Origin of the sequence: Mycolicibacterium lacusdiani, from assembly GCF_021916785.1 — a bacterium.
Lineage (GTDB): Bacteria > Actinomycetota > Actinomycetes > Mycobacteriales > Mycobacteriaceae > Mycobacterium > Mycobacterium lacusdiani.
The window spans coordinates 1-56,982 of sequence record NZ_JAKCFC010000009.1; the positions used below are offsets into that span (position 1 = coordinate 1).

Consider the following 56,982-nt stretch of genomic DNA (forward strand, 5'->3'; position numbering starts at 1 on the left):
AGCCCACCGCTTTCGCGTCATCTACAACACCATCCGACCACACCAAGCCATCCAGGACCGCACCCCACAACAGGCCTACCTGAACCCCATTAACCTGGAAATCCTGCCAACTCCTTGACTCAAGACACTCGAATTGCTACCCGCGCAATGACTTCCGCCCCCGTTCTCACGCGAACCGGTGCACGTTCGGCGACGGTTCCCAGCCCGGATCTCCGGTGCGGGCGTAGCCGACCCAGGCGCCGTGCATCTCGTCGGCGAGCCGCGCGGGTGGGTCGACGTCGCCGAGCAGACCACGCGGCCCGCGCAGGGCCGGCACCCCGAGACGGTCGAAGACGAAGGGCAGTTCGACGGTGTGCGCGGCACCCAGCAGCCCACCGAGTGCAGTTGAGCACCAATCGAATTCATAGCGGTGTGTCGAAGCGCTCCCGCGCGAGGCGTGAGCATCGGCCAGCCGGCGCGTGCCGATGCCGAACAGGGCATCGCCCAGGATCGCCGACCGCACGGACCCCCAGCCCGCCTCGGGTCGACGAGCCCGGTACTCCTGCACCACCGCCGCCGGATCGGCGTGGGCCTTGGCGGCCACCGTCAGCGCGTCCTGCTCGGTCGAGTCCACGAAGTCCCCGCCCGGTACCAGGTAGAGGTTTCCCTCGTGCGCGTTCGTCCCCAGCAGCAGCGGAATGTCCGCCGCCGTTGCGTTCCCGACGGACTCGGCAGGCTGCACGTCGAGCACCACGCCCAACGCGCTGAGACCCAGCAGTGGGTCGAACCTCGTCTCCGTGCGCAGATCCAGCCCGGCCAGCTTCGGCACGACCCCGACCAGTTCCTCGACCGGAACGCCCGCGAATTCGGCGGCCGTCGGCAAGACACCGAGTAGTGTCGCGGCGCGGTGGGTGACCCGTGCCGCCTGCTCGCTGGAGAAGGCACCAAGACCATTGCCGCTCTGCATGATCGACCGCCGGACCACACGTGCCGTGTCGGGCATCGCGAGTATCGCGCCAACCAGCGTGGCGCCCGCCGACTGGCCGAACAGCGTGACGTTGTCGGGATCGCCGCCGAAGCTCGCGATATTGGCCCGGACCCAGTCGAGCGCCGCGAGTACGTCGAGCAGTCCCCGGTTGGGTGGCGCATCGGGCACGTCGAGGAAGCCGACGATGCCCAACCGGTAGGTGACGTTGACCAGCACCACCCCGTCCCTTGCGAACGCCGTCCCGTCGTAGAGTGGTGATTGCGTTGCGCCCGAGACGAACCCGCCGCCGTGGACGAACACCATCACCGGGCACCCCACGCCGTCCACCGGCGCGTAGACGTCGACCGTCAGGTAGTCGGGATCGGACATCGCGGCGGCTCCGAAGTACGGCGACATGTCGAGTGTCCCGAACCCGCCGCGGGGGGCTTGCGGCGCCATGGACCCGGACCGGGTCGCGTCCCGAATGCCCGGCCACGGCTCGTGCGGGCGCGGCGCCGCGAAACCGGCGGCACCCATCGGTGCTGCGGCGTAGGGGATTCCGTGAAACGACGTAGTTCGCGCCGTGCCGTGGCCCCGCACCCGGCCAGCCGCGGTGGTGACGACGACCTCAGACATCGGTGACCCTGGCGAACGCCGCCCACTGCGCGATGGTGAACCGGTCTCCGTCGCGGCGCAGTTCCGCGCCGCCGTGACCGCCGAGATGGGCGGGGAACACCAGCGTGTTTATATCGGCGGCCCTGCCGAGGATGCGACGGCGCGTCGCCCTCGACTGCCCGGGGTCGACGCAGAAGCAGCTGTTGACCTCCGGCTCGAGGAACTGCAGCGGGGTGTGCAGCATGTCGCCGACGAACAGCGCTTTGTCCGTGCCTGATTCGAGCGCGACGATCGACGAGCCGGGCGTGTGCCCAGGGGCCAGCTCCAGCCGTAGCCCGGCGTCGATGGTGAAGCCGTCGTCCCACAGTTCGACGAGGCCTGCGTCGCGCACGGGAGCCACGCTGTCCTCGAAGACGTTCTCGTTGCCCCGCCCCCGGCGCGGCACGTGGCCGTTGTCCGGGTTCCAGTACTCGAAGTCGGGTCGTGGCATCAGATACGTGGCATTCGGAAACGTCGGCACCCACGAGCCGTCGTCGAGGTAGGTGTTCCAGCCGACGTGGTCGTTGTGTAGATGGGTGTTTATCACCAGGTCGACGTCCTCGGGGCTGACCCCTGCCCGGCGCAGGTTGCCGAGGTAGTTGGTGTCGAGGTGGTCCCACACCTTGGCGTGCGGCCGTTCCTTGTGGTTGCCGACGCCGGTGTCCACGAGGATCGTCCTGCCCGCACTGCGCAGTAGCCACGTCTGGATCGCGCTGACGCACACGTCGGCCGCGGGGTCGTAGAAGTCCGGGGCGAGCCAGTCCTCGTTGCGCCGCCAGGCGTCGTCGGAGCTGTCCGGGAAGAAGGTCGACGGCGACAACTCGACCGACCCGAAGTACTCCATGACCCGGGTGACGGACACGTCACCCAACACGATCTCGTTCATACCCCCAGGCTGCTGGCGACCCGGCACGCCGACCAGCCCCTGTCGTGCCTACCCCTGCCAGGATCAGGCACGCGCTCGCGAGGAAGCGCATAGTCGAAGCATGAACTCCGCGTCCCTCGGTGACTTCTTGCGCGCGCGCCGCGCCCGGCTCGTCCCCGACGACGTGGGCCTGTCCACGTTTGGCGAACGGCGTCGGGTCAGCGGCCTGCGCCGCGAGGAACTGGCTCGACTGGCCGGGGTCAGCCCGTCGTACTACACCCGCCTGGAGCAGGGGCAGTCCGTCAACGCCTCGGACGCGGTCCTCGATGCGATCGCCACGGCATTGCGACTCGACGAACACGAGCGGCGCCACCTGCACGCGTTGGCGACCAGCCGGCCCAAGCCCCGCCGGCGGCCGCCTGTCGAGAAGGTCGACGACGCGACCAGGGACCTGCTGCGTTCCCTCGTCGACGTGCCCGCGCTCGTCATCGGCCGGCGCACCGACGTGCTCGCATGGAACGACCTGGGACACGCGCTGCTTGCCGGCCACGTCGAGCGAGACTCCGTCGATCGGCCTGCGGACCGCCCCAACCTGGCCAGAATGGCATTCCGCGACCCGCATACCCGCGAGCTGTACGTCGACTGGCACCGCAAGGCCCGCACACTCGTCGGCAACCTGCGACACGTGGCCGGACGCCACGCCGACGACGCGGCACTGGCCGAGTTGATCGGCGAGTTGTCGATGAACAGCCCTGACTTCGTGACGATGTGGAGCGACCACCAAGTGCAGCCATGCGAGGCAGGATCCTACGAACTCCGTCATCCGACCGTGGGGCCGGTGACCATCACCCAGCAGAACCTGGTGCTGGCACGATCGCCCGAGCAGTCGCTGTGCATGGTGACGACGGCCGCGGGCTCGAGTTCGGCCGACTCCATCGGCCTACTCGCCCGGTCGATCCGGGACGCACGGGCGCAGCGGGCGAGCGTCGACGCGTCGTAGCGCGCGCCCTCAACCTGCGCGCGCCGACAGCGCATGCTCACGGCAGCGGTTCAGCACCGGGCAGTCGAGGCAGATCCGTTTCGCGCGTTCCTCCCTCGCCCGTAGACCAGTCCGTTCGTCGACCAGGTGGTGCCGCTGCTGCAGGAGCGCGGCGTGTTCCGCACCGACTACGCCGGCACGACGTTGCGCGATCATCTCGGCCTCGGCCACCCAGCACGGCGGGTCTCGACCGGCGTTTGATCGTTTCGGCCGGTCGCCCGGTGGCAATCCGAACCCCGTGATCGGAAGACTTCGCACCGTCGTCGTGGACTGCCCTGACCCTCGCGCGCTCGCCGACTTCTACGCCGGACTCATCGGCGGAGACGTCGCCGGGGACGACGAGGACTGGGTGGTCCTCAACGAGCCCAACGGGCCGGGTGTTCCGCGATCCCGCGGGGCACACGTTCTGCCTGGTGTGGGGCGTCTAGCAAGACGCGGAGCGTCAGCCCCGCAGCTGCGGTAGGACGTCGCGCTCCCAGCTGGCGAAGAAGCCCTCGAGGTCCGGGCCGATCTGCTGCACGTAGACCTCGTCGACATCGGCCTCGACGTACTGACGCACCTGCTTGACGTGCGCGTCGACGTCCGGGCCGCACGTGACGGACTCCCCGACGGACTCCCGGGTGATCAGGGTCGAGGCGTCGGCGAAGTCCCTCGGCCGCGGCAGCGTCTGAGCGAGCTGACCGGGCAGACTCTCGTTGGCCCACAGGCGGTGGGCGGCGTCGAGGCCCACGTCGGGATCACGGTCCCAGCTCACCTTCGTGCCTGCCTGCACCGGCTTGTCGCCGCCGCCTGCGGTGCGGAAGGTCTTCACCAGGTCCGCGTCCGGCATGGTCGTGCAGAAGCCGTCACCGAGGCGACCCGCGAAATCGGCAGCCTGCGGCCCGAACCCGGACACGTAGATCGGCACGGGCTGCTCCGGCAGCGTGTAGATGCGCGCCTCCTGCACTTCGTAGTGCAGCCCGTGGTGACTGATTTCCTTGCCTTCGTGCAACATTCGGATCACGTCGATGGCTTCCTCGAGCATCTCGAGGCGCACGCCCACCGACGGCCACGGGTCGCCGAGGATGTGCTCGTTGAGGGCCTCGCCGGTGCCGACGCCGAGCACGAACCGCCCGTCGAGCTGCACGGCAGCGGTCGCCGCGGCTTGGGCGATGATCGCGGGGTGAATGCGGACGGTCGGACAGGTGACAGCAGTCGTCACGGGTAGCGACGTCGCCTCGGACAACGCGCCGATCACGCCCCAGACGAACGGGCTCTGACCCTGCTCGTCATTCCACGGATGGAAGTGGTCCGAGATCCAGAGCGCCTCGAAACCGGCCGCTTCGGCCCGCTTCGCTTGGTCGATCAGTTCCTTGGGGCCGAACTGTTCACAGGACAGGAAGTATCCGATCTTCGCCATGCGCGCGGTCTACCCCTTCTTCGGGGCGGTAATCCGGCGGGCCCCAGTGGCGACACGGTACCGTCGCACGGAGGTTGACGACCCAGCCTCAACGCACGTCACGGTGGCGATCCGACTCCCCGCCGATGCGATCGAATCGCATGGACGTGCGTCCCTGGGATTCACAGCGCAACAATCATGCCGCCGGTGCACGGTCGCCGGGCATATCGAGGACCGTGGTGAGCAGTTTCACCGAGACCATGTTCAACAACGCCCGCAACAGCATGAACGGGATGGTCACGGGAGAGCCCGATCAACCGGTGCGGCACACCTGGATTCAGGTGCACGAGCGCGCCCGCCGCATCGCCGGTGGGCTCGCCGCCGCGGGTGTCGGTCGCGGCAGTGCCCTCGCCGTCCTGGCCGGCGCACCCGTCGAGATCGCCCCGACGGCACAGGGCATCTGGATGCGCGGCGCCAGCCTGACGATGCTGCACCAGCCGACACCGCGCACCGACCTCGTCCGGTGGGCCGACGAGACCATGGCGGTCATTCACATGATCGACGCCGCCGCGGTAATCGTCTCGGATCCGTTCATGCCCGCGGCTCCGCTGCTCGCCGGGCAGGGCATCACCGTGCTGACGATCGCCGACCTGCTGGGCCACGACCCGGTCGATCCGCTCCCCACCGATGACGACGACATCGCGCTCATGCAGCTGACGTCGGGATCCACCGGATCCCCCAAGGCCGTTCAGATCACCCATGCCAACGTGGTCGCCAACGCCGAGGCGATGATCGTCGGCTGCGACTTCGACGTCGACACCGACGTCATCGTCAGCTGGCTGCCGTGTTTCCACGACATGGGCATGACGGGGTACCTGACGGTGCCGATGTACTACGGCGCCGAGCTGGTCAAGGTCACGCCGATGGACTTCCTGCGCGACACCTTGTTGTGGGCCAAGCTGATTCACCGGTACCGGGGCACGATGACCGCTGCGCCGAACTTCGCCTACAACCTGTTCGCCAAGCGTCTGCGCAGGCAGGCCGAACCGGGCGAGTACGACCTGTCGTCGCTGAGGTGGGCGCTCTCCGGCGCAGAACAGGTCGACCCGCTCGACCTCGAGGATCTCTGCGACGCAGGCGCCCCGTTCGGTCTGCGACCCGAGGCGATCATCCCGGCCTACGGCATGGCCGAGACCACGGTGGCGGTGTCGTTCTCCGAGTGCGGCGGCGGCATGGTCATCGACGAGGTCGACGCCGATCTGCTCGCGGTGCTGCATCGCGCGGTCCCGGCAACGAAGGGCCACACGCGGCGCCTGGTCTCCCTCGGCAAGCCCCTGAAGGGCATCGAGGTCCGCATCGTCGACGAGGAGGACGCCGTCGTGTCGGCCCGCGGCGTCGGCGTCATCGAGGTGCGGGGGGCCCCGGTCACCAAGGGCTACACGACGGTCGCGGGCTTCATCGGCGCTCAGAACGAGCAGGGCTGGTACGACACCGGCGACCTCGGCTACCTGACGGAGGACGGCGAGATCGTGGTGTGCGGTCGGCTCAAGGACGTCATCATCATGGCCGGCAAGAACATCTATCCGACCGACATCGAGCGCGCGGCGGTCCGCGTCGACGGTGTTCGTCCCGGCTGTGCCGTCGCCGTGCGCCTGAACGCCGGGCACAAGCGTGAGACGTTCGCCATCGCCGTCGAGTCTGCGCAATTCACCGATCACGACAAGGTCCGGCGCATCGAGCGCGAGGTCGCCCACGAGGTGTTCGCCGAGGTCGACGTGCGGCCACGCAACGTCGTCGTGCTCGAACCGGGCATGATCCCGAAGACCCCGTCGGGGAAGTTGCGCAGGGCGCACGCACTGTCGCTCGTCGACTGACTCGCCGACGCGATTGTCCAGGGCCGCCGAGGGGTATGTTCCGACCAGTACACAGCCGATTTCATCGCCTCTCGTCGCGAGGCGTGGGGAGGTTCGATGGTCGACTACGACACACAGCCGGGCCGCGACTCACCCGTCGATGCGGATCTGACCCAGGAACGCCTCGACGCCGACGACGTCGACCTCCGGGACGGCTTGGCCGGGGTCGCAGCGATGGTGGCGTCTGCGCTCGACGCCGGCGACATGCTCGATGCCGTCGCGAAGTTCGCGGCGCACGCGATCCCCAACGTGGACGGCGCAGGTGTCGCGCTCGTGGAGGCGAACCACGAGGCGGGCGGCGTCAGGAGCACGGTGGCGACGGCGGACTTCGTCACCGAGATCGACGCCGTGCAGTACGACGAACTCCGCGAAGGTCCGTGTCTCACCGCGATGCAGTCCGGACGCCCCAGCGTCAGCGGGTCGCTGGGATGTGATGAGCGGTGGCCGCACTTCGGTGGCCGCGTCGCCCGGATGGGAGTGCATTCCGCGCTGTCGCTGCCGCTGGTCGTCGGCGACCGGGTGATCGGGGCGATCAACTGCTACGCGCGACGGCGCGACGTCTTCGCCGAGCATGCCGTCGAGCTGGGCACCCAGTTCGCGGGCCCGGCGGCAGTGGCCGTGTTCAACGCGCAACTGCTCTCGGAGGCGCGGGAGCGCACGGCCCGTCTGCAGCGCGCGCTGGAGAGCCGCGCGATCATCGACCAGGCCATCGGCATCGTTCGCAGCCGCACGGGGTCCGATGGTGACGAGGCCTTCGCACGGCTAGTTCGCATCAGCCAGGCCGAGAACGTGAAGTTGCACGTCGTCGCACAGCGTCTCGTCGACGAGGCGGTGCGCCGGGCGCGACTGCGCAGTCACAGTGCGTAACCGGGTCAGCCAGCCCTCATCGCGGTCAGCGCACTGATCAGGACGGGTCGGCTGTAGCGGTCGGTCATCAACGTCCGCGCGACGTCGCTCAGGTGCTCTCCGTGCTCGCGCGCGTAGTTGCGCAACAGGGTGAAGGCGTCCTCCACGGAGACGTTCATCGTCTCGCGCAAGAAACCCTTGGCCTGTTCGACGACGACCCGTCGGTTCAGCGCTGCCTGCAGCCGCGGCAGCACCGTCGCCGGCGTCGGCGCGTGCTCTTGGAGCACCGCCACGCACGCGACGTGCGCAAGCGTCCGAGCGACGAGGAGATCGGCGTCGTTCAGGCGACCGGGGCGATCACCGAACAGTCCCAGCGCACCCAGCACCGTGCCGGCCGCCCGCATCGGAATCGCGTGGACCGACCTGAAGCCCGCCTCGTCCGCCGCCGCGGCGAATCGAGGCCATCGGTCGGCGACGACGGTGAGGTCGTCGATCGAGACCGGCTCACCGCTGCGGTAGCAGTCCACGCAGGGCCCCTGGTCGGCCTGCAGCTGGAACAACTCGAGTTCCCGCGCCGCCTCGGACGTGGCGGCCACCAGCCGGAGGCGGTTGGTCGGATCGGCGAGGAGGAACCCGGCTGCAGCGACGTCGAGCAGTTCGGCACACCGCTCGGTGAGGCCGGTCAGGAGTTCCACGACGTCGAAGTCGTAGAGGAGGCTGTCGACGAGTGTGACCACGGCATCGAGCACCCTGATCTCACGGGAGGGGTCAGTCATCTTGGTCTCCCGTTCGGTCGGGTTCGAGTCGCAGTCGGCGGTCGAGGATGTCGCGGGCCACCTCGGTCGCGCTGCGGCCGGTCGCGTAGGCGTGGGCTCGGAGGCGAACCAGCGCCTCGGTGGGCTCGAGATTCAGTTGCGCGACGAGCATGCCGGTGGCCTGGCTCACCTCTGCCCTGCTGAGCGCGGTGAGTTCCGCCCAGGCATCGGCGGTGGGGTCGGACGCGGCGGCGAGCAGAGCTCCGTCCATGAGGTCGAGCATCGGCACGCCGGCCATCTCTCCGGCGAGCATCGCGCCCGCGAGCTGCGCTGCAGTCAGATCGCCCGGATCGGAACGGAACAGATCGAGAGCGCCCACGTATTCACCGGCGACGACGACGGGCATGGCGAATACGCCGCGGATGCTCATCTCGAGCATGGCCGGGCCGTAGAGCGGCCACCGGGACTCCCTGCGGTCGGCCAGGTCGAAGACCAGGACGGGCCTGCGGGTGGTGACGGAGTCGAGGCAGGGACCTTCGCCGACGACGAATTGCAGTTCGTCGTATTGAAGAGCCGGGCCGCCGCTGTGGCCCAGTGTGCCTGTGTTCGCGCCATCGAAGACCAGCGAGATGGCTGCAGCGTCGACGTCGAACAGGTCCACGCACGCCTCGCACAGGCGGTTGGCTGCGGCCTCGCCGCGTCGTCCCGCGACCGCGGCGAGCAGTTGCTCGTGGAACGCCACATTCAGCCGGACCGCAGACGCACGGGGGTCGACGTCCCCGACTCACCCGACGCTGTCATCCCCCTAGCTTCCTCCACTCGGGACGCTTTGGCGAACGTTTGGCCGCCCCGGCCTGGCGGCGCCCAGTCTCGAGGTGGCTGTCACGGCGGCCGGTGCGTAGACTGGGCCAAGCTGGCAACCAGCCCGTTCGGGCAGCCTCCACAGTAGGCTGCGAGCGACCGCTCAACGCCGAACATCCGAAGCCTTTCAGCCCTTATCCGCGACGCCAACCGGCGTCACCACTGCCCCTGCCGCTGAACCGACTCGCCCCTTTCACTCTTAGTTTCGCGCGGCCGCTCCGATCGGCTTCGTCCGAGGACACATGACCCCCACACTCGCCCGCACCGGTCGCCGACCGGGCTCGCCGATTGCCAACTCCCACAAGCCATGTCGTGAGTGCACCCGTCGACAGGCGAGGATGCTCCATGGCCATCACTGACGTCGCCGCATACGCACACCTCAGCCCGGCAGACGTCGAGGAACTCGGGAGCCGACTAGACGACCTGCGCTGCGAGATCGAGGCCTCCCGCGGATCGCGCGACGCAAACTACATCCGCCGGACGATCCTGTTCCAGAGGTCGCTCGACGTCGCCGCCCGACTCCTCGTGCATGCGAGCGCGTCACGCACCGGGTGGATGGCCGGGACTGCGGCGCTGGCCCTGGCGAAGTGCATCGAGAACATGGAACTCGGCCACAACATCGGACACGGGCAATGGGATTGGATGAACGATCCCGAGATCCACTCCACCACGTGGGAGTGGGACATGGTGGGGCCGTCCGCCCAATGGAGGTACTCGCACAACTTCCGTCACCACGTGTACACCAACGTGCTCGACATCGACGACGACATCGGCTTCGGGGTCCTGCGCGTCACGCGTGACGAACCGTGGCAGCGACGCAACCTCTTGCAGCCCCTGCACAACCTGCTTCTCGCGGTGACCTTCGAGTGGGGCATCGCCCGCCACGGTCTGCACTCGGAACACGAGCGTGCGACGTCCACCGACGAGCAGGTGGAGCAGTCGACGTCGTTCAAGCAGAAGGTGCGACGCCAGGTACTGAAGGACTACGTGTACCTGCCCGCACTCAGCGGCCGACGATGGCGCCGCACGTTGACCGCCAACGTCACGGCCAACCTGCTGCGCAACCTTTGGGCGTACGCCGTGATCTTCTGCGGTCACTTCCCCGACGGGGCGCAGAAGTTCACCGCCGAAGCGGTGCGCGACGAGAGCCGCGGTGAGTGGTACCTGCGGCAGATGCTCGGAACGGCCAACTTCGACGCCGGCAGGGTGCTGGCATTCACCAGCGGCAACCTCTGCTACCAGATCGAGCACCACCTCTTCCCGGATCTGCCGAGCAATCGCTACGCCGCCATCGCCACGCGCGTGCGTGCTCTCTGCGACGAATACGATCTGCCGTACAACAGCGAGTCGCTGATGCGGCAGTTCTTCCAGGCCCAGCGCACCATCGTGAAGCTGGCGGTACCCGACCGCTTCTTGGTGGCCACGTCCGACGATGCGCCCGAGACGGCGTCGGAGCGGCGGTTCCTCGCCCAACCATCCGCGCCCGGCGCCGGGCTGCGCACCGCGCTGCGGCACGCCGCCGAACGCAAGATGGCGCAACGCCGTTCGAGGCGCAGGCGCGTGGTGTCGAGCCTGCTGGTGCCGTCGACGTTTGTTTGAGCACGGCACGGGTACGCGGCGAGTGTCGCTGGCTTCCAGACCGTGGAGTAGCAGCGACCGCTTCTGATTGAAGGCTGGCTCGTGCCGCTTCGTCATCTCTGCGCACGTCGACGTCCATCGGGCGTCCTGCGCACTCGACGCATCCTGCGGTACGTGGCCGTGACCCCGTCCGGTGCTTCCGCACCGCCGCGCACGCTACTCGAAGGAGACCCATGTACCTGCATACCGAGCAACTGATCAACGAAATCGCCGTCGACGAGCCAGACCCAGCTGCGGCCAACGCTCTGCAGGAGGGTCTTGGCGGTCAGTTCGGCGAGATGCGCACGATGATGCAGTACCTGTTCCAGAGCATGAACTTCCGCGGCGACGTCGCCTCGAAGCCCTACAAGGACCTGCTCCAGGGCGTCGGCACCGAGGAGATCAGCCACGTCGAGCTGATCGGGACGACCATCTCGCGACTGCTCGACGGCTCGCCGAAGTACAACGGCAAGAAGACCGATCCGGTCGACGCGCCCGGTGCCAAGGGTGCGACGCCCCTGAAGATCGCCCTGGACACCAGCAACATCCACCACTACCTGGTGGGCGCCCAGGGCGCACTACCGGTGGACGCCGCTGGCAACCCGTGGTCGGGTTCCTACGTCTACAACAGTGGCAACCTCGTGCTCGACCTGCTGTACAACCTGATGCTGGAATCGACCGGCAGGCTGCAGAAGTGCCGCATCTACGAGATGACGGACAACAAGACCGCCCGCTCCACCATCGCGTATCTCATCGTGCGGGATCAGGCTCACGAGAACGCATTCGCCAAGGCGTTGGAGAGCTTGGGCGTGAACTGGGGTTCGGTGCTGCCGATCCCGAAGACCAACGCCGAGGCATTTCCCGAGGTCAAGAAGCTCCTCGACACGGGTCTGCAGAGCGTGCAGTTCACCTTCAGCGCCGACGACAAGAGCCAGGCCGCCAAGCTCTACCGTGGCGCGTCACCGTCCAACGACGGGACCGAACTCAGCACGGCCGTGATGCCCGAGGGCGTTCCGATCACGATCGCACCCGAGCGCCGCGAGGAGTTCTCCCCCGGTCTGGATCCCGAGCTGCTCGCCCTCATCCAGGCGACGGCCGAGGTCGAGATCGCGTCGAACCAGTAGGTGGCTGGCGACTCAGGGCAGCACCACCCTGAGTCGCTCCCAGCCACGCACCGTCGACGTGGGAGCCAATTGCGCTGTGTCGTAGTCGATCTCCCAATCCGGCCACCGGTTGAGCATCTCGTCGAGCGCGACCCGCCCTTCGAGGCGGGCGAGGTTGGCGCCCAGGCAGTAGTGCACCCCCTTGCCGAAGGTGAGGTGCGTGATGTTCTCCCGGTGGACGTCGAACGCATCCGGATCGGCGTACCGCCGTTCGTCGCGATTGGCCGCGCCGAACAGCAGCAGGACTGCGCTGCCCGCCGGGATGGTGTGGCCGTGGAGTTCGGTGTCCTGCGCCACCCACCGGCCGACGTGCGGGCCGGTGGGCTCGTAGCGCAGCGTCTCGTCGATGGTGCGATTCAGCAGTGACCGGTCCTCGTGGACCATCCGGCGTTGATCCGGGTGGTCGGCGAGGACCTTCGCCAGCCAGCCGATGAGCCGGCCGGTCGTCTCGTTGCCCGCGCCCGCGACGACCTGCGTGTAGTGCAGAACCTCTTGGCGCGTCAGCTTCCTCGTCACCCCGGTGTCGTCGACGAACTCGACGTTGAGCAATGACGTCATCAGGTCGTCGGACGGGTTCTCGGAGCGCCATCGAACGTAGTCGGCGAACATGCGTCCGTCGGCGATCGCCTCGGGGTTCGTCACCTTCATCGGCGTCCCAGGCCTGGTCCGCAGATTGGCGTCGTTCGCGTCACGCACCGCGGTCTGCTCGGATTCCGGTATGCCGAGCAGCATTCCGATGACCCGCATCGGCATCATCGATGCCAGTTCGGCGATCACGTCGAAGCCGCCCGACCCGACGTGTGGGTCGAGGCAGTCGACGCAATAGGCCCGGATCTGGTCCTCGAGCGCCGCCATTCGGCGGGGCGTGAACACCCGCGACATCAGCCCGCGCAGCATCGTGTGGGTCGGCGGGTCCTCGAACATCATCACGCCATCGGGCATGTCGAAGTCGGACTTGATCAATTCGAGGATGTCACTGCGCTCGTTCGAGAAGGTCTGCCAATCGGCCAGTGCGCGTTCGACGTCGGCGTGCCTGGAGATGGCCCAGAAGTCGTAGCGCTCGTTGTAGTAGACCGGCGCCTCGTCCCGCAGACGGGCGTAGACGGGATAGGGGTCACGAACGATCCCGATGTCGTAAGGGTCGTAGTACACCTCGGAGCCGGACGTGCTCATGCGGCGACCTTCCGTGACGGACCTAAAAAAGTTGGGCGATCGCTCAACAGCGCGGTCGGCGTCTTTCTAACAGCGGTGCCGCGCGACAGTCAAGGGTGTGCGACCGTGAGTTCCATGCAGATCGTCGTCGTCGGCGCGGGCGTCATCGGACTGACGGCGGCGATCCGGCTACTCGAAGCCGGCCACGGCGTGCGCATGGTGGCCGCCGAGGAGCCAACGGCCACCACGTCGGCGATCGCGGCGGCCGTGTGGTTCCCCACCCACGTCGGACCGCCAGAACGGGTGTCGTCATGGGGCAGCGAGACATTCGCAGTCCTGGCCGAACACGCGGCACGTGGGGTTCCGGGACTCGTCATGCGTGAGTCGCTGCAGCTCTACCGCACCCCACCCGGCGAACCGGCGTGGACTACGGCGCTCGACACCGTGCGCGCCGCCACGGCCGGGGAACTACCGGAGGGATACCCGTACGGTCTGCGGTTCGCGGTTCCGCTGGCCGAGATGCCGCTGTACCTGCCGTGGTTGCAACGCCGAATGCTCGGTCTCGGTGGAATTTTCAGCCGACATCGGGTGGGGGCGCTCGACGAGGTGGCCGAAGGCTCGGACGTCGTCGTCAACTGCACCGGCCTCGGCGCGCGGCAATTGGTCGGCGACCGGTCGGTACACCCGGTGCGGGGCCGCATCGTCCGGGTGACCAACCCTGGGCTGAGCCTGTCGGTCCGCGACGAGGACCATCCAGCCGGCCGCGCCTACGTCCACCCACGGACCAACGACTGCATCCTGGGCGGCACCCTGGACGAGGGAGCCTGGGACACCAGCATCGACCTCGCGGCCGGCGACGCCATCGTCGAGCGCTGCCGCGACCTGGTCCCCGAGCTGCGGGACGCGCGGGTGCTCGAGCACGTGGTCGGACTGCGCCCCGGCAGGCCCACGGTCCGACTCGAGGAGGACGAGCCACTGGCCTCCGGCGCGCGCGTCATCCACGACTACGGCCACGGCGGCGCGGGCATCACCCTGGGCTGGGGATGCGCGCGCGAGGTGGTGGACCTCGTCGACTCTCGCGACGCGTAGCCCCTCGGGGGATGGCGTTTACCCAGACGTGACACCGCTTTTCACCAGCGACACGGATGGGTCGAGATACTTGAGACCCACAACTCGGCGAACTCAAGAGGATCGATGACCGAACCGAATCACGTTCCTGCCACCGCGCCCGTGCCGGAAATCGTGGACCACCTGCGGCAGGACGGGTACGTCATCGTCGACGACTTGGCATCAACCGAACTGATGGACGTCATCGACGAGGAGTTGGCTCCGTTCCTGGCGACGACGCCCACCGGATACAACGCCATGATCGGCAAGAAGACCCGTCGCACGGGCGCCTTGATCGCGCGGTCGGCCGCATGTCGCACCCTCGTCCAGGACCCGACGGTGCTGGGGGTCTGCAAGGACTTCCTCGGCCACGCCAGTGCGTTCCAGCTGATGCTGACCCAGGTCATCTCGATCGAGCCGGGCGAATCCGCGCAGGCGCTGCACCGGGACCAGAACGCGTGGGACTTCTATCCGTTCCCCGACGACTACCACGTGCAGTGCAACACGTTGTGGGCGATGTCGGAGTACACGGCCGAGATGGGCGCCACGCGCATCGTGCCGGGGAGCCAGGCAGCGGGCCACCTGAAGCCCACCGACTACACCGACGCCGATTGCATACAGGCAGAGATGTCACGGGGGTCGGTGCTCATCTACACCGGGAAGATCGTGCACAGCGGCGGCGCCAACCGCACGGCCGACAAGGTGCGACGGGCCATCAACGTGAACTACTCGGTTGGCTGGGTCCGGCAGGAGGAGAACCAGTTCCTGTCGGTCCCACCCGACGTCGCACGAACCCTCGACGACGACCTGCTCAGGCTGATCGGCTATCAGGAGGGCGCGTGGGCCATGGGCTACTTCCGCGACTTCGAGGATCCCATCCGCGCGATCCGGGGCGACCAGGGTGACTACGGCTTCGATCCGAGCCGGCTGACGGGCAGCTCGGGATCGGCATTCGAGGACATGCTGACGCACAGCGATTGAGAGGTGCGCCTCGGCCCCCTTCCGTGACTGGTGAGGCTGAGGAAACCGGTGCGGCAGATGAGACCCCTCCCTTCCCGACACGCCCTTCGCAACCGACCTCCCCGCCTTTCGGTGTCCCCGCGGTGGCCTATGTTGGACCGTCCGAGCCACCGCACGAGGGCGTCCGAAGGGAGGTAGGTGGACCACCACACCGCGATGTCGGCGACCGACCTCGTCGAACTCAACCGCGAGATCCAGGGTTCCCCGACCATCCGGCTCCTGGCCACTCTGAACCTGGGCGTCTACGCCACGCTCATGGAACGTCACCTCAACGGTGGCGTCGTCGCCGAGACCGACCTGGTGGTCCGCTTGGAGCGCGACCTCGAGGAACTCGGCCGCCCGGGCGGCGAGCAATCGGGACTCGGTCTGATCAAGACGTGGGCCAGCCAGGGGTGGCTACACCGCGTGGCCGACACCCGGACGGGCCACGAACGCAACCTCTGCTACCTCACGCAGGAGGCGCGGCGGGCGCTCGACCTGCTCCGCGGCATGCGCCGGCAGGACACCATCGCCACCGGCGGGTCGATCAACGGCATAGCGTCGCGGCTCAAGCAGATCGCCACGCGCGTCGGCAACGACCCGAACCGGATCCGCGCCGGCATCGAAGCCGAGATCGAGGCGCTGCGCGCCGAACTCGACGACCTCGAGCGCGGGCACGTGCGCCCCGAGACCGAGGTCACCGACATGTACGACGAGGCGCACGCCATCGCATTGCAGATGGAACGGCTCATCACCGACATCGGCCAGTACGGGACCATGATCGAGCAGGCCACCGCCGCGCTCGGGGACCCGATCGACAGCAACGTCGAATACCGCGACCGGCAGCGCCAGATGTACGCCGACTACCAGGCGGCCTGGGATTCCCAGGGCCGTGACTCACACCGCGCCTTCCTGCGCATGATCAACGATCCCGAGCAGCGCGCGGAGTTCGAGGCCGACGTCGCCGCCGTCGCCGAAGCGCTGCCCGCCCTCGATCCCGCGCTGCGCACGGTGATGGCCGGGTTCTTCGAACTCGTCGGCCATCAGATCGACGAGGTCGAACGCATCCAGCAGCGGTGCGCGCAGCGCGTCAAACGGTTCACGGCCTTCGGCACCCTCGAGCAGAGCCGCGGCGTCGCCCGGCAACTCGGCGATGCGATCGGCGCGGCGCGCACCTTGCTCAAGGCGTCGCTGACCGACTCCCGACTCGACATCGAATTGCCGCTGGCCCGCCACGCGATCAGTTCGGTGGGCGCGCTCAGCTTCCGCATCGGCGACCTGTCCCGTCCCCAGCCCGCGCACGCCGCCGAGGGCGAGGTCGACCTGCAGAGCTTCGCAGCGCTGACCACGCAGGTCGACGCCCCCGCCATGTCGGACATGATCAACTGCGCGATCATCGAGGGTCCGCTGGCACTCGCGGACGCGGTCGACCTCGTCTCCACCACCGGACAGGGTGCGTACCTGGGTCACGTCATCGTGCTGTGGTCCTGGGCACTCAAGCAGCCCGCCGCCGGAGCTGCCGACCAACCGACCGAAACGGTCACCGTGCGGTTCCGGTCGCTGGACGGACGCGACCGCAAGATGGAGGTCCCCCAACTCGTGTTCACCGAACCCATCTCGAGCCTGGTCGCGGTGGCGTCGTGACCGTCGACCAATCCCCCGACTACGCGGGTTTCTCGGCACTGCCCGACGTCGACTCGACCGCCCGGACCCCGCAGCGGCGACGGCCGAGGTTCGACGGCGACGTCAGCGAGCTACCCGACCGCGCCTGCTGGGCCCTGCAGCATCTGCTGACCCGGCGCTACATCAGCGCCGAGACCGATCGCGACCTCTACACCTGGGTGCTCGAGTACCGTGCCCAGCTCACCGTGCGGCTGTCCGAACTCGACCTCGTCCTGCGCGTCGTCGAGGGCGCCTTCGAAGACGACGGTGTCGCGTTCGTCGAGCAGGCCCGTTACGAATCGGCAAGGGGCGTCAAGCTGTTGCGCCGGGAGCCGCTCGGCACGTACGACTCGATCCTGGCCCTGCACCTGGCTCAGATGATGCGGGCATCCGGCGACCAGACCGTCCTCATCAGCCGTGACGAGGTGCACGGGCTGTTCTCCGGCGTGCTCAACGACGTCGACCGCGACGCCGTGACGTTCGGTGCCCGCATCGATGCCGCGATCGCGCGGCTCACCGGGCTGGAAATCCTGCGCAAGAGCCGCGACGACGAAGACAGCTACACCGTGAGCCCGGTGATCACCGCGGTGATGACGGCGTCGGTGATCGCCGAACTGCAGCAGCAGTTCGAATTGCTGCTCAGCGGCGGCACACCGGCTCCGCAGGACCAGGAAGCAGACGACGAATGACCGAGCAGTTCCACCTCTCCCGCTTGCAGGTCATCAACTGGGGCGTGTTCGACGGCTACCACTCCATCCCGTTCACCGAGGGTGGAGCGCTGATCGCCGGCGCGTCGGGCAGCGGCAAGTCCTCACTGCTGGACGCCATCTCGCTGGGCTTCCTGCCCTTCAACCGCCGCAACTTCAACGCCTCCGGCGACAACTCGGCCGCCGGGTCCAGCGCAGGCCGCCGCACCGTCGACAAGTACGTCCGCGGCGCATGGGGCCAGCGCAGCGACAACGGCGTCAGCCGGGTGATGTACCTGCGCGGCGACGGCACCGCCTGGTCCGCCATCGCCGTGACCTATGCGAGCACCACCGGCCGCACCGTCACCGGCCTGGTCCTGAAGTGGCTGACCGGTGAGAACCGGTCGGACTCGTCGAGCCGGTTCGTCCTGGCCGACGGTGACCGCGACATCGAGGACGTGTGCAACCGCTGGGCAGCCGGCCGGTTCGATGCGGGCGTGTTCAAGGTCCGTGGCGAGCGCAGCGACGGGGCAGATTCGGAATGGCGGTTCTCCACCAAGGTGGAGTCGCAGTATCTCGCGCAGCTCTACGCGACCATCGGCATCCGCGCGTCCGACGCCGCCCAGCAATTGCTCGGAAAGGCCAAGTCGCTCAAGAGCGTTGGCGGACTCGAACAGTTCGTCCGGGAGTTCATGCTCGACGAGCCCGACAGCCTCGCCAGGCTGCCGGAAGCGCTCAAGCAGATCGACCCGCTGGTGGAGGCCAGGGAACTGCTGGCCGTCGCGCAACGCAAGCGCAAGATCCTCGGTGACATCGAGATGGTCCAGCAGCGGTATGCCTCCGAATCGTCGGACCTCGGCATCATCGACCTGGTCGACCAGGCGATGGTCCGGGCATACACCGACCACGAGCGGTTGGCTCGCTGCCCGTCGCAGATCACCTCGCTGGACGCCACCATCGACCAGCTCGGCAACGAGTACGAGGACGTCACCCGTCAACTGAACCTGGCCAAGGCCGAGGGCGATTCGCTCAACGCCCAGATCAGCGGGTCCAGTGCCAGCATCGGGCCGCTGCAGTCACAGGTGGCAGGCGCCGAAGCCCAAGCCGAGGAGGTGTCGCGCCGGCGCGCCGCCTACGAGACGCTGGTGATCGCGCAGGGCCTCGACGTTCCCGACACCGCCGACGAATTCTGGAATCTGCGTGAGGAACTCGCGACGCAGGCCAACGAGCTGCTCGCGAAACTCGACCGGGGGCGCGAGGCGTCGACCGACGCGGAGTACGCGCAGAAGTCGGCTCGCCTCGTGCGCGACGAGGCCGCCAAGGAACTCAAGCGCGTCGAGCACGTGGGGTCGGCACTGCCGGAGTTCGCCACCACGATGCGCGAACACATCTGCGCCGCAATCGGAATCGATCCTGGCGAGCTGCCCTACGTCGCCGAGCTGATGGACCTGCGGCCCGAGCAGAGCCGGTGGCGCGTCGCCGTCGAGAAGGTGCTCCGCGGCGTGGGGCTGCGGCTACTCGTCCCCGACCGGCACCACGCCGCCGTCCTGCGGTTCGTCAACGAGACCAACATGGGCGGCCGGCTGCAGCTGCACCACGTGCGCTCGAGTCTCGCAGGCGCCGAACCCGCAGAGGCGCAACCCAATACGTTGGCCGGCAAGCTGTTCGTGGTCGACCCGACGCACGTCTGCGCGGCGGAGGCCGCCGACGTGGTCGCCGCAGCGGGCGATCACGTGTGCGTCGACACCCCCGACGTCTTCGCGCGCTTCCGGCGAGCAGTCACCGACGCCGGGCTGTACAAGGACTCCGATCGGCTGGCGATCAAGGACGACCGACGACCGCTGCGGCAGTCCGAGTATCTGTTCCAGGGTGACGTCGCCGCGAAGATCGATGCACTGACCGTCGACCTGGCCGCCGCGGAGGAGGCCTACCAGGCCGCTCGGCGCGCAGCCGATGACATCGCCGCCGAGCGCCAACGGTGGCGGGACCGGGCCGCCGCGTGCAAGGCCATCTGCGAACAGTTCCCGCAGTGGAACCAGGTGGACGTCGAGACCGCCGACGGGCACGCCGAACGGCTGCGCGAGCAGTACGAACTCCTGCTGGCCGATCACCCAGACATCGAGGCGCTCAACGCCCGCGCCGACCAGTGCTGGGAGGAGATCCAGACGCTGATGACCCGCCGCGGCGCGATCCAGACGCGCCGCGACGACCTGGACCGCCGACGGACCAGCCTGCTCGAGTTGCAGGAGCGGTTGGCGCCGGCCTTCGTGTCCGAGCCGCTCACCGACCTGCTAAATCGGTACGCCGACGACGTGCCGGTGACCCTCGACCTACTCGACCCCGAGCCGCATCGCGACGCGGTGTTCACCGCCATCCGTCGCGAGCGCGAACAGCTGCGCGACAGCCGTCGGCGTTCCTACGACGAGCTGGCCCGCATCCTCAACACGTTCGACACGGCGTTTCCGGACTCGGTGCCCAACGACAGCGACGTCTTCGACGAACGCGTGCACGACTACGTCGCACTGTGCAGGCACATCGACGAGCGCGAGCTGCCGGAAGCCTACGAGCGGATGATGCGCCTGGTCACCGAGCAGGCCCCCGACGCGATCCTGACGCTGCACCGGGTGGCCGAGCAGGAGACCCGTCGCATCAGCGACCAGATCGCCAGGGTCAACACGGGTCTGGGATCGGTCGAGTTCAACCGCGGCACCCGACTGACGTTGCGCGCCAACCCCCGCGCACTCACCGCCGTGTCGGAGCTGACCGAGATCGTCAAGGCCATCTCGCGGCGCATCGCCGAGGTCGGGCTCGGCGACAAGCAGGCCATCCTGGACCAGTACGCCGACATCCTGCGGTTGCGCAACCGGCTGGCGTCCACCGCACCCGAGGACAAGGCGTGGACGCGCGACGCCCTGGACGTCCGCAATCGATTCACCTTCGACTGCGCCGAATGGGACACCGGCACAGAGGAACTGATCCGCACGCACAGCAACGCCGGGGACAACTCGGGCGGCGAGCAGGAGAAGCTGATGGCGTTCTGTCTCGCCGGCGCGCTGAGCTTCAACCTGGCCAGCCCCGACAGCTCCGACAACCGGCCGGTGTTCGCGCAGCTGATGCTCGACGAGGCGTTCTCGAAGTCGGATCCGCAGTTCGCCCAGCAGGCGCTACAAGCGTTCCGCAAGTTCGGCTTTCAGCTCGTCATCGTCGCGACCGTGCAGAACGCCACGACCATCCAGCCCTATATCGACAGCGTGGTCATGGTGTCCAAGCGGGAGGCGACGGGCCGCAATGCGCGTCCGGTGGCGACCGTCTCCACCAAGACCATCTCGGACTTCACCGCACTCAAGCAGGAGATGACCACCTCGGCGCGGATACCGGCCGGGGTCTGAGCGGGGCAGGGTAGACCGCGGCAGTGCGTCACGAGGACCATCAACCCTATGTCGAGCCGGCATGACGGTCGAGACTCGAGTCCATGACCACTCCGGGCGCCTCAGGGTATTGCTACCGACGCCGTACCGCCGCGCAAGCTGCCCAGTTCCGCCAATCGCCACACCCCGTCCTCGATTCCGCGCGTGAGGGCGTCGACGTCGGGAGCGCTGTCGTAGTCGGCGGTGACGCCGAAGTAGAACCGGTCGGCGTAGCTGAGCATCGCGATGCCGGTGCGTAGGTGAAGGGCGATCGGCGGTACCGGAAGGATCTCCAGCACCTCGCGGCCAAGCATTCGTCGACGCCCGCGCGGACCCGGGACGTTGGTCGCCAGCGCCGCCACGGAATTCTGCGGGAGACGGGTCAACAGTCGAATCGTCCACGCCGTTAGCGCAAACGGAATGTTGCCCGCTGCGGCGAACACCGCGCTGCCGCCTTCCCGTTGGCCACTTCCCTTGGCCTCTTCGAGCCGCGCATGGACGATCTCCAGTTGCCTGATCGGATCGGGCTCGTCGACTGGCAGCAACGGCAGCATCGCGGACACCCGGTTGTCCGCCACGTCGAGGGCGTCAGCCGAGCGCATGGACACCGGAATCAGCGTGCGCAGGGCGTGGGGGCCCGGGACCTCACCGCGGTCGAGCAACATGGTTCGGTAGCCGCTGGTGATGGCTGCCAACGCGACGTCGTTGAGCGTCACCCCGAAGTCCCTGCACACCCGCCTCATGACGGTCAGGTCCACCCTGGCTGCGCTATAGCGGCGCATCGTCGCGATGGGACCGTTCAATGATGAATCTGCGGTGGCGTCGAGCACACGGACCGTCAGCTCGACGGCCCCCACGACCGCGTGTTCGGCCGCGCTGGTGGCGGCGAGCGTCGCACGCCAGATGTCGCCCATCCAGTCGATCGGGTTCAGCCTCGGCCGCAACAAACCGAGGAGCGAGTCACCCTTGGGTTCCCTGCCCGCGCGGATACTGGTCGCGAACGTGTCACCGGCACCGTCATCACTGAGTTTCGCCAGCATCTCGGCAGTGGCTATGCCGTCGGCAATGCAGTGGTGAATCTTGACGAGCAGCGCCCACCGGTCGTCGCTGAGCCCTTCGATGGTCCAGCACTCCCACAGTGGTCGGTCGCGGTCCAGCCGCCGTTCCATGATGCTCGCGACCATCCCGAACAACTCGGCGTCGTCGCCCGGGTTCGGCAGGGCGACGTGATGAAGATGATGCCCGACGTCGAAGTGTGGATCGTCCACCCAGCCCGGCGCACCCAGGTCGAAGGTGTGGGTGTGCAGTTTCTGGGTGCAACGCGGAATGGCGTGCGCCCGGTCGGCGAGCGCCGATTCCACCTCGCGGTAGTCGGGCATCGGCCCTGCGAGGATCGACACGCCACCGACGGCCAAACTCACGTGGGGATCCGAATCCTCGGCCTGCAGAAAACTCGCATCCAGCGTCGAGAGATGTTCCATGCGGTGACTATGCGCGCCGCATACCTCGACGAAGCAGGGCCGCAGGTCCTCGATCCCATAGCCGAAGGTCGCTCGACGGGCACGTACTGCCCGACGCGAGCCACCGGGGCCCTTGCGTGCGCTCTACATCGTCGAAGCGACGAGGCCGACCAGGTCGACGAGGCGGTGAGAATAACCCCACTCGTTGTCGTACCAACCCACGATCTTCACCATGTCACCGTTGACCTTCGTGAGCCCCGAGTCGAAGATGCACGACGAGGGATCCGTCACGACGTCGGAGGACACGATGGGGTCGTCGGTGTAGCTGAGGAAGCCCTTGAGTTCGCCGTGGGCGGCGGTCGCGAACGCGGCATTCACCGCTTCGACCGTCGCGGGTTCTCGCACCGTCACGGTCAAGTCGGTGGCCGAGCCAGTCGGCACGGGGACACGCAGCGCGTACCCGTCGAGACGGCCCTCGAGTTGGGGCAGCACCACGCTGATCGCCCGGGCCGCCCCGGTGGACGTGGGCACGACGTTGATCGCCGCCGCGCGGGCGCGGCGCAGGTCGCGGTGCGGACCATCCTGCAGATTCTGGTCCGGCGTGTAAGCGTGAATGGTGGTCATCAGCCCGCGCTCGATGCCGAACACCTCGTCGAGGACCTTTGCCATCGGCGCAAGGCAATTCGTCGTGCACGACGCGTTGGACACAATGGTCTGCGTGCCGTCGTAGTCGCGATGGTTGACTCCCATGACGACGGTCAGGTCGGCGCCCTTCGACGTGGCGGATACCACTACCTTCTTGGCGCCTCCGCGTAGGTGACCCCGGGCGTCGTCGGCGGCGGTATAGCGCCCGGTCGACTCGACGACGACGTCAACGCCCAGATCTCCCCACCGGACTGCCGTGGGTCCGTCGGCGATGGACCACGCCTTGATCCGCCGCTCACCCACCACGAGATCGTCGCCGTCGACGGTGACGTCGGACGGTAGACGCCCGAGGACGGAGTCGTACTTGAGCAGGTGGGCCAGGGTCCTGTTGTCGGTGAGGTCGTTGACGGCCACGATCTCGATGTCGGTGTCACCCGCGACCCGCTGCACCTCCGCCGCGCGGAAGAAGTTTCGACCGACACGACCGAAGCCGTTCACGCCTACCCGAATCGTCATGGTGTCTCCCCGAAGTCCTTGCCGGGCCACGTCGGTGCCCGCGCGCCCTCGAGTGTGGCGTTCGAGGTCGCCAAGCGGCAGAGCCAAAGGTCATCGCCCTCTCGTGGGTACTCGGGTGACCTTCGGCCCTGGTTGCGGGAGGGGCGCAGTGAGAGGTTGGCATGGCGCCGGATCGGTCTGCGCAGGAGGAGAGGACGGTTGATGGATACGTCTCGGTACGTCCGATTCTTCGAGGACATGGGCATCGACGACGTGGCGCTCGTCGGCGGCAAGAACGCCTCGCTCGGCGAGATGTTCCAGAATCTGTCCGGCAAGGGTGTGCGCGTCCCGCACGGGTTCGCCATCACCGCTGCCGCGTACCGTCACATGCTCGACGAGGCGGGCGCGTGGGACCGTCTGCACGCCGAACTCGACGCCGTCGACCCAGGCGATGTCGCCGCGCTGGCGCGCAAGGCGAAGCGTGCCAGGGAAATCGTGTACGGCGCGGGACTCCCCGACGATCTGGCCGCCGCCATCACCGACGGCTACCGCGCGCTGCAACGGGAGTACGGCGAAGAGGTCAGTCTTGCGGTGCGCAGTTCGGCAACCGCCGAGGACCTTCCGACAGCCAGTTTCGCGGGCCAACAGGATTCATATCTCAACATCAAGGGCGAGGCGAGCCTGCTCGACACCTGTCGTCGTTGTTTCGCAAGCCTTTTCACCGACCGTGCCATCCACTACCGGATCGACCAGGGCTTCGACCACTTCAAGGTCTCCCTCTCGATCGGTGTCATGAAGATGGTGCGGTCTGACATCGCGTCGTCAGGTGTGATGTTCTCCCTCGACACCGAATCGGGATTCCGCGACACCGTCTTCATCACCGGCGCCTACGGCCTCGGCGAGAACGTGGTCCAAGGCGCGGTCGATCCGGACGAGTTCTACGTCCACAAGCCGACGTATCTCGCCGGACGCCGCGCCGTACTGCGGCGCCGCCTCGGCGACAAGGCCGTGAAGATGATCCTCGTCGATGGCGAGACCAAGAACACCACCAGGAACATCCCCAGTCCGAAGGCCGACCGCGCTCGGTTCTGTCTCACCGATGCCGACGTACTCGAACTGGCCGGCTACGCGTGCTCCATCGAGGCGCACTACGGCAGGCCGATGGACATGGAGTGGGCCAAGGACGGTCTCGACGGTCAGCTCTACATCGTCCAGGCCCGGCCTGAGACGGTAGCCTCCCAGCACAGCGTGACGGCGCTGGAAACCTATGTGCTGGACGGCGAGGGCAAGATCATCACCGAAGGCCGCTCGGTGGGCGAGCGGATTGCCTCGGGCGCCGCCCGGCGGATCGAGAACCTCACGCAACTAAGCGAATTCAGGCCCGGTGAGGTGCTGGTCGCCGACACCACCACACCCGACTGGGAACCGGTCATGAAGACCGCCGCCGCCATCGTCACCAACCGCGGCGGGCGTACCTGCCACGCCTCGATCATCGCACGCGAACTCGGCATTCCCGCCGTCGTGGGCACCGGTGACGCGACCACGCGTGTGTCCGACGGCGCCGTTGTGACGGTGTCCTGCGCCGAGGGCGATTCCGGCCGGGTATACGAAGGCGCGCTTGATTTTCACGTCGCCCGCACCGAGGTCGGCGACCTCCCCAGGCCCAAGACGCAGATCATGCTCAACCTCGGCAACCCCGACCTCGCGTTCAAGACCTCGTTCCTACCGAACGACGGCGTGGGACTGGCCCGCATGGAGTTCATCATCAGCGAGTACATCCGGGTACACCCGCTGGCCCTGCTGCACACGGAGAAGGTCGAGGACCCGGACGCACGCCGGACCATCGATCAACTCACCAGGGGCTACGTCGATGGCAGTGCCTTCTTCACCGAGCGACTCTCCGAGGGCATCGGCACGATCGCCGCCGCCTTCTGGCCCAAGCCCGTGGTCGTCCGGATGTCGGACTTCAAGTCGAACGAGTACGCCAGCCTGATCGGGGGGCAGAGCTTCGAGCCCTTGGAGAGCAACCCGATGATCGGCTTCCGCGGGGCGTCGCGCTACGCGCATCCCGCCTATGCGGAGGGCTTCGCGTTGGAATGCGCTGCAATGCGTCGAGTTCGCGAGGACATGGGCCTGACCAACGTCATCCTCATGCTCCCGTTCGTCCGCCGCATCGCCGAAGCCGATCTCGTCCTGCTGACGATGGCCGGACTGGGCCTGAAGAGGGGCGAGAACGGGCTCAAGGTGTTCGCGATGTGTGAGATCCCGAACAACGTCATCTTGATCGACGAATTCGCCAAGCGCTTCGACGGCTTCTCCATCGGTTCGAACGACCTGACCCAGCTCACGCTGGGGGTCGACCGGGACAGCGAGATCGTCGCGTTCGACTACGACGAACGCGACGACGGCGTCAAGGAGATGATCCGGATGGCCGTGGAGGGCTGCCGCCGCAACGGGATTCACTCCGGACTGTGCGGACAGGCCCCGTCGGATCATCCTGACATGGCCGAGTTCCTGGTGCGGCTCGGCATCGACTCGATGAGCCTGAACCCCGACACCGTCGTGAAGACCACTCGTCAGATCCTGGAGTTGGAACGCCAGCTCGTCCCCGCGCCATGAAGCTGCCGATCACCATCGACCCGCGTCGCCACGACGCGGTGCTCTTCGATCTGGACGGTGCGCTGACCCGCGAGGTCCCGCTGTTCGGGGCGACGGTCGAGCTGGCCCGCAAGTTGGCGGACGTCGGCATCGCCGCGGCCGCCTATTCGTCGAGCCCGCAATGCCAGCAGGCGTTGAAGGCCGCCGGGGTCGACGACCTGTTCGAGGTATGCGTCGACGGAGTCGCAGGCGAACGCGGGACAACCGAGAAACCCGACCCCGCCGTACTCCTCGAGGCTACCCGTCAGCTCGGTGTCCGACCGCAGCGGTGTGTGGTCCTCGAGAACTCCGTTGCAGGCGTGGCGGCTGCCCGCGATGGCGGGTTTGCGTTGGTCATCGGCATCGACGCCACCGGACGCGCCGAGGAACTGGTCCGCCACGGGGCTGACGTCGTGCTCGCGGACTTCGACGACGTCGCCGTCCGTACCGGGGACAAGCGGATCTCGGAACTCCCGAATGCCCTGGCGTCCTATGGCCAGCTGATCGGGATCACTACCGCACGCGAGTCGATGTTGTTCCTCGACTACGACGGCACCCTGTCCCCCATCGTCTCCGATCCAGCTGCGGCCATGCTCGTCGACGGCGCCGCCGATGCGCTGAGGCACGTCTCCAAGGTGTGCCCGGTAGCCATCCTGAGCGGTCGCGACCTCGCAGACGTCCGCAGCCGGATCGACCTGCCGGGCATCTGGTACGCCGGCAGCCACGGGTTCGAACTGACCGGACCGGACGGCACCGAGCACTGCAACGACGCGGCTGCGGCATTCGTCCCCGTCCTCGAGCACGCCGCCGCCGAACTGAGCGAATGCCTGGCTCGGATTCCCGGAGTGCGCGTCGAGCACAAGCGCTTTGCCGTCGCGATCCACTACCGCGAGGTGGAGCCGGACCGCGTCGGGGAGATCACATCGGCGGTGCATCACGTCGCCGCGCAGGCGGCCCTGCGCGTGACCAGCGGCCGAATGCTCGTCGAGCTGCGGCCAGACCTGGACTGGGACAAGGGCACGACGCTGGCCTGGATCCGCGACCGCGTCGACGGGTCCGGCGCACTGCTTCCGATCTACATCGGCGACGACCTCACCGACGAGGACGCCTTCGATGCCGTCCGGTTCGATGGCATCGGGATCATCGTCGGTCACCGCGAGGACGGCGACCGCAGGACGGCCGCCCACTTCTCACTGGAGAGTCCGGACCAGGTTCGGGAGTTCATGCAGCGCGGGTCCCAGTGGTTGGCCTACAAGAAGCAGGTGTCGGGCGAGGCCTGGAAATTCGTCTTCGACGGATACGATCCGCAGAACGAGAAGCTGCGTGAGACGTTGTGCACGTTGGGAAATGGGTACTTCGCCACCCGGGGAGCCGCTCCCGAGTCGAAGGCCGGACAGGTGCACTACCCGGGCACCTACGCCGCCGGGCTCTACAACCGGCTCGTCGACGACGTGTCAGGCACCGAGATCGACAACGAGAGCCTGGTCAACCTGCCGAACTGGCTGGCACTGACCTTCCGGATCCAGGGTGGCGACTGGTTCGACCTGGACGACGTGATCGTGCTGTCCTACCGCCAGACGCTCGATCTTCGCGGCGCGGTGCTAGATCGGGCGGTTCGCTTCCGCGACACTGCAGGCCGGACGAGCACGGTGACACAGCGACGCTTCGTCGCGATGCACCTGCCCCACGTCGCCGCACTCGAGACTAGCGTCGTCGCCGAGGACTGGTCGGGGACGGTCGAGTTCCGCTCGACCGTCGACGGCAACGTGTCCAATTCTCTCGTGGAGCGGTACCGCGACCTCGCGTCCAACCACCTCGGGTCTGCGGTCACCAGCGAACTGTCGCACGATTCAGTGCTGCTCACCGTTCAGACCACTCAGTCCCACGTTCCCGTTGCCATGGCCATGCGAAATAGGCTGTGGCGCGACCGCGAACCCGTTCCTGCGGTGTTCCGGGTGTACGAGCAGGGTGCCGAGATCGGTCACGACATCGCGGTTGCGCTGTCGGTCGGTGAGTCGGTGTCGGTCGAGAAGGTCGTGACCATTTACACCGGCCGCGACGTGGCGACGTCCGAACCCGGCGTCGACGCCCGACGCTGGGTCGGCCGGCTCGGCCGGTTCGCTGAACTGCTCGATGGGCATCTGACCGCATGGACGCATCTGTGGGAGCGTCTGTCGATCGAATTCGACGACTTCACCGACGAACGGCGGGTCCTGCGCCTACACATGCTCCACCTGCTGCAGACGGTGTCGCCGAACACCCGTGACGTCGACGCCGGGGTGCCGGCCCGCGGACTGCACGGTGAGGCGTATCGCGGCCATATCTTCTGGGACGAGTTGTTCATCTTCCCGGTGCTGAATCTGCGGCTCCCGATGGTCACCCGATCGCTGCTGGGTTACCGCTACCGGCGATTGCCGGAGGCCAGGCACGCCGCGCGGGCGGCAGGCCATTCGGGCGCGATGTTTCCCTGGCAATCCGGCAGCGACGGCCGCGAGGAAAGCCAGCGGCTACACCTCAATCCGCGCAGCGGCCACTGGAATCCGGACGCCAGCGCGCGCGCACACCACATCGGTCTCGCCGTCGCCTACAACGCGTGGAAGTTCTATCAGGTCACCGGCGATCTCGCCTACCTGATCGACTACGGTGTCGAGCTGTTGGCCGAGATCGCGCGGTTCTTCGTCAGCCTGGCCACCTACGACCGGAAGCGCGAGCGCTTCGTCATCCGGGGTGTCATCGGGCCCGATGAATTCCATTCGGGCTACCCCGACGCTCCGTACGACGGGGTCGACAACAACGCCTACACCAACGTCATGGCCGTCTGGGTCATCATGCGCGCCATCGACGCACTGAACCTGGTGCCGCTGCCGAATCGCCTGGATCTCATGGAGACACTGGGACTGACCAGTGCCGAACTCGAACACTGGGACGACGTCAGCCGACGGATGTTCGTCCCCTTCCACGACGGAGTCATCAGCCAGTTCGAGGGTTACGGCGATCTTGCAGAGTTGGACTGGGACCAGCTGCGCGGTCAGCACGGAAACATCCAACGGCTGGACCGCATCCTGGAGGCCGAGCACGATGACGTGAACCGCTACAAGGCGTCCAAGCAGGCCGACGCGCTGATGCTGCTCTACCTGCTCTCAGTCGACGAACTGCGTGAGCTGCTCGCCCGACTCGGTTATCGCATGACTCCGCAGCAGGTCCCGGAGATGGTCGACTACTACCTGGCCCGCACCTCGCACGGGTCGACGCTCAGCAGTGTCGTACACACCTGGGTGCTGGCCCGAGCCAATCGCGACCGGGCCATGGAGTTCTTCACCGAAGCGCTGAAGTCCGACGTGTCCGACATCCAGGGAGGCACCACGTCGGAGGGCATCCACCTGGCCGCCATGGCCGGAACCGTGGACCTCATGCAACGGTGCTTCACCGGTCTGGAGACCCGTTCCAACCGCATCATCTTGTCCCCGCACTGGCCGGAGACCCTTGGCGTGCTGGCGATACCGATCCACTACCGTGGCCTGCACCTGCATCTGCGTGTCAGCGGCAAGGGCGTGATCATCAGCGCGGAACCCCGCGATGCGGCGGGGATCGAAGTGGAGTGCCACGGCCAGGTCGTCGAACTGTTGCCCGGAACCACCGTCCGATTCCCCGGCTGATGGCCGACTCCGCAGACGTGACACCGCTCGCCGACTTGAGCGACGCGCATGCGTCGGCTGGTCCGGTACGCGAACACCGGCCCGTCTACGTCGACTTGCTGCCGCCCTGCAATGCCGGTTGCCCCGCCGGAGAGAACATCCAGGCCTGGCTGGCCCACGCCACCGCAGGGCGCCACGAAGCCGCGTGGCGGCAGCTCGTCGCGGACAACCCCTTCGCCGCCATCCACGGTCGGGTGTGCTACCACCCGTGTGAAACCGTCTGCAACCGCGTCAATCTGGACAGCGCCGTGTCGATCCATTCGGTCGAGCGGTTCCTCGGCGACCTCGCCCGGGAACGCGGCTGGGCCTTCGAACCACCACCTGCCCGCACCGGTCATCGGGTTCTGGTCGTCGGCGCGGGACCCAGTGGCCTCTCCGCCGCCTACCATCTGGCGCGGCGCGGCCACGAAGTCGAGATCCGCGATGCCGGAGCCGGACCCGGCGGCATGATGCGGTACGGCATACCGACCTACCGGCTTCCCAGGGACGTGCTCGACGACGAAGTGAACCGGGTCGCAGCGATGGGCGTGCGCGTGACGTGTGATCATCGCGTCGACGACCTGGCGGCCGAACGGGACGAGGGCGGTTTCGACGCGGTATTCGTGGCCGTCGGCGCGCACCTGGCCAAACGCGTCGACATCCCGGCCCGGGACGCAGGCGTGATGATGGACGCGGTGTCCTTCCTGCGCAGCGTCGCCTCCGGCGAGAAACCGGTGATCGGCTGTCATGTCGCGGTCTACGGTGGCGGAGACACCGCGATGGACGCTGCCCGAGTGGCTCGCCGCCTCGGCGCCGAAGACGCGGTGATCGTCTACCGGCGCACTCGCGATCAGATGCCCGCACACGCCGAGGAAGCGCAGGACGCCGAACGCGAAGGCGTACGAATCAATTGGCTGCGGACGGTCACCGCGTTCGACGGACCCGAAATCCAGGTCGAGATCATGGAACTCGACGATTCGGGCCAGCCACGGCCGACGGGACGCTTCGAGACGCTGGCTGCCGACACGCTGATCATGGCCCTGGGCCAGAAGACGGAGTCGGCATTCATGCGGACGCTGCCCGGGGTCGAGTTCCATGCCGACGGCAGCGTGCGGGTATCGGAATCCCTGATGACCGGCTGCCCTGGAGTCTTCGCCGGTGGCGACATGGTGCCCAGCGAGCGCACCGTGACCGTCGCCGTGGGCCACGGCAAGAAGGCGGCCGGTCACATCGACGCCTGGCTGCGCGGGACGCAGGTCGAACGGCCACCGAAACACCCGACCGTGACGTTCGACGCCCTGCACCTCTGGTACTTCGGTGACACCGCCCAACGTCGACAGCCCGAACTGACGGCCGCGACCCGGGTGCAGAGCTTCGAGGAAGTGGTCGGCGGTCTGTCGCCCGAGGAGGCGGCCTACGAGGCCGGACGCTGCCTGTCCTGCGGAAACTGCTTCGAATGTGACGGCTGCCTCGGCGCCTGCCCCGAGGCAGCTGTGATCAAACTTGGTGTGGGACAGCGGTATCGGTTCGACTACGACACGTGCACGGGATGTGGCGTCTGCGCCGATCAGTGCCCGGTGCATGCCATCGACATGTTTCCGGAGCCAACATGACACGCGCCACGATAGACGGCAACGAGGCCGCGGTATCCGTCGCCTACCGACTCAACGAGGTCTGCTGCATATATCCGATCACGCCATCGTCGCCGATGGCGGAACTGGCCGACGAATGGTCGACCGCACGGCGAACCAATGCGTGGGGCACCGTTCCCACGGTGGTCGAGATGCAAAGTGAGGGTGGCGCCGCCGGTGCACTGCACGGCGCACTCCAGAGCGGCGCACTGACGACGACGTTCACCTCGTCGCAGGGCCTGCTGCTGATGATCCCGAACATGTACAAGATCGCCGGTGAACTCACCTCAGCCGTCATCAACGTTGCGGCGCGATCGATTGCCGCGCAGGGGTTGTCGATCTTCGGCGATCACTCGGACGTGATGGCGGTGCGCCAAACGGGGTTCGCCCTACTCGGGTCCGCCTCGGTGCAGGAAGCCCATGACCTGGCGCTGGTGGCGCAGGCGGCCACCCTGGCAACACGGGTACCGTTCGTGCACTTCTTCGACGGCTTCCGAACCTCCCACGAGATCAATACCATCGAGACGCTGTCCGATGACGATCTGCGCTCGCTGGTGCCCGAGGACCTGATCCGGGCGCATCGTGGGCGGGCACTGTCCCCCGAGCGCCCATTCATCCGCGGCACCGCGCAGAACCCCGACGTCTACTTCCAGGCACGCGAGACGGTCAACCCGTTCTACGCGCGGGTGCCCGATGTGGTCGAGGACCTGATGGCCCGCCTCGGCGAGCGCACCGGCCGGATGATGCACATCGTCGACTACGCGGGCCACCCAGAGGCGGAACGGGTGCTGGTGGTGATGTGCTCCGGCGCCGAGACCGTCCAGCAGACCGTCGCCGCGCTGGTGCAACGTGGCGAGCGGGTCGGCGTGGTGCAGGTGCGGTTGTACCGGCCGTTTCCCGCTGCGGCACTGCTGCAGGCGTTGCCGGCGTCGGTGCGCGTCGTCGGCGTGCTGGACCGCACGAAGGAGCCCGGTTCCTTCGGCGAGCCGCTCTACCTGGACGTGATCGCCGCACTCGCCGAGGCCTACGCCGACGGAGCACGCCCGGTCATGCCGCGGGTCAGTGGTGGACGGTATGGACTGTCCTCCAAGGAGTTCACTCCGGCGATGGTTGCGGCGGTCTTCGCCGAACTGGGCCACAAACAGCCGCGGCGGCGGTTCACCATCGGCATCGACGACGACGTCTCGGGGACCAGCGTCGCCTACGACCCGTCGTTCGACATCGAGTCGCCCGACACCATCCGTGCGGTCTTCTTCGGCCTCGGTTCCGACGGGACCGTCGGCGCGAACAAGAACACGATCAAGATCCTCGGCTCCGAAGAAGGGCTGTACGGCCAGGCGTACTTCGTCTACGACTCGAAGAAGTCGGGCTCGCAGACCGAGTCACATCTGCGGTTCGGTCCTGCTCCCATCCGGGCTCCCTACCTGGTGACCGGGGCCAATTTCGTTGGCTGTCATCAGTTCCGATTCCTCGACAAGATCGACGTGCTCGGCCGGGCCGGTATCGGTGCGACCCTGCTGCTGAACTGCCGACTACCCGCTGCCAAGGTATGGGACGCCCTGCCCCGGCTCGTCCAGGAACAGATCCTGGACAAGCGCATTGCGCTCTACACCGTCGACGCCGACCGGATCGCGCGCGAGGCAGGGTTGGCAGGCCGGATCAACATCGTGCTGCAGACGTGCTTCTTCGCGATCTCGGAGGTGCTGCCACGCGATCGGGCCATCGACCGGATCAAGCGATCAGTGCGCAAGACGTACGGTAACCGCGGCGCCGAGGTCCTGGCCAAGGAGCTGGCCGCGGTGGACGGCGCCGTCGCCGGGTTGCAGCGGATCGACGTACCGGCGAAGATCACCTCCACCCGCACACCGCCACCGCTGGTGCCCTCGTCGGCTCCCGAGTTCGTCCGGAAGGTGACCGCGGAGATGATGGCCGGACGGGGAAACCTGTTGCCGGTCAGTGCGCTTCCGGTGGACGGCACTTACCCCAGCGGCACGACGGCCTACGAGAAGCGCAACATCTCCGAGTCGGTCGCGGTGTGGGACCCCGACAGTTGCATCCAGTGCGGAAACTGCGCCTTCGTCTGTCCGCACAGCGTGATCCGGTCGAAGTTCTACGACGGGTCGCAGTTGGCCGGAGCGCCCGCAGCGTTCGACTCCGCACCGCTCGATGCCGTCGGCCTGCCGAACGCACGGTTCTCGCTGCAGGTCTACGTCGAGGACTGCACCGGATGTGGGCTGTGCGTCGAAGCCTGCCCGGTGGTGCTCCCCGGCGCAGACATCGCCAAGGCGATCAATCTCGGTCCCGCCGAGCCGCGCGTGCTCACGGAGCGGAAGAACATCGAGTTCTTCGAATCGCTGCCCACCAACGACCGGTCCAGGGTGGACTTCGGCACCGTGCGCGGCACCCAATTCTTGGAGCCGCTGTTCGAGTTCTCCGGTGCGTGCGCGGGCTGCGGCGAGACGCCGTACCTCAAACTGTTGTCACAACTCTTCGGAGACCGGCTGATGGTGGCCAACGCGACTGGGTGCTCGTCGATCTACGGCGGCAGCCTACCCACCACCCCGTGGACCACCGACGGCCAGGGGCGCGGTCCGGCGTGGTCGAACTCCCTGTTCGAAGACAACGCAGAGTTCGGGCTCGGCCTGCGCATGGCGAGTGACCTGCACGTCCAACTCGCCCGACGCCGACTGGCCGAATTGCGGGAACCGCTCGGCGCCGATCTCGTCGACGACATCCTGGCCGCGCCCCAGCTACGGGAGTCGGAACTGGCTGCGCAGCGGGAGCGGCTCGCCGAGCTGAAACGGCGCCTCACGGTAATGGATCCAGAGGTCACCGCGGACCTGCTCAGTGTGGTCGACCACCTGGTTCGGCGCAGCGTGTGGATCGTGGGCGGCGATGGCTGGGCGTACGACATAGGATCCGGCGGGCTCGATCACGTGCTGGCGACCGGGCGCAATGTCAACGTGCTGGTGCTCGACACCGAGGTGTATTCGAATACCGGCGGCCAGAGTTCCAAGTCGACGCCCCTGGGGGCGGTCGCGAAGTTCGCCGCCGGCGGCAAGACGGTGCCGAAGAAGGACCTTGCACTGCAGGCGATTGCGTACGGCAGCGTGTACGTCGCGAAGGTGGCGATGGGCGCCGACCCGCAGCAGACGCTGCAGGCCTTCCGCGAGGCGGAGGCGTACGACGGGCCGTCGCTGGTGATCGCCTACAGCCAGTGCATCGCGCACGGCATCGACATGAGCCTCGGCATGGATCAGCAGTACCGCGCGGTCGCCAGCGGTCACTGGCCGCTGTTGCGCTACGACCCGGTGCTGCGCAGCGCTGGGAAGAACCCGTTCCTGCTCGATTCACACCGCCCGCGTATCCCCCTCTCCGACTACGTCTACCGGGAGCTGCGCTACCGCTCGCTGGCCAACGCCGATCCGGTGGAGGCCGACCGTCTGCTCGGGATGGCCCAGCAGGCGGTCGAGCAGCGCTGGGACGTCTACGAGAACATGGCTTCGCGCGGGCCCGAACACTTTCACCCCGACGCACGCAGGGAACGATGATGGAACTGTCCACCCGCTACATGGGCCGCAACCTACGCAATCCGCTGGTCGCATCGGCCTCGCCGCTGTCGAGCGACCTCGACGGTGTCCGGCGCCTCGCTGACGCCGGAGTCGGTGCCGTGGTGCTGTATTCGCTGTTCGAAGAGCAACTTCGCCGCGAAGCCGACGAGAACGCGCGACTGGCGGCCGCAGGCACGGAGAGCTTCGCCGAGTCGCTGTCGTACTTCCCGGGCACCGCAGGAACCGACCATGGCCCGCGCCGATACCTGAACCTGCTCGAACGCGCGGTCGACGCCGTCCCGGTCCCCGTGATCGCGAGCATCAACGGCAGCACGCCGGGCAGCTGGGCCGGCTACGCCCGGTCGATGCAGGATTGCGGCGCGGCCGCGATCGAACTGAACATCTACTACCTGCCCGGTGATTCACACGCCTCCGGACGCGACGTGGAGCAGCGTCACTTCGACATCCTGGCCGGTGTCAAGGCTGCGGTCAGCGTGCCCGTGGCGGTGAAGCTCAGCCCATTCTTCAGTGCCACGGCCGAGATGGCCCGCCGTCTCGATCTGGCCGGTGCGGACGGATTGGTGCTGTTCAACCGATTCCTGCAGCCCGACATCGACATCGAGACACTGTCCGTCGCACCCGGAACGTCGTTGTCACGGTCGGGTGAGGCGCGTCTGCCGATGACCTGGATTGCCCTGCTGCACGGCCGGATCGACGCGTCGCTGGCCGCGACGACAGGTGTCGAGGGCTCCAAGGAACTGATCAAGTACTTGCTGGCCGGCGCGGACGTCGTGATGACGGCGTCAGCGCTTCTGCGGCACGGCCCCGACTACGCCGCCGTCATGCTCGACGGACTGTCCCGATGGATGCGGCACCAGGGATACGACTCGGTCGACGAATTCCGCGGACTGCTCGCCGTCCCGATCGGTGCCGACGAGGCCGAACACGGGCGCGGAGGCTACGTCGACATGCTGCGGCGGGCCAACAGCGCCGATACCGGGTGGTGGTGAGACGGTCCGGCTGGCGCTACGAGAATCGTGCCGTCGCGTCATCGAGGTTGCGCTGCGCCGCGACGGTCAACCCCAGTTCGAGTTCGAACTCGAACCCCCTGATCGCCAGGACGTGCGACTCCGGTAGACGGTCGAAGCACTGCTGACTGGTCGCCATGAGGGCGGGGACCGAGATGGCGTGCGACGTAAAGGTGAAGTCCATCTTCGGCTCCGGGCGATACAACGTGAACGACGTGACGGCAACGTCTTGGGTGGCGTCGACGAACAGTACCCGTCGTTTGGTGCTGATCAGCTCCGAGTCCTCCAGCAAGAGTTGATAATTACGCCGGATCTCCGCCCTGGGGCAGCGGCCCTGCGCCTCGAGCCAGTCGACGAAGGCCCAACCCAGGCCGTCATCCTGCCTGCCCACATTGCCGACGCCGTAGATCAGGCAGGACTCGTCGTCGAACACGTCGAGGTTCACGATCTGACGCGTTCCTCGATCACGTTTCCCGCCGGATCGCGGATGGTCACGATCAACGGCATCTGCCCGAGGGCGTGCGTCGCGCAGCTCAGGCAGGGGTCGAACGCTCGGATTCCGACTTCGATCGCATTCATCATCGCTTCGGTGATGTCACCGTGCCCCACCAGGTAGTCCTGCGCCACCGCGCGCACCGTGCGGTTCAGGACCTCGTTGTTCTGCGTCGTGGCCACGATGAGGTTCGCGAACGTGATGTCACCGTCGGCGCCGGCCCGGTAGTGGTGCAGCAACGTCCCCCGGGGAGCCTCCACGACGCCGACGCCCTCACCGACCCAGGCGCCGGGGGCTGGTGCGGCGATCAGGTCGTCGTTCTGCAGGTCGGGATCGCGCAGCAACTCCTCGATCAGCTCCGCGGCATGGAGTACCTCGATCGTCCGAGCCCAATTGGTATGCAAGGTCATGTTGTTGGGCACACCGCCGGTATAGGCGTGGAAGCGCTCCAGGGCCTCCTGGGCCAATGGAGTGGACAGTGAGTTCGTCACGTTCATGCGGGCGAGTGGGCCCACCCGGACCGAGCCGTGCTCTCTACCGAGCGCCTTGAGGAAGGGGAACTTCATGTAACTCCACTCTTCGACAGCCTCCGAGAAGTGATCCAGATAGTCGTGGTAGTCGAATTCCCGGACGATGCGCTTGTTCTCGTCGACTATGCGCAGCACGCCGTGGTAGTAGTCAACGTTGCCGTCGACGTCGACCAGAGACATGTTGAGCGCCGGAACGTTCGCGAAACCGTCCACCGCACTTCGGCTCTTCTCGTGGAACTCTTCGAATAGACGGAGACCGTCCCGTGCGTAGTCGAGAACCTCTTCGATGGACGGGAGTCCCTCCTCCCCGTTCAGGAGTCGGTCACATTCCGCGCGGCTCAGGTTCTTGTCGACGCCTCCTGGCACCGAGCTGATGCCGTGCATTCTCCTGCCGAAGACCGTCTTGATGACCTCCTGCCCCCACTTGCGCAGCATGATCACCCGTCGCATCAACGCCGGATCGGCCTCGATGAGCCCGACGAGGTTGCGCTGCTCTGGCGCGGCATCCATCCCGAACATCATCTCGGGGACGACCAGATAGAAGTACGCCGTCACATGGGATTGCAGCATCTGCGCGTAATGGCCGAGACGGCGAATCTTCTCGGCCGTCCGCGTCAATCCGGTCCCAGCTTCCCCGCCGACGCCGATCATGTCGTCGAGCACCTTGGCGCCACACAGATGGTGACTGACGAAGCAGATGCCGCAGATTCGTTGCATCAGCACCGGTGCCTCCCAGAAGGGATGGCCTTGGATGAACTTCTCGAATCCGCGAAATTCGACGACGTGCAACCTCGCGTCGACGACGTTGCCGTCATCGTCGAGGTTGACGGTCACCTTGCCGTGCCCCTCGATGCGGGTGACGGGGTCGATGACGATCTTTTGACTCAAAGGACGCCTCCGGAATCAGTCGTAGTGGTTCAGCGAACGGGGCAGCGCCACGGGCCGGCCGTGAATCAGATCGTCGAGCACCGCGAAGATGGCATCGGCGTCCGGCGGACAACCGGGAATGAAGTAGTCCATCTCGACCACTTCGTGGCACGGGTGGACCTTGGTGGTGAGTCGCGGGATGTCCGGGTGAAAGGGGATCACGGGCGCGGCACCCGCAACGGCGGTCGGTGAGTCGACGTACGCCTCGGCAAGACAGTCCTTCAACTCGAACACGTTGCGCATCGCCGGGACACCGCCCCAGACGGCGCATGCTCCGACGGAGATCAGGACGTCGCAGTTGTCCCGGAAGTGGCGCAGCGTCTCGATGTTGTCCTCGTTCGCCACGCCGCCTTCGATGAAGCCGATCGCGCACCGTTCGGTGATTCTCTTGATGTCGGTGAGCGAGGACCGCAGGATGGTGATCTCCGTCAGTAGCGGCAGTATCCGCTCGTCCATGTCGAGAAACGACAGTGTGCACCCCCAACAGCCGCACAGCCCGATCATCGCCACCTTGACCTTGCCGTCGCGACCGGAGGACGTCACGGGATCCACTGCCGTCGTGGGCAGTTCGTCCGACCTCACCTCGTCGGTCACGGTGCGCCCGATCCATTCGTCTGGTCGAGCGCACGGTCGCGGACCGAGTGCACTTCGTACTTGCGGCGCCCGATCGGCACGTCGTAACCGACCCGCTTCTCGAGGATGGCCCCGACCGGGCAGATCTCGACGGCGTAGCGGACCTGTTCGATCGGCATGGCGTCGGCGCGTTCGGTATCGACTTCGATGCGTGATTCGCTGCCGCGGTGGCTGATGCTGAAGATCTTGTCGCCCGTGGTCTCGTCGCGGACGAAGTCCACGCAGCGTTGGCAGAAGATGCAGCGGTCCCGCTCCAGCCAGATGCGTTCCGACGCATGGTCTCGCTCACGCTGCGGGAACCGGTACGGGAAGCGTGACACCAGCATGTCCACCTCGTACCCGACCGCCTGAAGTGTGCAGCGACCACTCTTCTCACAGCTCGGACAGTTGTGGTTGCCTTCGGCGAACAGCAGCTCTACCAGAGCCTTCCGCATGTCAGTCGTCTCCGGCTCGTCGACCTCGACCGTCATGCCGCCGCGGACGCGGACCGTACACGCCGCGACCACGGCGCCGTCCACCTTCACCGAACACACCCGGCACGTCCCGAGGCATGGCTTGCCACGCAGGTAGCACAGGGTCGGGATGTACACACCTGCGTCCGCGGCGACGTCGACCAGAACTCCGCCCTCCTCTGCCGCCACCGATACCCCGTCGATCTCGATCGAGATGCTCATGTCGTTGCACCCGTCTGCAATTCGGTGACAACCTTCCCGTGCCCGGCCAGTGCGACATCGGGGTCGAACGAGGCGAGCAGGGCGTGTTCCTGGGTGCGCAACCTCCGCCGATAGATCTCGGGGAACGCCTCCAGCGTGCTCAGAATCGGATTGGGTGCGGTGACCCCAAGCCCGCATCGACTGGTCGCCTGTAGCAGCGCACCCAACCGGGCCATGTCGTCGAGGTCCCACTGCACCCCGTTGCCTGCCAGGACGAGTTCGACCTTGGCGTGCAGATCGACCGTGCCGGCTCGGCATGGCACACAGATGCCGCACGACTCGTCGGCGAAGAACCGGGTGTAGTCCCTCACGCAGTCGAGCAGGTCACGGGTGGTGTCGAAGACGGTGACGGCGCCATTGCACGCGACGTCCTCGTAGGCGATCCGGCGCGCACCGTCGGACTGCACCGACAGACACTCCCCCGATGGGCCGCTGATCTGGACGGCGTGGGCGTCGTGGGCACCGGCCATGGACAGTACTTCGCCGACTGTGATGCCCCATTCGATCTCATAGACGCCGGGCCGGCTGCAATCCCCGGCGACACTCACCAGGCGGGTGCCCGCCGATGCGGGCGTCCCCATGCGCCTGAACCATTGCGCGCCTTCTTCCATGACACGGGCTGCGGCAACGAAGGTTTCGACGTTGTTGACGCAGGTGGGATGGCCCAGGTAGCCCTGCTGGACTGGGTACGGGGGCTTGAGCCGGGGCGTGCCCCGCTTGCCCTCGCAGGACTCGATCAGAGCGGACTCTTCACCGCAGACGTAGGCTCCTGCCCCCATCTGGATGCGGATGTCGAAGTCGAAGCCGCGCTCCCCACCGATGCCGTGTCCGAGCAGCCCGTCAGCACGGAGTTCCTGAAGCTGGCTCTCCAGATAGCGCTTCAGGTAGACGTATTCGGCTCGCAGATAGAGGATTCCGTGCTCACTGCCGATCGCGTGGGCGGCGATGACCATGCCAAGGAAGACGTCCTTGGGCGAGCGGGTCAACAGTGCGCGATCCTTGAACGTGCCGGGCTCACCCTCGTCGGCGTTGCAGATGACGTACTTCTCGTTCCCCGGGGCGGCGCGGCACAGCTGCCACTTCGATCCGGTGGAAAAGCCTGCGCCGCCGTATCCACGCAGACCGGACGCTGTGATCGTGCCGATGATCTCCTCGGGCGTCATCCCGAGGCACCGTTTGAGCAACGCCGCGTGATCCGCCTGCCCGTGGAAGAACACGGGTCCCCGGCTGAGGACGTTGGACTCCACCAGGTGGTCGACGTAGGCGACGCCATCCTCGGCTAGCCCAGCCGGATTGGCGATGTCCGCGGCGGGTCTTCCCGCCCTGAGCTGGGCGACGACGTCTGCGACGACGCCGGGCGTCAGGCGGGTGAACACCACGCCGTCGACGAGCATCGCCGGTTCTTGATCGCTGAGCCCGATGCACGGCGTTTCGAACAGGCCGAACATCGCAGCGCCTCCGGTGTCCCCGAAGCGAACGCATGTCTCCCGCTCGAGCGCGTCGAATACCGCCTGGTAGCCGTTCATCTTGGCGATCACCGTGTTACTCAGATAGATCCGGTGCTTCCCCGATGGCACGGTGTGGAAGAAGTGATAGAACGACGCCGTCTCCAGGATGTCCAGTGGAGTCGTGTTCAGCCCGGCCGCCAATTGCGGCAGATGCTCAGCGGGAATGTGGCCGTACAGATGCTGGACGTCCCAGAGAATGTCGATCAACCGTGTTCCGTCGTAGCGGTGGCGCCGGAGCACGGCGTCGATCGAGGCGTGGGGAGTCATTCAGTCGGCCAATGCGAGGACGTCGTCGAAGCCTGCAGTGATGCAGTCGAGGAATACGTCGAAGTCCGGGATTGCCCCTGTGTCGGCGTTGATGCCGATACTGCAGGTGTCGACATAAGACAGCAAGGTGATGTTGAATGCCGCCCCGATCGTCGGCGAGAACGCGTGCTGGCTCCGTACCGCCGCACCGGCGAGGAACACTGGTGTTGGGATGCCGGGCACGTCGCTGGCCACGAAGTCGACATTGCGTAGGACCGAACTGACGTACCAGCGCGGCGCCAGATTGAGAGCGCCGGCGATGAGCTGTGTGTGTGCCAGTGACTCTTCATGGCGGACCTCGTCGGTTAGCTCGTGGATCATGCGAATCCGTTGCGCGGCGTCGTCGACGGCGGCAGGCACGGCGAACCGCATGAGGGTCGCCCGGTTTCCCCCGAGGGGATCGGCCGCAGTTCGGATGCTGATCGGCATCGTCACGGTGAGGTCGCCCACCTCGACGCCGTGTGCGTGGTGGTAGCGACGCAGACCTCCCGCGACCGCGGCGAGGAATGCATCGTTCAACGTTCCCCCGGCAACGACGCCGGCCCGATGCAACGCCTCCATGGGGACGTCGTGCATCGCGAGTCGGCGACCTCGACTGCGGCCGACCATGATCGGCGAACCCGGCCGGGTGATCGGACGGGTGGTGCGGTAGACCGACGCAGCCGTGGAGTAGGCATCCTTCGTGGTCGCGAAGGGTTGACGAATTGCGCTTGCCGCAGTGGCCTGCGCCGCCTTCCACACTCCCCAACCCGCACCGGCCACGAGGCCGAACTCGTAACGAAGACCGTCTCGCAACCTGCCAAGAGAACTCGGCGCGGCTGCTGTCGGCGCTGCGGAGATCGCGCACTTCTCGAACGGCGCGGCACGGTCGTACAAGATCTTTCCGAGTTCAACGGCGCCGACCCCGTCGGTGATGGCGTGGTGCAACTTGCACAACAGTGCCGCGCCGCCATCGGACAGGCCGTCGACCATCGTCACCTCCCACAGCGGTCGGGAGCGGTCGAAGTCCGCCATCGCCGCGATACGGGCCATTTCGAGGACGGTGTCGACTGTGCCGGGTGCGGGGGCGGTGACTCTCCGCAAGTGATACGAGAGGTCGAAGTCTGGATCCACTTCCCAGCTGGGTGGCATGGTGGGCAGCGGCGACGACACCACGCGCTGCCGGAAGGTGCGCACGCGTCGGGAGAGTTGGTCGAAGCGGTTGACGACCTCGCACCAGTCCGGGGTCCGGTCGAGCAGCACCAACGTGACGATGGTCGACCGGAGTCGAGGGTCGCCTTCGATCGACCACACGAATGCGTCACTGTTCTGCAGGAATTCAGCCATGTCTAGTCCGGGCGCAAGATCGGTCGCAATGCATGGAGTACGCCGGGATCTTCGATCGTCGAAGGCATCGGTTCGTCCTTGCCATGGGCTATGCCGCGCATCGTCTTGCGCAGGATCTTTCCCGAACGCGTCTTCGGCAGCGCCGCTACGACATCCACCAGCTTGAAGCAGGCCACCGCTCCGATCTCGTCACGCACGGACTTGATCAGGGCGTCGGCCAGACCCTCGGGTGATGCGCCCGCCTTCAGCACGACGAATCCGCGCGGGACCTGACCCTTTATCTCGTCGGCGACGCCGATGACCGCACACTCGGCCACGGCTGGGTGTGCGGCGATGACCGATTCGATCGCGCCAGTGGAGAGTCGGTGTCCCGCAACGTTGATCACGTCGTCCACCCGACCCATCACGAAGAGGTACCCCTCATCGTCCAGATAGCCGCCGTCGCCCGTCAGGTAGTAGCCCGGATGCTCGCAGAGGTAGGACGCCTGGTAGCGAGCATCGTCGTTCCACAAGGTCGGCAGCGTGCCCGGTGGCAGCGGCAACTTCAGGCAGACCACGCCCTCCTCTCCGGGTTCACAGCGGTCACCGTCAGGGTGCAGGATGCGGACGTCATATCCCGGCATCGGCACCGTGGGCGACCCCGCCTTGAACGGCAGCGCCTCGACGCCCATCGGGTTGGCGGCGATCGGCCATCCGGTCTCGGTCTGCCACCAGTGATCGACCACTGGAACGCCGAGCTGGTGCGATGCCCAGTGGTAGGTATCGGGGTCCAGACGCTCTCCGGCCAAGAAGAGATACTTCAGCGCGGACAAGTCGTGCCGACGGATGTGGGTACCGTCGGGATCCTCCTTCCGAATTGCCCGGATCGCCGTCGGTGCCGTGAAGAGGACCTTCACCCGGTGCTCGGCGGCCACTCGCCAGAATGCGCCAGGATCCGGGGTGCCGACCGGTTTGCCCTCGTAGAGCACCGTCGTCGCGCCGAGCAGAAGCGGACCGTAGACGATGTACGAATGCCCGACGACCCAACCCACGTCGGACGCTGCCCAGAACACCTCGCCAGGACGCACGTCGTAGACGTGCCGCATGCTCCACATCAGGGCGACCGCGTGGCCACCGTTGTCGCGGACCACGCCCTTGGGCGCGCCAGTCGTCCCCGAGGTATAGAGCACGTAGAGCGGATCGGTGGCTGCAACCGCTACCGGTTCGGCGGGCTCCGCGGTCGCCATCAGTTCGTGCCAGTCATGGTCGCGATTCTCGATCATGCTGCAGCGCAACTGATCCCGCGCAACGATCACGCAGGCCCCGACTCGATGTTCGGCGGCGTCGAGCGCAGCGTCGAGCATGGGCTTGTACTCCACGGTGCGCGACGACTCGATGCCGCACGACGCCGACACGACGACCACGGGCGTGGCATCGTCGATGCGGGAAGCCAGCTCGTGCGGCGCGAACCCACCGAACACCACGCTGTGCACCGCACCTATCCGCGCGCAGGCGAGCATCGCGATGACGGCCTCGGGAATCATGGGCATGTACACCACGACGCGGTCGCCCTTGGCTACGCCCAGCCGACGTAGCACTCCCGCGAACCGCGCGGTCTCGTCCAGCAGCTCGGCATAGGTGTAGGTGCGCTGCGAACCGGTCACCGGCGAGTCGTAGATGAGCGCGGGTTGATCGGCGCGGCCTGCCGCAACGTGGCGGTCCAACGCGTTGACGCACGTGTTGAGCTGGGCGTCGGGAAACCAGCGGTAGTACGGCGGGTTCGAGTCATCGAGAACCGTGCGAGGCTCTCGGATCCAGCTGACGTCGCGGGCCGCCTCGGCCCAGAACGCCTGCGGGTCGGTGAGGCTCCACTCGAACAGTTCGGCGTACCGGGCAGCCCCGCCCGACACAGGAGGACGTTCCGACGCTTGCGCGCTGTAGGGCATTTGGATCCTTGTCGAACGAGCAGCGGCCACGGCGATCGAGGCCTCTTCCCGACGGTAGCCAGACGGATGTCGGACCGAAGGTGTCATTGGGCCCAGCCCGTGCGCCAAAGGTCCCGGGTGCTCCGCCGGCCGGGGTGTAGGGCCGAAATGCTCTGGTGAGATCTCCCGTCACGACACAGCCTGAAGAAGGCCGAAGGAGGACACCGATGCGCGATCACTGGTTGGTGATGGAGGGCGACGGTCCACCGGCGCCCTTCGGAACGAGGCTGGCCGCCGCCGGGCGGCATCTGCCCGCCACACGCTTGAGCACTGACGAGTTGATGGCGACCACACGGCATGACACGCACATCGACTTGGAACGGCTCACCGGAATCCACGAACGCCGCGTGTCGGTCGGCGAGGAAGACTCCTACACCCTCGCCACTTCGGCGGCAGTGGACTGCCTCGAGAGGGCCCAGCAGAACGGCGCGACGCTCGACGTCGTGATCAGCTGCAGCATCACGAAGTTCCGCGACGGCCTGACGCAATGGGTGGAGCCGACCACGAGCAGCGCCGTTGCACGTGCGATCGGGGCGGAGAACGCCATGACGTTCGACCTGTCGAACGCCTGCGCCGGCATGCTCACCGGAGTGACGGTGCTCAACGATTGGATTCGCCAGGGCGTCGTCGAAAGAGGCCTGGTGGTCAGCGGCGAATACATCTCGCAACTCGGCCAGAATGCGGCTCGGCACATCCGCACCATTCTGAGCAAGGAACTTGCGTGCCTGACCCTTGGCGACGCGGGCGCCGCACTCCTACTGGAACGGGCGCCGTCCGGTTCCATGGGTATCAGCCTCGCGGGCTTCACCACCGTCGCCGACCACAGCCGACTCTGTCTGGCGTACCCGAAGGGTGACGACCCGGGGGCCCGGATGTTCACCGACTCGCGGGGGATCCAGCGCGCAGCGATCGCCGACACGCCGTATCTCTTGCACGAGATCCTCGACACCGCAGGGATTTCGATGCGCGACGTCGACCACGTGATCACCCACCAGACGTCTGCCCGAGCGATACGCAAGGGCATGACCGCACTCGCCGACTCATTCGGCGAGGGCCCGCGCAACGACGCCGTGATCACCGTCGACCGCTACGGCAACACCGCCTCGACGACCCACACGGTCGCACTCGTCGAAGAACTCGAGGCCGGCCGGATCCGTGCCGGAGAGACCATCGCGCTGATCGCGCTGGCGTCGGGCTTGGAAATCGGCGTCGTCCTCCTCACCGTCGACGAGGAGTTGGTGAACCGCTATGGGCACGGTCGTTGACCGCATCGAGGTCACCACCGGGCGGTGGCGCAACCGACACAGCGCCCTGCACCTCGCCGTCGACGCTGCGAAGACCTGTTTGCACGGGGCCGGACGAGACCCCCATGCCGTCGACCTCCTCATCAATGCAGGCATCTACCGTGACCGCAACCTGGCAGAACCCGCGCTTGCCGCGCTCATTCAGCAGGACGTCGGTGCCAATCCCGAGGCTCCGCACCGGAACGGACATGGCACCTTCTCCTTCGACGTCGCCAACGGAGCGTGCGGAGTTCTCACGGCCTTGCAGATCGTCGACGGCTTTCTGCGATCTCATACCATCGGATGCGCCCTGGTGGTTGCGAGCGACGCGAACCCCGGACGTGGACTCAGCGAGCACTTCCCGTTCTCCCCGGTCGGTGCGGCACTATCGTGCGAGTGGGTCGACGGTGATTGCGGGCTCGGCCGCGTGCACTGGTTCAACGTGCCCGACGACGGCGAAACCTTCCGCGCCACCGTGGGATTCGAGGACTCGCGCAACCTGCTGCGCTTCCACTGGTCCGACGCGATGGACGAGCAGTTCGCCAGGGCGGGCGCTGAGGTCGCGCGTCGATGCCTGCGCGCATCGTCACTCCAGGTCGCCGACGTCGACGTCATAGTGGCGGCGCCTGCCCGCCGCGGCTACCACACCGCGCTGGCCGAACACCTCGGCGTACCGGTGGCCCGAATAGTCGTCGCAGACGACGAGGGGATGCACACGGCAGCCTTGGCTGCCGCGCTCCGCGACGTGACCCAGCGAACACCCGACGGCGGGCGCGTTCTGCTGATCGCCGCGGGGGCTGGCGTCACCGCAGGCGCCGCTCTGTACACCATGCCTCCGGCCGGGTCTTGAGACGACCCCCAAGCAAAGGACGAACACGATGTCGAACACCAGCACACGCCCGGGGATCGTCGTCGGCGTCGATGGTTCACCGGGCTCGGTGGTCGCCCTGCGATGGGCTGCCCGCAACGCCGAGATGAGGAATCTTCCGTTGACCCTGGTGCACGTCTGTCACGGGCACCGCGAGCACGGACAACGAATACTGAGCGAGGCGCGCCAGGTCGTCGCCGATGCCTGCCCAGGCGGATCGGTACGCGTTCATCGTGAAATGCCAATCGCGCATGCCGTTTCCGCCCTCGTCGACCAGTCGAAGAACGCGACGCTCGTCGTGGTGGGGTGCCTCGGCACCGGCACGTTGCGGGGGCGGCGACTGGGCTCCGTGAGTTCGGGCCTGACTCATTACGCTCACTGCCCAGTCGCCGTGATTCACGACGGCATCGGATTGGACCTCGACTCCACCGCACCGGTGGTCGTCGGAATCGACGACTCGTCGGCTTCGCAATCCGCTGCCGCGATCGCGTTCGACGAAGCCTCCCACCGCAAGGTCGAGTTGGTGGCCTTGCGTGCCTGGAAAGACGTCAGCCCATTCGACTCGGCCGTGAGCTTCTCAGGGAAGGGGTGGCGCGCGCTGCACGCCAAGGAGGAGGAGTCGATGGCCCTGCAATTGGCCCCCTGGATCGACCGCTATCCGGATGTGCCGGTGAGGCGCGTGATAGTGCGCGACAACGACGCCGCCCGTCGACTCATCGACCAATCGCGTTCCGCTCAACTCATCGTCGTCGGAAGTCACGGTAGCGGCGGCTTCGCCGGGATGTTGCTGGGTTCGGTCAGCGCGGCCGTCGTGCTGCTCTCGCGGGTGCCGGTCATCGTGGCGCGACAACGCTAGGGGGCTCAAGGTGACGATTTCAGCCATCACCCGCGCTTTGAACCCGCTGTGAGCTGCGGGTTCGTGGTGGTCCCGACTGGGATCGAACCAGTGACCTTCCGCGTGTGAGGCGGACGCTCTCCCCCTGAGCTACGAGACCGGGGACGCCATCGACCGTGATCGAATGGACGAGAAAGATTAACACGGCGGCCCCTCGGCGCGGGAATCTGGATCCGCGACGGGGACGACGCCCCCGCGCGGTGGGCCGCTGGCCCAGGTCCGGGGTTGCGGTCCCACCGCGCCGCGGTCACCGGCGGGTGAACGTCACCGCACCCGGCTGACCGACTCGGTGTCGTCGTCGCCGTCGTCACTGGGCAGGTGGACGTCGTGGACCGTGACGTTTACTTCCGTCACCTCCAATCCCGTCATGCGCTGAATCGCCGCGATCACGTTGCGGCGCAGGCCTGCAGCGAGGTCGGCGATGGACACGCCGTACTCGGCCACCACGTCGATGTCGACCGCGGCCTGCTTCTCCCCCACCTCGACGGAGACGCCCTGGGACAGGTTGGTGCCCGTACCCGGAATGCGTTCGCGCAGTGCACCGACGACGCGCGACGCGCCGCCGCCGAGGTCGTAGACGCCGCTCGCCTCGCGCGCGGCGATGCCTGCGACCTTCGAGACCACCGTGTCGGCGATCGTGGTCTTGCCCTGTGAGCTGACGAGTGTTGAATCGGCCGCTGCGGCAACGCTCTTGCCGGGTGCTGCGGTGGTGGTTTGGGTAGTCATCGTTCTTCGATCTCCTTCGGTGTCGAGTGGCACGTTCCCGAATGGGACCTGCCGAAGTGGTTGCGGCGCAGCGATCTCGTGACGCCGGTGGTGCGAACCGTGCCGCTTCGCGCGGAGGCGGCACGGTTCGCGGTGGACGCCTACTTGTTGAAGGTGTCCTTGATGTTCTCGCCGACCTTCTTCACGCCGGACACGCCCTGGTCCTTCTTGCCCTCAGCGGCCAGCTCGTCGTTGTTGGTGACGTCGCCGACGACCTCCTTGGCCTTTCCGATGGCGTCCTCGGCAGCGTTCTTGGCCTTGTCAACGATTCCCATGAGATTCCCTTTCGTTGTGTATCCCTCTGCCTCCGAGCGGTTTCGGAGGAAGTTCCTTAGCGGGTGAGCGCGTGGCTCACGCCGGCCAGCGCAGACCGCGTGACCTTCGATCCCCGGCTGCGCGTTGCCTGGGAGCGAGCGCGACGAGCCAGGAGCAGTGCGGCGATTGCGGCTGCGACGATCGCTGCGACGATCACGCGGTTGTCGCGTGCCACCGAGGCGGCGTCGTCGAGGTGCAGCTGCCGGGCGGCATCGGCGGTCTCGTGCGCCAGGTGCGAGACCTTCTCCTGCGCAACGTCGGCGGCTTCGCCAACCGACTCCTTGACCTCGGTGGCCTTGTCGGCCGCTGCGTCGATCCCCTGCTTGACCTTCGCCTCCGCTTGATCAGCGGCGCCTTCGGCTTCGAGATCGTCGTTGCCCGTGAGGTCCCCGGCGGTGCGCTTGGCGCGTCCTGCGACCTCTTGGGCCTTGTCTGCGAAATCCGCCATGACGGTGGTGTCCCTCCTACTCGTCGCGCGCCGCGGATCGGCGTGCGGTGCTTCTCGGTTTCGAGGAGTCGTAGGTAGGACGGCACGGGGCCGTGAGACCGAACGGGTGATCTTGGTGAGCCCGCTCACAGAGGGGCGAACCCGCTCGGCCGACGTGACTCGTCCGCGACTGTCGGGTGGTGTCCTGACCTGCCGCGACGGCCGTTCGTCTAGGGGATTTGTGCCCGCTCGATCGAGTCGACTATTGTCGTCCTTCGCAACGTGCGACGATCTCGGACGTAGCGTGCGGACGTGGCGCAGTTGGTAGCGCACAACCTTGCCAAGGTTGGGGTCGCGGGTTCGAATCCCGTCGTCCGCTCGGAGTACGAAGTGGTATCAAGCCCAGCGGTGGAGTGGCCGAGTGGTGAGGCAACGGCCTGCAAAGCCGTGCACACGGGTTCGATTCCCGTCTCCACCTCCGAAGAATGACCCCCGGCGCGATTAGCTCAGCGGGAGAGCGCTTCCCTGACACGGAAGAGGTCACTGGTTCAATCCCAGTATCGCGCACCATGCTTCACCCGCGGCAACGCCGCGAAGTGCAGGACGAATGAATTGCACGTGAACTCGGTTCAGGGCAATTACAGCGCATCCTCTCGGGCGAGGCGCGGCACCTCAAGACGGATGGGCGTGCTCCTGGACTCTCGGATCGCGGCAATGTACGCCCGAAGCTCCTGGCTTCGTCGTCGAGCCTCGACAGACCTCTGAACGAGGTCATCGGATTGAGGCCTCTAATCGTCGGATGACACAGTTCTGACATCGGCCCTGCCAAGTGGCGCCGTCGAGTCGTCGACGCAACGATCATGACCGTGGCCACCTACGAGCAATACACGGGCGAGTACTGCGATTGCGGCCACATGATGTCCTTCCACATCACTCAGCTCAAGGCGTGGGGATACCCCGAAGATCGCCGCATCGGCCCTAGTTGCTGGTTGGACGAATGCGACGAACACCAACTGCCGGAACTGCTCGAAGGCGCCTGACCCCAACAGACAGCGATACGCGGGCGGCCTCGCCAACGTCGGGGGGATGTCCGCTGGCGAGGCCTAAGCGCCGCGGCAGCCGAGGGGATGTCCGCGAAACCTGGCACGCACCGTACGCACATCACGATCAAGCGCGAAGGATAAGTCGTGAAGCGCTCGTACTACGGCCACCCTTGGTCGTTTCATGGATGGTTCTTGCGTAAAACGAACCGGTCCTCGGGTAGTTCGTGCTTCCCTGGAAACGGCGCACGCAGCCCCTGATACGCCCCTACCCCGGATGGGGGGCGCAGCGGAAATGACCCCAAGAGGATCTAGCGATGCAACTGCTAGAGGAGTCGCAGCTCGCGCTGGAAGGTGGCTATTTCGATGCCCACGAGGTGCACGCGATTGCCCGTGTCTCGTTCGAAGCAGAGCGAGTCCGGGGTCAGCGAGGTGCGGACGGACCGGTAAACCGCAAAGCGGTGACTTCCCGTTGCGCTTGGTTGCCGACAGGCGTCGAACGTACCGCGAGCACAACTGGCCGATGCCTTCGTGCGCGCTGGCCAACGAAACTGCTCGACCAACGTCGGACGCTTTCGGTGTCGCCGCTGTGACCAGTTGCCGCAATCGCCGAGCGGAAACTGACGACCGTTGACTGAGGTGGTGTCGACCTCGTCCATCGAAGCGCTGCCCGGGGACTCCGGCGGGGTCCCCCCGAGGGGACCAGCGCGCAGCGGTACGACCGGAGCACCGACTTAGCGATCACAGCAGTTCGTCGACGATCTTGCACCTCAGAACCAAGACGTTTACAGGAACTGACGTTGCCGTAAGCGTGCGCGGTGTACGACTTGGGGGTCCCAGCGGTTGGGCATGAGGGGTCTCAACCGCTGGGAGCCCCACGAACGACTACTTCATGCCCAGCCCCGACCGATCCCACGATTCTGCAAACACCTTCGAAGGACACGGTTTCGCGGCCGGGGTGCCTGAGTTCATTCACTTTCGCGCACCAGCACTACCGCAGATCGGGCCCTCCTGGGCGTCATTCGGGCGGCTGCGCCGCCCAATCACGCGCACCGAGGTATCTGTGCATGGCCTGTCCCGTCTGGATCCGGACGTGCAGCACGCGGCGATACCCGCGCATCCATAGTTTCGCGAGCACCAGTGACCGGCCGGCGTACGGGTTGTGGTCACCGGGCTCGGCCAACGAGCCCTCGTAGAGGGCGTAGACGTACTCCGCGCGCTTCGACACCTGCCCAGCACGCAGGCACAACGATCCGAGGCGGTGGATGCGCGCCCGAAGACCCGTAGTCGAACGATGGTGGCGGCGCGAATGTTCCTCTAGTAGAACCCGTTCGGGGTTGCGAACGAGGCGGGAGCGACCCTAGCCCGCGTCCGGGTGTTCACGGCCGAACGCATCGAAGGCGTCGGCGATGTGGTCGGCGGTGGCGTCTGGATGCTCGAGGGCAATGGCCTCGAGCGCCGAGTAGGTCTTCTCACCCAACCCCTGCGCGTGCGGCGGGCGTACGCCCTTGGCCAGCGCGCGGTGCAACGAGTCACGGAAGACGCCAACTACGGGAGATTCTGGTGCCAACACCACGCCAAGTTACGACCATCGCATCCCTCGCGCTGACCGAGGAACCAAAAATTAACTGGCTGGTCAAATGTGCGTCATCTACGCCGTCGGGCTCCGGCGTGCGTTCCGTGCGATGAACGTCACGTGACGACGGATTGACCGGCCGATGGCGGACTGCGACGCTCATTCCGTGGCACGGGACAGCGAACAGCATCGGATTCAGCAGGTCATCATCAGGCTCACCGCCACCTACCCCGGCGTTCCGCAGGCGCGCATCGCGGACGTCGTGAAGACCGTTCATGCACGCTTCGACGGCCGTCCGCTGCGCGAGTTCGTGCCACTGTTCGTCGAGCGCGCCGCCAAGGTCGAACTGCGCGGTCAGAGCCTTCAGGGCGTCTGACGCCCGCCCGCTACGGCGATTCCGACGGGCAGTACGTCGCCGCGGCGGCGCCGACGAAGAATCCGCTGTCTTCGAGGCTCAATGTCGTCTCGGCGGCCACCTCCTCGGTGGCGTCCATCAGCGAGTTCCCGGCCAGCAGCATGTCGCACACCGCCAGACCCGCCTTCACCGCGTCGACGGGCGACGGGTAGACGATCCCTTCGTCGTCGAGCACGCTGAGGAAGACGTCATCGGCCTCGTCGGCATTCGCAGGCGCCGCCAGCATGGTCGCCAACGCGACGCCGGCCGCGGCGATGGACGACACGAATATTCTGCGCATGGCGCGCCTCCTGTGAATTGACTGAACGAAGAATACGCGCAGGTGGAGCCGCTTCGCTCAAGATCAGAAGACTCCATTCACCATCTCTTCACCGCCGATCGTGCTCGGCACCGTTCGGTTGCTGACACGATCGGGCGATGACCGACCGCATCGAAGTCCAACGCCCGATCGCCGCCTCCCCCACCGACGTCTTCGCCCTGCTGTGCGACCCGCAGGGGCACGTCGCCATCGACGCCACCGGGATGCTGCAGGACGCCGACGGCGACCCGGTGACGGCAGCCGGTGACAGCTTCGTCGTGCACATGGATCGCGAAGCGCTGAACGACTTTCCGCTCGGCAAGTACGACGTGACGGTTCAGATCACCGACTACGCCAAGGACGAACTCATTGCGTGGACCATCGTCGGCCAGATCAAGCCGCAGATCGGTCACGTCTACGGCTACCGCATCGAACCAGACCCGGAGAACGCGGACGGCAGCCTCGTGACGTCGTTCTACGACTGGAGCGACATCGACCAGCACTGGCGCGATGCCGGCATCTTCCCCGTCATCTCCGAGACCGCGCTGCGCGGCACGCTGGGAATCCTCGATCGCACTGTTCGACGCGGGTATCCCCGCGGCTGACCTGGGATTCGTGCACGGTGAGGCGCGGTGAGCGCGCCTGCGGATGCACGAATCGCTCGGAGGCGTCAACTCGGGGTTGACGAAATCTAGCCGTCAACCTACCGTTGACGCATGTCCGACAAGCCCGACATCACCCACCCCGTCCGCCTCGACGACCTGATCAACGTCATCAAGGGAGTCCACGACGAGCCCCTCGAGCAACTGACCGACGCCGTCCTCGCCGCCGAATCACTCGGCGAGGTGGCCGATCACCTCATCGGCCACTTCGTCGATCAGGCCCGCCGCTCCGGCGCCTCCTGGACCGACATCGGCAAGTGCATGGGCGTGACCAAGCAGGCAGCACAGAAGCGCTTCGTGCCGAAGGCCGACACCACGCCCATCGACCCGAACGAGGGCTTCACGCGGTTCACCCCCCGTGCGCGCACCGCCGTCGTCGAGGCGCAGAACGCCGCCCGCGACGCCGAGAACCTGGAGATCACCCCTGGGCATCTGATCCTCGGCCTGCTGGGCGACGAGGAGTCCCTGGCGCTGCGACTACTCGCCAGCCAGGGCATCGACGCCGAACGGATCCGCGCCGCCATCACGCTCCCACCCGCGACGGGCGAGCGGCACGAGCTGATCCCGTTCAACGGACCCGCAAAGAAGGTGCTCGAGCTGACGTTCCGCGAAGCACTTCGCCTGGGACACAACTACATCGGCACCGAGCACCTCGTCCTCGCACTGCTGGAGGCCGAGAACGCCGAAGGTCCGCTGCACGCCGTCGGCGTCGACAGGGAGCGCTTCGAGACCGGCCTCGCCGAACTACTTCGACAGTTCACCGGCGACGCCACCCAGTGACGTGGGAATACCCGGCGCACTACTGCGGTAGATAGACGCATGAAACTCGTCGAATCGGCACGCGCACTCATCGGTGACGGCGCGGACGCCACGCTGGTCACCATCAACCCCGACGGCAGCCCCCAGGTGTCCCTGGTGTGGGTGGCGCTGCAGTCCACTCCCACCGGCGACGAACTCGTCAGCGCGCACCTCTCCGAGTACCAGAAGACCCGCAACGTCCGCCGTGACCCGCGGGTCGCGCTGACGATCGTCGCCCCCGTTGAACCCGGCCAGCAGCGCAAGTACCTGTCGATTCAAGGCACCGCGCGGATCGTCGAGGGCGGCGCCCCCGAACTGCTCACCGAGCTGGCCGAGGCGCTTCTCGGATCCAGCGAGCACTTCCCGCCGCCCGATGCCCCCGCCGGACTGTTGACCCGCATCCGCATCGACAAGGTCAGCGGCATGGGTCCCTGGGCGTCCTGACCGACCGAACCCGCCGTCGTCGCTCCCGCGGTGTGCCATCATGCGAGGCAGCAAACGATGGGAGTGGTGGGGCGATGAGCAGTGGGACCGGCACGGCCAAACGGACCCGCCGGCGGTGGTTCGCCGTGCTGTTGACGATGCTGGCGAGCATCGGCATCGTCGCGGCCCCACCCGCAACCGCCGAGGTCACGCCGATCGGCAATCTCGGTGAGACCCTGCGCGTCGAGTACAAGGGGATCGTCGCCGACGTCACCGTGCACGACGTACTCCCCACGCCTCCCCCGCCCGGGTACATCCCGACCGGTTCGCCGCGCTGGCGCAACGAAGGCGGCCCGTGGCGCGCCGGCGTCACCGTCCACACGATCCAGACGCCAAGCCCCTTCGTACAGTCGCTGGCCTTCGCGTTCAACGGCGTCACCCCGTATGGAGACGCCTACGCGCCCAAGAACACCGACGCCCCCGACGCCCTGCAGTACGCCCTGCTGAATGCGCCCGCAGGCTCCACGGTCAACGGCGCGGTGTACTGGCAGGTCTACCGCGACCTCGTCACCAACGTGGTGCTACTCGACCCCAAGACCGGCGCACACCTGGCCCAGTGGAACATCTGGCAGCCGGGCGCACCTGCCCCCCTGCCGCAGGCGCCACTTCCCTGACCCCCATGCCCATCGGGGTCGACGAGGCCACCCGCGACGACCTGACCGACCTCGCCGACGTCGCCGCACGCACCTTTCCCCTGGCGTGCCCGCCCTCGGCCACCGCGGAGAACATCGCCGCCTTCGTCGCCGAACACCTGTCCCCCGAGCGCTTCGCCGACTACCTCGCCGATCCCGACCGCGCCGTCCTCGTTGCCCGCGAGCACGGCCGAGTGACCGGATACGCCATGCTGATTCGCGGCGTTCTCGACGATGCCGACGTCCAGCGCGCCGTGACCGCGCGGCCCACCGTCGAACTGTCGAAGATGTACGTCTCGCCCGACGCGCACGGCGGTGGCGTCGCGCACGCCCTGATGACCGCGGCGATCGACCGAGCCCGCGACATGGGCTCGGCGTCATTGTGGCTCGGCGTGAACCAGGAGAACCGGCGCGCGCAGAAGTTCTACTCCAAGCACGGGTTCCTCATCACCGGCACCAAGACGTTCCGCTTGGGCGCAGGCGTCGAGCGCGACTACGTGATGGCACGCCCGCTCTGAGACGACGTCACTGCGACCCCGCGTGGGTGAGCGCCAACAGTCGCGACGTGGCGCGCAGGTACTTCTTGCGGAACCCGCCCGCCAGCATCTCCTCGCTGAACACCGTGTCGAGCTTCGCCCCCGACGCCACCACGGGAATGCCCGCGTCGTAGAGGCGGTCGGTCAGGGACACCAGACGCAGCGCGACGCTCTGATCGTCGATCGGGTGCACACCGGTGACGAACACCTCGGTCACCCCCTCGATCAGCGCGAGGTACCGGGAGGGATGCATCGTGGCGAGGTGGGTGCACAGCGCGTCGAAGTCGTCGAGCGTCGCACCCTCCACACCGGCCGCCCGGGACCGGACCTCGTCGTCGGACGGCGGCTGCGGGGCGGGCGGCAGGTCGCGGTGGCGGTAGTCCGGACCCTCGATGCGCACCGTGGTGAACATCTTCGCCAGGGTGTTGATCTCCCGCAGGAAGTCCTGCGCAGCGAACCGGCCTTCGCCCAACTGCTCCGGCAACGTGTTGGACGTCGCTGCGATCGACACGCCCCGCTCCACCAGAGCCGACAACAGCCGCGAGATCAGCGTCGTGTTCCCCGGGTCGTCGAGCTCGAACTCGTCGATGCACACAACGACGTAGCCCGAGAGCAGCTCGATGCACTCGACGAAGCCGAAAACACCTGCCAGCTGGGTCAATTCACCGAACGTCGCAAACGCCGCCGGGGCATCCTGGGCTGCGGCGAGGCGGTAGTAGCTCGACGCGAGCAGGTGGGTCTTGCCCACGCCGAACCCGCCGTCGAGGTACACCCCCACCCCCGGCAGCACCTCGCGCTTGCCGAACAGCTTCTTCTTGCCAGCCCGGCGCGCCACCGCGGAATCACAGAACTCGATGCACGACTGCACCGCCGCGGCCTGCGACGGCTCCCCCGGGTCGGGCCGGTAGGTGTCGAACGAGACGTCGGCGAACGTCGGCGGCGGCACCAGCCCGGCGATCAGCCGTTCCGGGGTCACGCTCGGATGGCGATCGGTCAGGTGGGCCACGGCCCCGGAGGGCGCCGTGTCGTCGTGAGGTGAAGGCCCGTGCATGCAGGCACCCTATCGACGTGTTGCAATTGTCCCCGTGTCCGAGGCCGACGCTGCGACAGAGCTCACAGAGCTGGGGCCCGTGGGCGCCTCGTTCGACACCGACGACGACGAGCGCCTCGCGGCGTTCTACGCGTACCCGGACGGCCTCGAGCGCTGCTACGTCCGCGCCAACATGCTGGCCAGCCTCGACGGCGCCGCGACCGACGACGGCACCTCCGGCGGCCTCGCGGGGTCCGGCGACCGCGCCATCTTCAACCGCATGCGCCGCGAGGCCGACGTCATCCTCGTCGGGGCGTCGACCGTGCGCATCGAGAATTACTCGGGCGCCCAGATGTCGGCCCTGGCCCGCCAGGAGCGTCAATCGCGC

General features: G+C 67.0%; 50 protein-coding genes and 4 tRNA genes (1 of these 54 only partly in view). 30 read left to right on the top strand and 24 right to left on the bottom strand.

Annotation, left to right across the window (positions count from 1 at the left end; translation table 11 throughout):
* Positions 1–166: 166 nt before the first annotated feature.
* Together LOK44_RS22780 and LOK44_RS22785 are read right to left on the bottom strand one after the other, a co-directional pair.
* Positions 167–1,582: a carboxylesterase/lipase family protein gene (locus tag LOK44_RS22780; protein WP_237572374.1), complete on the bottom strand. Its 1,416-nt coding sequence runs from the start codon at positions 1,580–1,582 to the stop codon at positions 167–169.
* Positions 1,575–2,486 carry an MBL fold metallo-hydrolase gene (locus LOK44_RS22785; RefSeq protein WP_237572375.1) on the bottom strand — a complete coding sequence of 304 codons (912 nt, stop codon included), beginning with the start codon at positions 2,484–2,486 and terminating at the stop codon, positions 1,575–1,577. The genes LOK44_RS22780 and LOK44_RS22785 overlap by 8 nt, the downstream gene beginning before the upstream one ends.
* 100 nt (positions 2,487–2,586) lie before the next feature.
* Between LOK44_RS22785 and LOK44_RS22790 the strand changes: the two genes are divergently transcribed.
* A complete protein-coding gene (locus LOK44_RS22790; protein ID WP_237572376.1) occupies positions 2,587–3,465 on the top strand; it encodes a helix-turn-helix transcriptional regulator in 879 nt (292 codons plus the stop codon).
* A gap of 9 nt (positions 3,466–3,474) precedes the next feature.
* Here the strand turns inward: LOK44_RS22790 and LOK44_RS22795 are convergent, their stop codons facing one another.
* Positions 3,475–3,609: a WhiB family transcriptional regulator gene (locus LOK44_RS22795; RefSeq protein WP_372481300.1), complete on the bottom strand. Its 135-nt coding sequence runs from the start codon at positions 3,607–3,609 to the stop codon at positions 3,475–3,477.
* A gap of 160 nt (positions 3,610–3,769) precedes the next feature.
* On the opposite strand from LOK44_RS22795, the gene LOK44_RS30150 reads away from it, so the two are divergent.
* Positions 3,770–3,967, top strand: coding sequence for a VOC family protein (locus LOK44_RS30150; RefSeq protein ID WP_372481301.1), 198 nt, complete (start codon positions 3,770–3,772; stop codon positions 3,965–3,967).
* On the opposite strand, the gene LOK44_RS22800 is transcribed toward LOK44_RS30150, so the two are convergent.
* Positions 3,947–4,903 carry a TIGR03557 family F420-dependent LLM class oxidoreductase gene (locus LOK44_RS22800; RefSeq protein ID WP_237572377.1) on the bottom strand — a complete coding sequence of 319 codons (957 nt, stop codon included), beginning with the start codon at positions 4,901–4,903 and terminating at the stop codon, positions 3,947–3,949. The two genes, LOK44_RS30150 and LOK44_RS22800, sit on opposite strands and share 21 nt — an antisense overlap.
* Positions 4,904–5,121: 218 nt before the next feature.
* Between LOK44_RS22800 and LOK44_RS22805 the strand changes: the two genes are divergently transcribed.
* Both LOK44_RS22805 and LOK44_RS22810 read left to right on the top strand, forming a co-directional pair.
* Positions 5,122–6,756: a fatty acyl-AMP ligase gene (locus tag LOK44_RS22805; protein ID WP_237572378.1), complete on the top strand. Its 1,635-nt coding sequence runs from the start codon at positions 5,122–5,124 to the stop codon at positions 6,754–6,756.
* Between the two features lie 96 nt (positions 6,757–6,852).
* On the top strand, positions 6,853–7,662 hold the full coding sequence (locus LOK44_RS22810) for a GAF and ANTAR domain-containing protein (RefSeq protein WP_237572379.1): 810 nt from the start codon (positions 6,853–6,855) through the stop codon (positions 7,660–7,662).
* A gap of 5 nt (positions 7,663–7,667) precedes the next feature.
* On the opposite strand, the gene LOK44_RS22815 is transcribed toward LOK44_RS22810, so the two are convergent.
* Together LOK44_RS22815 and LOK44_RS22820 are read right to left on the bottom strand one after the other, a co-directional pair.
* Positions 7,668–8,417, bottom strand: coding sequence for a GAF and ANTAR domain-containing protein (locus tag LOK44_RS22815; protein WP_237572380.1), 750 nt, complete (start codon positions 8,415–8,417; stop codon positions 7,668–7,670).
* Positions 8,410–9,138 (bottom strand): GAF and ANTAR domain-containing protein, encoded by a 729-nt coding sequence (locus tag LOK44_RS22820; RefSeq protein ID WP_237572381.1) that lies wholly within the window; start codon positions 9,136–9,138, stop codon positions 8,410–8,412. Before LOK44_RS22820 ends, LOK44_RS22815 begins: the two co-directional genes overlap by 8 nt.
* 464 nt (positions 9,139–9,602) lie before the next feature.
* On the opposite strand from LOK44_RS22820, the gene LOK44_RS22825 reads away from it, so the two are divergent.
* Together LOK44_RS22825 and LOK44_RS22830 are read left to right on the top strand one after the other, a co-directional pair.
* On the top strand, positions 9,603–10,856 hold the full coding sequence (locus LOK44_RS22825; protein WP_237572382.1) for a fatty acid desaturase family protein: 1,254 nt from the start codon (positions 9,603–9,605) through the stop codon (positions 10,854–10,856).
* Positions 10,857–11,068: 212 nt separating this feature from the next.
* Positions 11,069–11,998: a manganese catalase family protein gene (locus LOK44_RS22830; RefSeq protein ID WP_163917921.1), complete on the top strand. Its 930-nt coding sequence runs from the start codon at positions 11,069–11,071 to the stop codon at positions 11,996–11,998.
* Between the two features lie 12 nt (positions 11,999–12,010).
* Here LOK44_RS22830 and LOK44_RS22835 read toward each other — a convergent pair whose 3' ends face one another.
* On the bottom strand, positions 12,011–13,210 hold the full coding sequence (locus LOK44_RS22835) for a cytochrome P450 (RefSeq protein WP_237572383.1): 1,200 nt from the start codon (positions 13,208–13,210) through the stop codon (positions 12,011–12,013).
* 114 nt (positions 13,211–13,324) lie between these two features.
* On the opposite strand from LOK44_RS22835, the gene LOK44_RS22840 reads away from it, so the two are divergent.
* The 5 genes from LOK44_RS22840 (at position 13,325) to LOK44_RS22860 (ending at position 21,032) form a co-directional block, all read left to right on the top strand.
* Positions 13,325–14,278, top strand: a complete 954-nt coding sequence (locus tag LOK44_RS22840) for an FAD-dependent oxidoreductase (protein WP_237572583.1) — start codon at positions 13,325–13,327, stop codon at positions 14,276–14,278.
* A 105-nt stretch (positions 14,279–14,383) separates the two neighbouring features.
* On the top strand, positions 14,384–15,277 hold the full coding sequence (locus LOK44_RS22845) for a phytanoyl-CoA dioxygenase family protein (protein WP_237572384.1): 894 nt from the start codon (positions 14,384–14,386) through the stop codon (positions 15,275–15,277).
* A 195-nt stretch (positions 15,278–15,472) separates the two neighbouring features.
* Positions 15,473–16,939, top strand: a complete 1,467-nt coding sequence (locus LOK44_RS22850) for a DUF3375 domain-containing protein (protein WP_249784046.1) — start codon at positions 15,473–15,475, stop codon at positions 16,937–16,939.
* Complete coding sequence (locus LOK44_RS22855; RefSeq protein WP_237572386.1) at positions 16,936–17,646, top strand: DUF4194 domain-containing protein; 711 nt, start codon at positions 16,936–16,938, stop codon at positions 17,644–17,646. The genes LOK44_RS22850 and LOK44_RS22855 overlap by 4 nt, the downstream gene beginning before the upstream one ends.
* Complete coding sequence (locus LOK44_RS22860) at positions 17,643–21,032, top strand: ATP-binding protein (RefSeq protein WP_237572387.1); 3,390 nt, start codon at positions 17,643–17,645, stop codon at positions 21,030–21,032. The genes LOK44_RS22855 and LOK44_RS22860 overlap by 4 nt, the downstream gene beginning before the upstream one ends.
* Positions 21,033–21,133: 101 nt before the next feature.
* On the opposite strand, the gene LOK44_RS22865 is transcribed toward LOK44_RS22860, so the two are convergent.
* Complete coding sequence (locus LOK44_RS22865) at positions 21,134–22,531, bottom strand: WS/DGAT/MGAT family O-acyltransferase (RefSeq protein WP_237572388.1); 1,398 nt, start codon at positions 22,529–22,531, stop codon at positions 21,134–21,136.
* Positions 22,532–22,654: 123 nt separating this feature from the next.
* Positions 22,655–23,671, bottom strand: coding sequence for a type I glyceraldehyde-3-phosphate dehydrogenase (gene gap / locus LOK44_RS22870; RefSeq protein WP_237572389.1), 1,017 nt, complete (start codon positions 23,669–23,671; stop codon positions 22,655–22,657).
* A 201-nt stretch (positions 23,672–23,872) separates the two neighbouring features.
* Between gap and ppsA the strand changes: the two genes are divergently transcribed.
* From ppsA to LOK44_RS22895, 5 genes are read left to right on the top strand one after another with little or no spacing between them, the layout of a single operon-like run.
* Positions 23,873–26,269, top strand: coding sequence for a phosphoenolpyruvate synthase (gene ppsA, locus LOK44_RS22875; RefSeq protein ID WP_237572390.1), 2,397 nt, complete (start codon positions 23,873–23,875; stop codon positions 26,267–26,269).
* Positions 26,266–29,943 (top strand): trehalose-phosphatase, encoded by a 3,678-nt coding sequence (gene otsB / locus LOK44_RS22880; protein ID WP_237572391.1) that lies wholly within the window; start codon positions 26,266–26,268, stop codon positions 29,941–29,943. Before ppsA ends, otsB begins: the two co-directional genes overlap by 4 nt.
* Positions 29,943–31,574 carry an NAD(P)-binding protein gene (locus LOK44_RS22885; RefSeq protein WP_237572392.1) on the top strand — a complete coding sequence of 544 codons (1,632 nt, stop codon included), beginning with the start codon at positions 29,943–29,945 and terminating at the stop codon, positions 31,572–31,574. The genes otsB and LOK44_RS22885 overlap by 1 nt, the downstream gene beginning before the upstream one ends.
* Positions 31,571–35,143 (top strand): pyruvate:ferredoxin (flavodoxin) oxidoreductase, encoded by a 3,573-nt coding sequence (nifJ, locus tag LOK44_RS22890; protein ID WP_237572393.1) that lies wholly within the window; start codon positions 31,571–31,573, stop codon positions 35,141–35,143. Before LOK44_RS22885 ends, nifJ begins: the two co-directional genes overlap by 4 nt.
* Positions 35,143–36,153 carry a dihydroorotate dehydrogenase-like protein gene (locus LOK44_RS22895; protein ID WP_237572394.1) on the top strand — a complete coding sequence of 337 codons (1,011 nt, stop codon included), beginning with the start codon at positions 35,143–35,145 and terminating at the stop codon, positions 36,151–36,153. Before nifJ ends, LOK44_RS22895 begins: the two co-directional genes overlap by 1 nt.
* 16 nt (positions 36,154–36,169) lie before the next feature.
* Here LOK44_RS22895 and LOK44_RS22900 read toward each other — a convergent pair whose 3' ends face one another.
* The 7 genes from LOK44_RS22900 to LOK44_RS22930 are packed head-to-tail and all read right to left on the bottom strand — an operon-like array spanning position 36,170 to position 44,532.
* A complete protein-coding gene (locus LOK44_RS22900) occupies positions 36,170–36,616 on the bottom strand; it encodes a hydrogenase maturation protease (protein ID WP_237572395.1) in 447 nt (148 codons plus the stop codon).
* Positions 36,613–38,082 (bottom strand): Ni/Fe hydrogenase subunit alpha, encoded by a 1,470-nt coding sequence (locus LOK44_RS22905; RefSeq protein WP_237572396.1) that lies wholly within the window; start codon positions 38,080–38,082, stop codon positions 36,613–36,615. Before LOK44_RS22905 ends, LOK44_RS22900 begins: the two co-directional genes overlap by 4 nt.
* A 15-nt stretch (positions 38,083–38,097) precedes the next feature.
* Positions 38,098–38,715 carry an NADH-quinone oxidoreductase subunit B family protein gene (locus tag LOK44_RS22910; RefSeq protein ID WP_237572397.1) on the bottom strand — a complete coding sequence of 206 codons (618 nt, stop codon included), beginning with the start codon at positions 38,713–38,715 and terminating at the stop codon, positions 38,098–38,100.
* Positions 38,712–39,428, bottom strand: coding sequence for a 2Fe-2S iron-sulfur cluster-binding protein (locus tag LOK44_RS22915; RefSeq protein WP_237572398.1), 717 nt, complete (start codon positions 39,426–39,428; stop codon positions 38,712–38,714). Before LOK44_RS22915 ends, LOK44_RS22910 begins: the two co-directional genes overlap by 4 nt.
* Complete coding sequence (locus tag LOK44_RS22920; RefSeq protein ID WP_237572399.1) at positions 39,425–41,242, bottom strand: NAD(P)H-dependent oxidoreductase subunit E; 1,818 nt, start codon at positions 41,240–41,242, stop codon at positions 39,425–39,427. The genes LOK44_RS22915 and LOK44_RS22920 overlap by 4 nt, the downstream gene beginning before the upstream one ends.
* Positions 41,243–42,607, bottom strand: a complete 1,365-nt coding sequence (locus tag LOK44_RS22925; protein WP_237572400.1) for a wax ester/triacylglycerol synthase domain-containing protein — start codon at positions 42,605–42,607, stop codon at positions 41,243–41,245.
* Between the two features lie 2 nt (positions 42,608–42,609).
* Entirely contained in the window at positions 42,610–44,532 is a 1,923-nt protein-coding gene (locus tag LOK44_RS22930; protein ID WP_283817899.1) for a propionyl-CoA synthetase, read from the bottom strand.
* 206 nt (positions 44,533–44,738) lie between these two features.
* Between LOK44_RS22930 and LOK44_RS22935 the strand changes: the two genes are divergently transcribed.
* From LOK44_RS22935 to LOK44_RS22945, 3 genes are read left to right on the top strand one after another with little or no spacing between them, the layout of a single operon-like run.
* Positions 44,739–45,836 carry a 3-oxoacyl-ACP synthase III family protein gene (locus LOK44_RS22935; RefSeq protein WP_237572402.1) on the top strand — a complete coding sequence of 366 codons (1,098 nt, stop codon included), beginning with the start codon at positions 44,739–44,741 and terminating at the stop codon, positions 45,834–45,836.
* On the top strand, positions 45,820–46,704 hold the full coding sequence (locus LOK44_RS22940) for a 3-oxoacyl-[acyl-carrier-protein] synthase III C-terminal domain-containing protein (protein WP_237572403.1): 885 nt from the start codon (positions 45,820–45,822) through the stop codon (positions 46,702–46,704). Before LOK44_RS22935 ends, LOK44_RS22940 begins: the two co-directional genes overlap by 17 nt.
* Positions 46,705–46,732: 28 nt before the next feature.
* Complete coding sequence (locus tag LOK44_RS22945; protein WP_237572404.1) at positions 46,733–47,578, top strand: universal stress protein; 846 nt, start codon at positions 46,733–46,735, stop codon at positions 47,576–47,578.
* 64 nt (positions 47,579–47,642) lie between these two features.
* Here LOK44_RS22945 and LOK44_RS22950 read toward each other — a convergent pair.
* The 4 genes from LOK44_RS22950 to LOK44_RS22965 all read right to left on the bottom strand — a co-directional run bounded on the left by LOK44_RS22950 (position 47,643) and on the right by LOK44_RS22965 (position 49,145).
* Positions 47,643–47,717: transfer RNA gene (locus tag LOK44_RS22950), tRNA-Val, on the bottom strand.
* Positions 47,718–47,881: 164 nt separating this feature from the next.
* The gene (locus LOK44_RS22955) at positions 47,882–48,343 is read right to left on the bottom strand and encodes an Asp23/Gls24 family envelope stress response protein (RefSeq protein ID WP_237572405.1); all 462 of its coding nucleotides are present in this window, start codon (positions 48,341–48,343) and stop codon (positions 47,882–47,884) included.
* A gap of 140 nt (positions 48,344–48,483) precedes the next feature.
* Positions 48,484–48,657, bottom strand: a complete 174-nt coding sequence (locus tag LOK44_RS22960) for a CsbD family protein (RefSeq protein WP_163917946.1) — start codon at positions 48,655–48,657, stop codon at positions 48,484–48,486.
* 56 nt (positions 48,658–48,713) lie between these two features.
* Positions 48,714–49,145, bottom strand: coding sequence for a CsbD family protein (locus LOK44_RS22965; RefSeq protein WP_237572406.1), 432 nt, complete (start codon positions 49,143–49,145; stop codon positions 48,714–48,716).
* A gap of 285 nt (positions 49,146–49,430) precedes the next feature.
* Here LOK44_RS22965 and LOK44_RS22970 point away from each other — a divergent pair.
* The 4 genes from LOK44_RS22970 to LOK44_RS22985 all read left to right on the top strand — a co-directional run bounded on the left by LOK44_RS22970 (position 49,431) and on the right by LOK44_RS22985 (position 50,164).
* Positions 49,431–49,503: transfer RNA gene (locus LOK44_RS22970), tRNA-Gly, on the top strand.
* A gap of 28 nt (positions 49,504–49,531) precedes the next feature.
* Positions 49,532–49,602, top strand: a tRNA-Cys gene (locus LOK44_RS22975).
* A gap of 17 nt (positions 49,603–49,619) precedes the next feature.
* Positions 49,620–49,694 (top strand) — tRNA-Val (locus LOK44_RS22980).
* A gap of 296 nt (positions 49,695–49,990) precedes the next feature.
* Positions 49,991–50,164 carry a hypothetical protein gene (locus LOK44_RS22985; protein ID WP_237572407.1) on the top strand — a complete coding sequence of 58 codons (174 nt, stop codon included), beginning with the start codon at positions 49,991–49,993 and terminating at the stop codon, positions 50,162–50,164.
* A gap of 1,018 nt (positions 50,165–51,182) precedes the next feature.
* Here the strand turns inward: LOK44_RS22985 and LOK44_RS22990 are convergent.
* Positions 51,183–51,392: a ribosome modulation factor gene (locus LOK44_RS22990; protein WP_237572408.1), complete on the bottom strand. Its 210-nt coding sequence runs from the start codon at positions 51,390–51,392 to the stop codon at positions 51,183–51,185.
* Between the two features lie 132 nt (positions 51,393–51,524).
* Entirely contained in the window at positions 51,525–51,737 is a 213-nt protein-coding gene (locus tag LOK44_RS22995; protein WP_237572409.1) for a hypothetical protein, read from the bottom strand.
* 169 nt (positions 51,738–51,906) lie between these two features.
* Between LOK44_RS22995 and LOK44_RS23000 the strand changes: the two genes are divergently transcribed.
* Entirely contained in the window at positions 51,907–52,116 is a 210-nt protein-coding gene (locus LOK44_RS23000; protein ID WP_237572410.1) for a three-helix bundle dimerization domain-containing protein, read from the top strand.
* 10 nt (positions 52,117–52,126) lie between these two features.
* Here the strand turns inward: LOK44_RS23000 and LOK44_RS23005 are convergent, their stop codons facing one another.
* Entirely contained in the window at positions 52,127–52,435 is a 309-nt protein-coding gene (locus tag LOK44_RS23005) for a DUF732 domain-containing protein (RefSeq protein WP_237572411.1), read from the bottom strand.
* Between the two features lie 137 nt (positions 52,436–52,572).
* Here LOK44_RS23005 and LOK44_RS23010 point away from each other — a divergent pair, with 137 nt between their 5' ends.
* From LOK44_RS23010 to LOK44_RS23030, 5 genes are all read left to right on the top strand, one after another.
* Positions 52,573–53,058 (top strand): SRPBCC family protein, encoded by a 486-nt coding sequence (locus tag LOK44_RS23010; RefSeq protein ID WP_237572412.1) that lies wholly within the window; start codon positions 52,573–52,575, stop codon positions 53,056–53,058.
* A gap of 111 nt (positions 53,059–53,169) precedes the next feature.
* Positions 53,170–53,895 carry a Clp protease N-terminal domain-containing protein gene (locus tag LOK44_RS23015; RefSeq protein ID WP_237572413.1) on the top strand — a complete coding sequence of 242 codons (726 nt, stop codon included), beginning with the start codon at positions 53,170–53,172 and terminating at the stop codon, positions 53,893–53,895.
* A 39-nt stretch (positions 53,896–53,934) separates the two neighbouring features.
* A complete protein-coding gene (locus LOK44_RS23020; protein WP_237572414.1) occupies positions 53,935–54,357 on the top strand; it encodes a PPOX class F420-dependent oxidoreductase in 423 nt (140 codons plus the stop codon).
* A 74-nt stretch (positions 54,358–54,431) separates the two neighbouring features.
* Positions 54,432–55,010 carry a hypothetical protein gene (locus LOK44_RS23025; RefSeq protein ID WP_237572415.1) on the top strand — a complete coding sequence of 193 codons (579 nt, stop codon included), beginning with the start codon at positions 54,432–54,434 and terminating at the stop codon, positions 55,008–55,010.
* A gap of 5 nt (positions 55,011–55,015) precedes the next feature.
* Positions 55,016–55,546 (top strand): GNAT family N-acetyltransferase, encoded by a 531-nt coding sequence (locus tag LOK44_RS23030; protein ID WP_237572416.1) that lies wholly within the window; start codon positions 55,016–55,018, stop codon positions 55,544–55,546.
* Positions 55,547–55,553: 7 nt separating this feature from the next.
* On the opposite strand, the gene zapE is transcribed toward LOK44_RS23030, so the two are convergent.
* A complete protein-coding gene (zapE, locus tag LOK44_RS23035) occupies positions 55,554–56,615 on the bottom strand; it encodes a cell division protein ZapE (protein WP_237572417.1) in 1,062 nt (353 codons plus the stop codon).
* A 34-nt stretch (positions 56,616–56,649) separates the two neighbouring features.
* Between zapE and LOK44_RS23040 the strand changes: the two genes are divergently transcribed.
* Positions 56,650–56,982 carry the 5' end (the start) of a pyrimidine reductase family protein gene (locus LOK44_RS23040; RefSeq protein WP_237572418.1) on the top strand. It continues 453 nt past the right edge of the window, so the window shows 333 of its 786 coding nt (coding positions 1–333); its start codon is at positions 56,650–56,652; its stop codon lies beyond the right edge, outside the window.

What these genes read in the sequence shown, in the direction of transcription:
- LOK44_RS22780 (WP_237572374.1), bottom strand. Translation starts at nt 1,582, where the DNA reads ATGTCTGAGGTCGTCGTCACCACCGCGGCTGGCCGGGTGCGGGGCCAC.
- LOK44_RS22785 (WP_237572375.1), bottom strand. Translation starts at nt 2,486, where the DNA reads ATGAACGAGATCGTGTTGGGTGACGTGTCCGTCACCCGGGTCATGGAG.
- LOK44_RS22790 (WP_237572376.1), top strand. Translation starts at nt 2,587, where the DNA reads ATGAACTCCGCGTCCCTCGGTGACTTCTTGCGCGCGCGCCGCGCCCGG.
- LOK44_RS22800 (WP_237572377.1), bottom strand. Translation starts at nt 4,903, where the DNA reads ATGGCGAAGATCGGATACTTCCTGTCCTGTGAACAGTTCGGCCCCAAG.
- LOK44_RS22810 (WP_237572379.1), top strand. Translation starts at nt 6,853, where the DNA reads ATGGTCGACTACGACACACAGCCGGGCCGCGACTCACCCGTCGATGCG.
- LOK44_RS22815 (WP_237572380.1), bottom strand. Translation starts at nt 8,417, where the DNA reads ATGACTGACCCCTCCCGTGAGATCAGGGTGCTCGATGCCGTGGTCACA.
- LOK44_RS22825 (WP_237572382.1), top strand. Translation starts at nt 9,603, where the DNA reads ATGGCCATCACTGACGTCGCCGCATACGCACACCTCAGCCCGGCAGAC.
- LOK44_RS22830 (WP_163917921.1), top strand. Translation starts at nt 11,069, where the DNA reads ATGTACCTGCATACCGAGCAACTGATCAACGAAATCGCCGTCGACGAG.
- LOK44_RS22835 (WP_237572383.1), bottom strand. Translation starts at nt 13,210, where the DNA reads ATGAGCACGTCCGGCTCCGAGGTGTACTACGACCCTTACGACATCGGG.
- LOK44_RS22840 (WP_237572583.1), top strand. Translation starts at nt 13,325, where the DNA reads ATGCAGATCGTCGTCGTCGGCGCGGGCGTCATCGGACTGACGGCGGCG.
- LOK44_RS22845 (WP_237572384.1), top strand. Translation starts at nt 14,384, where the DNA reads ATGACCGAACCGAATCACGTTCCTGCCACCGCGCCCGTGCCGGAAATC.
- LOK44_RS22850 (WP_249784046.1), top strand. Translation starts at nt 15,473, where the DNA reads ATGTCGGCGACCGACCTCGTCGAACTCAACCGCGAGATCCAGGGTTCC.
- LOK44_RS22860 (WP_237572387.1), top strand. Translation starts at nt 17,643, where the DNA reads ATGACCGAGCAGTTCCACCTCTCCCGCTTGCAGGTCATCAACTGGGGC.
- LOK44_RS22865 (WP_237572388.1), bottom strand. Translation starts at nt 22,531, where the DNA reads ATGGAACATCTCTCGACGCTGGATGCGAGTTTTCTGCAGGCCGAGGAT.
- gap (WP_237572389.1), bottom strand. Translation starts at nt 23,671, where the DNA reads ATGACGATTCGGGTAGGCGTGAACGGCTTCGGTCGTGTCGGTCGAAAC.
- ppsA (WP_237572390.1), top strand. Translation starts at nt 23,873, where the DNA reads ATGGATACGTCTCGGTACGTCCGATTCTTCGAGGACATGGGCATCGAC.
- otsB (WP_237572391.1), top strand. Translation starts at nt 26,266, where the DNA reads ATGAAGCTGCCGATCACCATCGACCCGCGTCGCCACGACGCGGTGCTC.
- LOK44_RS22885 (WP_237572392.1), top strand. Translation starts at nt 29,943, where the DNA reads ATGGCCGACTCCGCAGACGTGACACCGCTCGCCGACTTGAGCGACGCG.
- nifJ (WP_237572393.1), top strand. Translation starts at nt 31,571, where the DNA reads ATGACACGCGCCACGATAGACGGCAACGAGGCCGCGGTATCCGTCGCC.
- LOK44_RS22895 (WP_237572394.1), top strand. Translation starts at nt 35,143, where the DNA reads ATGGAACTGTCCACCCGCTACATGGGCCGCAACCTACGCAATCCGCTG.
- LOK44_RS22915 (WP_237572398.1), bottom strand. Translation starts at nt 39,428, where the DNA reads ATGAGCATCTCGATCGAGATCGACGGGGTATCGGTGGCGGCAGAGGAG.
- LOK44_RS22920 (WP_237572399.1), bottom strand. Translation starts at nt 41,242, where the DNA reads ATGACTCCCCACGCCTCGATCGACGCCGTGCTCCGGCGCCACCGCTAC.
- LOK44_RS22925 (WP_237572400.1), bottom strand. Translation starts at nt 42,607, where the DNA reads ATGGCTGAATTCCTGCAGAACAGTGACGCATTCGTGTGGTCGATCGAA.
- LOK44_RS22930 (WP_283817899.1), bottom strand. Translation starts at nt 44,532, where the DNA reads ATGCCCTACAGCGCGCAAGCGTCGGAACGTCCTCCTGTGTCGGGCGGG.
- LOK44_RS22935 (WP_237572402.1), top strand. Translation starts at nt 44,739, where the DNA reads ATGCGCGATCACTGGTTGGTGATGGAGGGCGACGGTCCACCGGCGCCC.
- LOK44_RS22940 (WP_237572403.1), top strand. Translation starts at nt 45,820, where the DNA reads ATGGGCACGGTCGTTGACCGCATCGAGGTCACCACCGGGCGGTGGCGC.
- LOK44_RS22945 (WP_237572404.1), top strand. Translation starts at nt 46,733, where the DNA reads ATGTCGAACACCAGCACACGCCCGGGGATCGTCGTCGGCGTCGATGGT.
- LOK44_RS22955 (WP_237572405.1), bottom strand. Translation starts at nt 48,343, where the DNA reads ATGACTACCCAAACCACCACCGCAGCACCCGGCAAGAGCGTTGCCGCA.
- LOK44_RS22960 (WP_163917946.1), bottom strand. Translation starts at nt 48,657, where the DNA reads ATGGGAATCGTTGACAAGGCCAAGAACGCTGCCGAGGACGCCATCGGA.
- LOK44_RS22965 (WP_237572406.1), bottom strand. Translation starts at nt 49,145, where the DNA reads ATGGCGGATTTCGCAGACAAGGCCCAAGAGGTCGCAGGACGCGCCAAG.
- LOK44_RS23005 (WP_237572411.1), bottom strand. Translation starts at nt 52,435, where the DNA reads ATGCGCAGAATATTCGTGTCGTCCATCGCCGCGGCCGGCGTCGCGTTG.
- LOK44_RS23010 (WP_237572412.1), top strand. Translation starts at nt 52,573, where the DNA reads ATGACCGACCGCATCGAAGTCCAACGCCCGATCGCCGCCTCCCCCACC.
- LOK44_RS23015 (WP_237572413.1), top strand. Translation starts at nt 53,170, where the DNA reads ATGTCCGACAAGCCCGACATCACCCACCCCGTCCGCCTCGACGACCTG.
- LOK44_RS23020 (WP_237572414.1), top strand. Translation starts at nt 53,935, where the DNA reads ATGAAACTCGTCGAATCGGCACGCGCACTCATCGGTGACGGCGCGGAC.
- LOK44_RS23025 (WP_237572415.1), top strand. Translation starts at nt 54,432, where the DNA reads ATGAGCAGTGGGACCGGCACGGCCAAACGGACCCGCCGGCGGTGGTTC.
- LOK44_RS23030 (WP_237572416.1), top strand. Translation starts at nt 55,016, where the DNA reads ATGCCCATCGGGGTCGACGAGGCCACCCGCGACGACCTGACCGACCTC.
- zapE (WP_237572417.1), bottom strand. Translation starts at nt 56,615, where the DNA reads ATGCACGGGCCTTCACCTCACGACGACACGGCGCCCTCCGGGGCCGTG.